Origin of the sequence: Pseudomonas sp. yb_2, from assembly GCF_043103905.1 — a bacterium.
GTDB classification, from domain to species: domain Bacteria; phylum Pseudomonadota; class Gammaproteobacteria; order Pseudomonadales; family Pseudomonadaceae; genus Aquipseudomonas; species Aquipseudomonas alloputida.
In genome coordinates, this window is the sequence record NZ_JBICKH010000020.1 from 1 (window position 1) to 40384 (window position 40384).

At 64.9% G+C, this 40384-nt stretch carries 22 protein-coding genes; 15 read left to right on the forward strand and 7 right to left on the reverse strand.

Features of this window, described 5'->3' with window-relative positions:
- From ACF8FB_RS04295 to ACF8FB_RS04340, 10 genes are all read left to right on the forward strand, one after another.
- The coding region (locus ACF8FB_RS04295; protein WP_392511059.1) for a BapA/Bap/LapF family large adhesin at positions 1-15915 on the forward strand (15915 nt) is incomplete at its 5' end.
- A 63-nt stretch (positions 15916-15978) separates the two neighbouring features.
- Positions 15979-17415: a TolC family outer membrane protein gene (locus tag ACF8FB_RS04300; protein ID WP_010952041.1), complete on the forward strand. Its 1437-nt coding sequence runs from the start codon at positions 15979-15981 to the stop codon at positions 17413-17415.
- Positions 17412-19580, forward strand: coding sequence for a type I secretion system permease/ATPase (locus tag ACF8FB_RS04305; RefSeq protein WP_392511060.1), 2169 nt, complete (start codon positions 17412-17414; stop codon positions 19578-19580). The genes ACF8FB_RS04300 and ACF8FB_RS04305 overlap by 4 nt, the downstream gene beginning before the upstream one ends.
- A complete protein-coding gene (locus ACF8FB_RS04310; RefSeq protein WP_010952039.1) occupies positions 19577-20761 on the forward strand; it encodes an HlyD family type I secretion periplasmic adaptor subunit in 1185 nt (394 codons plus the stop codon). Before ACF8FB_RS04305 ends, ACF8FB_RS04310 begins: the two co-directional genes overlap by 4 nt.
- Before the next feature lie 92 nt (positions 20762-20853).
- On the forward strand, positions 20854-21753 hold the full coding sequence (locus ACF8FB_RS04315) for a chemotaxis protein (protein WP_010952038.1): 900 nt from the start codon (positions 20854-20856) through the stop codon (positions 21751-21753).
- A gap of 88 nt (positions 21754-21841) precedes the next feature.
- Positions 21842-22153 carry a hypothetical protein gene (locus ACF8FB_RS04320; RefSeq protein ID WP_021781735.1) on the forward strand — a complete coding sequence of 104 codons (312 nt, stop codon included), beginning with the start codon at positions 21842-21844 and terminating at the stop codon, positions 22151-22153.
- Positions 22150-22884, forward strand: coding sequence for a YkgJ family cysteine cluster protein (locus ACF8FB_RS04325; protein ID WP_014589717.1), 735 nt, complete (start codon positions 22150-22152; stop codon positions 22882-22884). The genes ACF8FB_RS04320 and ACF8FB_RS04325 overlap by 4 nt, the downstream gene beginning before the upstream one ends.
- 190 nt (positions 22885-23074) lie before the next feature.
- A complete protein-coding gene (locus tag ACF8FB_RS04330; protein WP_049586405.1) occupies positions 23075-23299 on the forward strand; it encodes a hypothetical protein in 225 nt (74 codons plus the stop codon).
- Positions 23300-23505: 206 nt separating this feature from the next.
- The gene (locus ACF8FB_RS04335; RefSeq protein WP_010952035.1) at positions 23506-24840 is read left to right on the forward strand and encodes an OprD family porin; all 1335 of its coding nucleotides are present in this window, start codon (positions 23506-23508) and stop codon (positions 24838-24840) included.
- 197 nt (positions 24841-25037) lie between these two features.
- Positions 25038-26528 carry a sensor domain-containing diguanylate cyclase gene (locus tag ACF8FB_RS04340; RefSeq protein WP_350298287.1) on the forward strand — a complete coding sequence of 497 codons (1491 nt, stop codon included), beginning with the start codon at positions 25038-25040 and terminating at the stop codon, positions 26526-26528.
- Here the strand turns inward: ACF8FB_RS04340 and ACF8FB_RS04345 are convergent.
- Positions 26525-27001 (reverse strand): PA2169 family four-helix-bundle protein, encoded by a 477-nt coding sequence (locus tag ACF8FB_RS04345; RefSeq protein WP_014589713.1) that lies wholly within the window; start codon positions 26999-27001, stop codon positions 26525-26527. The two genes, ACF8FB_RS04340 and ACF8FB_RS04345, sit on opposite strands and share 4 nt — an antisense overlap.
- A gap of 201 nt (positions 27002-27202) precedes the next feature.
- Between ACF8FB_RS04345 and ACF8FB_RS04350 the strand changes: the two genes are divergently transcribed.
- Complete coding sequence (locus ACF8FB_RS04350; RefSeq protein ID WP_049586403.1) at positions 27203-27424, forward strand: DUF3820 family protein; 222 nt, start codon at positions 27203-27205, stop codon at positions 27422-27424.
- Positions 27425-27571: 147 nt separating this feature from the next.
- Here ACF8FB_RS04350 and ACF8FB_RS04355 read toward each other — a convergent pair whose 3' ends face one another.
- The 3 genes from ACF8FB_RS04355 to ptsP are packed head-to-tail and all read right to left on the reverse strand — an operon-like array spanning position 27572 to position 33111.
- On the reverse strand, positions 27572-29314 hold the full coding sequence (locus tag ACF8FB_RS04355) for a PTS fructose-like transporter subunit IIB (protein WP_350298288.1): 1743 nt from the start codon (positions 29312-29314) through the stop codon (positions 27572-27574).
- The gene (pfkB, locus tag ACF8FB_RS04360) at positions 29311-30258 is read right to left on the reverse strand and encodes a 1-phosphofructokinase (RefSeq protein WP_198748003.1); all 948 of its coding nucleotides are present in this window, start codon (positions 30256-30258) and stop codon (positions 29311-29313) included. The genes ACF8FB_RS04355 and pfkB overlap by 4 nt, the downstream gene beginning before the upstream one ends.
- Complete coding sequence (gene ptsP / locus ACF8FB_RS04365) at positions 30259-33111, reverse strand: phosphoenolpyruvate--protein phosphotransferase (protein WP_010952029.1); 2853 nt, start codon at positions 33109-33111, stop codon at positions 30259-30261. It lies immediately after the preceding gene.
- 284 nt (positions 33112-33395) lie between these two features.
- Between ptsP and cra the strand changes: the two genes are divergently transcribed.
- The gene (gene cra, locus ACF8FB_RS04370; protein WP_003247312.1) at positions 33396-34391 is read left to right on the forward strand and encodes a catabolite repressor/activator; all 996 of its coding nucleotides are present in this window, start codon (positions 33396-33398) and stop codon (positions 34389-34391) included.
- A 2-nt stretch (positions 34392-34393) separates the two neighbouring features.
- Positions 34394-35170 (forward strand): TatD family hydrolase, encoded by a 777-nt coding sequence (locus ACF8FB_RS04375; RefSeq protein WP_010952027.1) that lies wholly within the window; start codon positions 34394-34396, stop codon positions 35168-35170.
- A 44-nt stretch (positions 35171-35214) separates the two neighbouring features.
- On the opposite strand, the gene ampE is transcribed toward ACF8FB_RS04375, so the two are convergent.
- From ampE to ACF8FB_RS04390, 3 genes are all read right to left on the reverse strand, one after another.
- Entirely contained in the window at positions 35215-36045 is an 831-nt protein-coding gene (gene ampE / locus ACF8FB_RS04380) for a regulatory signaling modulator protein AmpE (RefSeq protein ID WP_010952026.1), read from the reverse strand.
- Positions 36042-36614 carry a 1,6-anhydro-N-acetylmuramyl-L-alanine amidase AmpD gene (gene ampD, locus ACF8FB_RS04385; RefSeq protein WP_010952025.1) on the reverse strand — a complete coding sequence of 191 codons (573 nt, stop codon included), beginning with the start codon at positions 36612-36614 and terminating at the stop codon, positions 36042-36044. The genes ampE and ampD overlap by 4 nt, the downstream gene beginning before the upstream one ends.
- 88 nt (positions 36615-36702) lie before the next feature.
- Positions 36703-38862 (reverse strand): DUF1631 domain-containing protein, encoded by a 2160-nt coding sequence (locus ACF8FB_RS04390; protein WP_392511061.1) that lies wholly within the window; start codon positions 38860-38862, stop codon positions 36703-36705.
- Positions 38863-39105: 243 nt separating this feature from the next.
- Here ACF8FB_RS04390 and nadC point away from each other — a divergent pair, with 243 nt between their 5' ends.
- Both nadC and ACF8FB_RS04400 read left to right on the forward strand, forming a co-directional pair.
- Positions 39106-39954 (forward strand): carboxylating nicotinate-nucleotide diphosphorylase, encoded by an 849-nt coding sequence (nadC, locus tag ACF8FB_RS04395; protein ID WP_012051209.1) that lies wholly within the window; start codon positions 39106-39108, stop codon positions 39952-39954.
- Between the two features lie 121 nt (positions 39955-40075).
- Positions 40076-40384, forward strand: a 309-nt coding sequence (locus ACF8FB_RS04400; protein WP_392511062.1) for a transposase domain-containing protein, incomplete at its 3' end; no start/stop codon positions are given.

Genomic DNA, 40384 nt, shown 5'->3' on the forward strand with positions numbered 1-40384 from the left:
CAGATCACCGCACCCGACATCACCGCCCCTGCCGCCCCAACCGAACTGGCGGTGAGCGCGGACGGCAGCGTTATCACCGGCCGTGCCGAACCGGGCAGCACCGTGCGCATCGTGGCTGCCGACGGCACCGAATTGGGCACTGCCGTGGTCGGCCCGACCGGCGTGTTCAGCCTCAACCTCAACCCGCCACAAGTTGACGGCGAAGTGCTGCAAGCCACCGCGACCGATGCCGCTGGCAACACTTCCGTTACCAGCTCGGTCACCGCGCCGGATATCGATGGCGGCGATACCACCCCGCCTGAAGCACCGACCAATCTGGTGATCGGCCTTGCCGGCAGCCAGCTCAGTGGTCGAGGCGAAGCCGGCACTACCGTGCAGGTGCGTGACGCGGCCGGCAACATCCTCGCGACCGGTACCGTCGCCGCGGATGGCACCTTCACCGTCACCCTGAATCCTGCCGTGAACGACGGCAGCACCTTGCAAGTCACCCTCACCGATGCCGCCGGCAACGTATCCCAACCGGGCTCGGTCACCTCGGCCGACTTGCTGCCGCCTGCACAACCGACTGACCTGGCCTTGGCCGATGGCGTCACTTTCACCGGTCGCGGCGAGCCCGGCGCTACCGTGCAAGTGCGCGATGCTGCCGGCAACCTAATTGGCACCGGCGTCGTCGGTGCCGACGGCCTGTTCAGCCTCACCCTGTCGCCGGCCCAGGCCAATGGTGAAGCACTCGACGTGCGTCTGGTGGATGCCGCCGGCAACAGTTCGATACCGCTGGAGTTCACAGCCCCGGATATCACACCGCCCGAGGCGGTCACCGACATCCTGGTCGGCCCAGGTGGCACGGCCCTGAGTGGTCGCGGCGAGCCGGGTGCCACTGTCGACGTGCGTGATGCCAATGGCACCGTGATCGGCACGGGTGTGGTCGGTGCCAACGGCACCTTCCTGATCGATCTCGCCCCGGCCGCTCAGCCGGGCGAACAATTGAGCCTGGTGCAGACCGACGCAAGCGGCAATGCTTCCTCGGCACTGCAATTCGAAGTCCCGCTCACCACTGCGCCCGCCAGCCCCAGCGACCTGGTATTCGCCGAAGACGGCAGCAGCATCAGCGGTACCGCACCTGCCGGCACCCGTGTGGAAGTACATGACGCCAACGGCACGCTGGTTGGCACTGTGGTGGCTGGCCCCGACGGCAGCTTCACCGTAACCCTCGACCCGCCTCAGGCCAACGGCGAACTGCTGGACGTGGTGGCCATTGATGACGGCGGTGTTTCCTCGCTGCCCACCCAAATCACCGCACCGGATATCACCGCCCCTGCCGCACCGACCGAACTGGTGATCAATGCCGACGGCAGCGTGGTCACCGGCCGTGCCGAACCGGGCAGCACCGTACGCGTGCTGGCCGCCGACGGCACCACTGTGCTGGGTAGCGTGGTAGTTGGCGCTACCGGCAGCTTCAGCATCACCCTCGACCCGCCACAGATAGACGGTGAAGTGCTGCAGGTGACGGCCACCGACGCGGCAGGCAACGCCTCCACCGCCAGTAACCTTACCGCGCCGGACATTGACGGCGGCGATACCACCCCGCCTGAAGCACCGACCAATCTGGTGATCGGCCTTGCCGGCAGCCAACTCAGTGGTCGAGGCGAAGTCGGCTCTACCGTGCAGGTACGTGACGCGGCCGGCAACATCCTCGCGACTGGCACCGTCGCTGCAGATGGCACCTTCGTCATCGCCCTGGACCCCGCCGTGAACGATGGCAGCACCTTACAAGTCACCCTCACCGACGCTGCCGGCAACGTATCCCAACCAGGCTCGGTCACCTCGGCCGACTTGCTGCCGCCCGCACAACCGACTGACCTGGCCCTAGCCGATGGTGTCACCTTCACCGGTCGTGGCGAACCCGGCGCTACCGTGCAGGTACGCGATGCCGGCGGTGCTGTCATCGGTACTGGTGTCGTCGGTGCCGACGGCCTGTTCAGCCTCACCCTGTCGCCTGCCCAGGCCAACGGCGAAGCCCTCGACGTACGCTTGGTGGATGCTGACGGCAACGCCTCTGCGCCGCTGCAATTCGATGCGCCGGACATTACCCCGCCCGGTGCGGTGAGCAACATTGCCGTCGGCGCTGACGGCCTGGCCCTGAGCGGTCGCGGCGAACCCGGCGCCACTGTTGAGGTGCGCGATGCCAGTGGCACCGTGATCGGCACGGGTGTTGTGGGAGCCAACGGCACCTTCCTGATCGACCTCGCCCCAGCCGCGCAGCCGGGCGAGCAGTTGACCCTGGTGCAGACCGACCCAAGCGGCAACGCTTCCTCGGCACTGCAATTCGAAGTCCCGGTCACCACTGCGCCTGCCAGCCCCAGCGACCTGGTATTCGCCGAAGACGGCAGCAGCATCAGCGGTACCGCACCTGCCGGCACCCGTGTGGAAGTGCATGACGCCAATGGCACGTTGATTGGCACTGTGGTGGCGGGCCCCGACGGTAGCTTCACCGTCACCCTCGACCCGGCCCAGACCAACGGCGAACTGCTGGACGTGGTGGCCATTGATGACGGCGGTGTTTCCTCGCTGCCCACCCAAATCACCGCACCGGATATCACCGCCCCTGCCGCACCGACCGAACTGGTGATCAATGCCGACGGCAGCGTGGTCACCGGCCGCGCCGAACCGGGCAGCACCGTACGCGTGCTGGCCGCCGACGGCACCACTGTGCTGGGTAGCGTGATAGTTGGCGCTACCGGCAGCTTCAGCATCACCCTCGACCCGCCACAGATAGACGGCGAGGTGCTTCAAGTCACGGCCACCGATGCGGCAGGCAACGCCTCCACCGCCAGCAACCTTACCGCGCCGGACATCGACGGCGGCGACACCACGCCACCGGAAGCCCCGACCAACCTGGTGATCAACCCCGCCGGCAGCCAGCTGACCGGTCGCGGTGAAGCCGGTACCAGCGTTCAAGTGCGCGATGGCGCAGGCACCGTAGTTGCCACAGGCACGGTCAACCCGGATGGCACCTTCGCCATCACCTTGAACCCGGCCATCACCGATGGCAGTACCCTGCAAGTGACCCTGACCGACGCTGCCGGCAATGTCTCGCAACCCGGCTCGGTCGCCACGCCAGACCTGCTGGCCCCCACGCAGCCAACCGAGCTGGCCTTGATCGATGGTGTGACCTTCACCGGCCGCGGCGAGCCCGGAGCCACCGTACAGGTCCGCGATGCCACCGGCAGCCTGATCGGCACAGGCCTGGTCAACGAAGACGGCACCTTCAGCGTCACGCTGTTCCCCGCCCAGGCCAATGGTGAAGCACTGGACATTCGCGTGGTAGACGCCGCCGGCAACAGTTCAACGCCGCTGGCGTTCACTGCACCGGACGTCACGCCGCCAGCTGCCGTCAGCAACGTCGTGGTGGGCGCCGATGGCCTGGTGCTCAGTGGCCGTGGCGAGGCCGGTGCTACCGTACAGGTACGTGATGCCAACGGCTCTGTCATAGGCACCGCCACAGTCGGCGCCAACGGAACCTTCTTGGTCGACCTCACCCCAGCCGCGCAACCGGGCGAGCAATTGAGCCTGGTGCAGACCGATGCGAGCGGCAACGCCTCTGAAGCCCTGCAATATGAAATCCCGGCAACCACGACCCCAGCCAGCCCAAGCGACCTGGTGGTGGCTGCGAACGGCGCCAGCATCACTGGTACAGCCCCGACGGGCAGCCGTGTGGAAGTACACGATGCCAACGGCACACTGGTCGGCAGTGTGGTGGTAGGTGCCGGTGGCACCTTCACCGTCATCCTCAACCCGGCCCAGGCCAACGGCGAACTGCTGGACGTGGTGGCCATCGATGGCACCGGCGCTTCGTCCCTGCCGGTGCAAATCGCTGCGCCAGACATCACCCCGCCGGTCACCCCGAGCGAGCTAGCGATCAGTGCCAACGGCAGCGAGGTCACCGGCCGCGCCGAAGTGGGCAGCACCGTGCGTGTGCTGGCCGCCGATGGCACCACCGTGCTGGGTAGTGTGGTGGTCGACGCCACTGGCAGTTTCAGCATCACCCTCGACCCGCCGCAGGTGAGTGGAGAGGTACTACAAGTCACCGCCACCGACGCCGCCGGCAACACCTCCACGGCCGGCGACATCACCGCGCCGGACATCGACGGTGGCGACACCACACCACCGGATGCCGCAACCAACTTGGTAGTTGGCCTGGCCGGCGCCCAGCTCAATGGCCGCGGCGAAGCCGGGGCCAGCGTGCAGGTGCGCGATGCCCAGGGCAATGTACTGGCCAACGGCTCGGTCAACCCGGACGGCACCTTCCAGATCACCCTTGACCCACCGGTGAAAGATGGCAGCAACCTGCAAGTGGTGCTGACCGATGCCAGCGGCAATGCTTCGGCCCCGGCGTCGGTGGTTACCCCGGACTTGCAGGCCCCGGCCCAACCGACCGGCGTGGCCTTGGCCGACGGCGTGACCCTGAGCGGCAACGGCGAACCGGGCGCTACCGTGCAGGTACGCGATGCCTTGGGCAACTTGCTCGGCACTGGCCTGGTCCCTGAAACCGGCAGTTTCAGCATCACCCTGTCGCCGGCCCAGGCCAATGGCGAAATCCTCGACATCCGTCTGATCGATGCTGCCGGCAATGTCTCTTCATCCCTGCAGTTCGAGGCTCCGGACATCACCGCGCCTGCCGTAGTCAGCAACATCGTCGTCGGCGCCGACGGCCTGACCTTGGGCGGTCGCGGCGAAGCCGGTGCTACCGTCGAGGTGCGCGATGCCAATGGCACGCTGGTCGGTACCGGCACAGTGACCGCGAACGGTACTTTCCTGATCGACCTCGACCCGGCTGCGCTGCCGGGTGAACGCCTGAGCCTGGTACAGACCGACCCGAGCGGCAACGCCTCTGAAGCGCTGACCTACGACGTGCCACTGGTGGTCACGCCGACCAGCCCGAGCGAACTGGTCGTCGCTGCCGATGGCAGCAGCATCAGCGGTTCTGCTCCTGCTGGTAGCCGCGTGGAAGTGCATGATGCCAACGGCACGCTGGTCGGTAGCATCGTGGTGGGTGCCGAGGGCACCTTCACCGTGGTGCTTATACCGGCCCAGGCCAATGGCGAGTTGCTGGACGTGGTGGCGATCGACAACAACGGCACCTCGTCGTTGCCGGTGCAGGTCGCCGCACCAGACATCACCGCGCCTGTGGCGCCAAGCGATCTGGCAATCAGTGGCGACGGTACCGTCGTCAGCGGCCGCGCCGAAGCAGGCAGCACCGTCCGTGTGCTGGCCGCCGATGGCACCACTGTACTGGGCAGTGTCGTGGTGGGGGCCAGCGGCGCCTTCAGCATCGGCCTCACCCCGCCACAAGTGGCAGGCGAGCAGTTGCAGGTGACGGCCACCGATGTCGCAGGCAACGCCTCCACGGCCGGCAGCGTCACCGCACCGATCGTGGACAACGGCGGCGACACCACACCGCCGGAACCCGCTACCGAGCTGGCCATCAGTAACGATGGCCGCACAGTCTCCGGGCGCGGCGAAGCGGGTGCCACCGTGGAGGTGCGCAACGATCAGGGGCAAGTGCTGGTGAGCGGCACCGTTCAGCCCGATGGCAGCTTCAATGTGCAACTGCCGACTCCGGTGGTGGATGGCTCGTCCCTGCAAGTGACCCTGACCGACGCCGCCGGCAACGTCTCTACACCTAGCCCGCTGACGGCGCCCGACCAGGTAGCACCGCTGCAACCAACCGACCTGGTGCTGAGCAATGGCGACAGCCTGGCCGGTACTGCAGAAGGGGGCGCACGAGTAGAGGTCAAAGATGCCTCGGGCAACCTGATCGGCAGCGCCATTGCCGAGCCGGATGGCAGTTTCAGCCTGACCCTCGACCCGCCACAGGCCAATGGCGAGACCCTGTCCATCACCGTGACCGATGCGGCAGGCAACACTTCGGTGCCGCTGAGCTACGTGGCCCCGGACATCACCGCGCCAGCGATCGTCGCCGACGTGGTGGCAAGCGATGGCAGCCTGGCCGTGTCTGGCCGTGGCGAGCCCGGTGCCACAGTGGAAGTGCGTGATGCCCAGGGCGCAGTCATCGGTACTGGCACCGTGGCGCCAAATGGCACCTTCGTGATTGACCTGGAGGCACCGCTGGCCGCAGGTGAGAACCTCGTGCTGGTGCAGACCGATGCCGCCGGCAATACCTCGGCAGGGGTCAGCGTGACCGTTGCCGATACACCGCTGCCCGAAAGCCCGAGCGGCGTGGTGGTGGCCGGTGACGGCTCCAGTGTTTCCGGTACCGCACCGGCAGATACCCAGGTGGAAGTGCGTGACGCGCAGGGCAATGTCCTGGGCAGCGCCCAGGCCGGTCCGGATGGCAGCTTCACCGTCGGCCTGACCCCGGCCCAGGCCAACGGCGAGACCCTGGATGTCGTGGCGGTTGACGGCGCTGGCAACAGTTCGCTGCCTACCCAGATCACCGCCCCCGATATCACCCCGCCCAATGAAGCCAGCGAACTGCAACTGAGTGCCGATGGCAGCCTGCTCACCGGTCGCGGCGAACCGGGCACCACCGTGCAGGTCATCAGCGCCGACGGGACTGTGCTGGGCAACGCCCAGGTCGGTGCCGACGGTGTGATCAGCGTGGTCCTGAACCCAGCGCAGACCGACGGCCAGGAATTGGACGTGGTCCTGCGCGACCCCGCTGGCAACACCTCGACCGCCAACATCGTCGCGCCCGATACCGACGGCCCGCTGCAACCCTCCGGGCTGGCCATCGATACCGCTGGCATCCACCTTACCGGCCAGGGTCAAAGCGGCTCCATCGTCACCGTGCGTGACGCCGACGGCAATGTGCTGGGCACTGCAACCGTGGGCGGCGACGGCCGTTTCGACGTCACCCTCAACGCGCCACAGCGCAATGGCGAAAGCCTGACCGTCGAAGCGACCGACAACCTGGGCAATAGCGCAGGGCCGGTGGACTTCACCGCCCCCGACTCTACCCCGCCGCAAGTGGTCACCAACCCGGCCATCGACGGCATCGGTACCACGATCACCGGCAACGGCGAACCGGGCGCCACTGTGACCGTGCGCGGGCCGGATGGCAGCGTGCTGGGCAGCACGGTGGTCGGCGCGGGTGGCGCTTTCGAAATTACCCTCGACGAGCCGCAAACCAACGGCCAGGCACTGACCGTGGAGCAACGCGACGCGGCCGGCAACCTGTCGGCGGCGGTCGATTTGTCGGCACCGGATACCCAGGCACCCGATAGCCCCACCGGGCTGGTCCTGGCTGGCGACGGCAGCAGCCTGAGTGGCAGCGGTGAGCCGGGTGCGCAGGTGACCGTGACCGGCACTGGCGGCACAGTACTGGGCACCGCAACGGTCCAGCCCGATGGCACCTTCCAGGTGGCAATCGACCCGCCACAGCTCAATGGCCAGACGCTGTCTGTCACTCAGGCGGACAATAGCGGCAACGGCTCGCCCGCTGGCACTGTGATCGCACCTGACTTCGAGGCACCGCTGCCGGCGCAAGGGCTGGGCCTTGATCCTACCGGCACACTGCTCAGCGGGCAGGGCGAGGCAGGCAGCACCGTAGAGGTACGTAATGCCGCAGGCAACCTGCTAGGCACCATCCCGGTGAATGCAGACGGTACGTTCGAAGTGGCACTCTCCCCGGCCCAGACCAACGGCGAAGTGCTGTCGGTGGTGCTGATCGATGGCGGCGGCAATGCCTCGCCGTCGGCCACGTTCACCGCTGACGACAGCACCGCGCCAGCTGCGCCTGCCGGCCTCACGATCACCCCGGGCGGCAGTGCCATCCAGGGTAGCGGTGAAGCTGGCTCCACGGTGGAAGTGAAGCTTGCCGACGGCACGTTGGTAGGCACCGTCGTCGTGCCCGCAGGCGGCAGCTTCACGGTCCCACTATCGCCCGCCCAGTTGGACGGCCAGGCTCTGAATGTGACGCTGACCGATGCGGCCGGCAACATTTCGCAGCCCAGCCAGATCTTTGCACCTGACATCACGCCACCGGCACTGCCCACCGACGTTGCAGTCAGCAGCGATGGCACGGCTGTGACCGGTAATGCACCTGGCGCCAGTTCGGTGACCGTGAGCGATGGGGCCGGCAATGTGATCACCGTTGCGGTCAACCCGGATGGCAGTTTCAGCGTGCCGCTGGATACACCGCAGAACAACGGCCAGACCGTAACCGTGGTAGTGACCGACGCAGCCGGCAACGACTCCGCGCCGGTCTCTGTCACCGCTCCGGACACGACCAACCCTGAATCGGCGACGGGGCTTACCGTAAGCCCGGACGGCAGCACGGTCGGCGGCACGGCCGAGCCGGGCAGCACAGTGGAAGTCCGCAACCCGGATGACACCGTGCGCGGCACTGTAACTGCTGGGCCGGACGGCACCTTCGTGATACCGGTCGCCCCACCGCTGGCATCAGGCGAAACCGTCGATGTGGTGGTGATCGACCCTGCCGGCAACGAGTCGCCTGAAATACCACTGACTGGCCCGACCGGTACCGAAGTGGCCACGCCTTCGGCCCTTGCCATCAGCGTCGACGGTTTCCTGCTGACTGGCCAAGGTACGGTCGGCTCGCTGATTACCGTGACCTCCGGTGGCACCACGCTGGGTAGCGCCACGGTCGGCAGCGACGGCACCTTCCGTGTGTTCTTCCAGAACGCCCAGCTCAACGCCCAGATCTTGCAGGTCAGTGCCAAGGCTACCGTCGATGGCCAGCCTTCGGTGCCGGCCATTATCGTGGCCAATGACACCACGGCACCGGACGCGCCGACACAGGTAAACCTCAACGCCACCGGTAGTACGCTGACCGGCCAAGGCGAGGTGGGTGCAACCGTGCGCGTGACAGACCTACAAGGCACCTTGCTGGGGACTGCAACCGTCGACAGCAATGGCCTGTTCAGTGTCAGCTTCTCGCCGGCCGTGGCCAATGGGCAAAACCTGATCGTCACCCAGGCTGATGCTGCAGGCAATGTTTCGCTCGCGGCCACCCTGCAAGCGCCCGACCTGCAGGCACCGCTGGCAGCCAGCAACCTCAGCCTCAACAGCGCAGCCACCGTGCTCAGCGGCCAGGGCGAAGCCGGTGCCAGCGTCACCGTGCGCGACGCCAGCGGCGCCATCCTGGCCACCGGCACCGTCAACCAGAGCGGCCAGTTCCAGATCACCCTGCCCAGCGCGCAGGTCACCGGTAGCCCGCTACAGGTCACCCTCAGTGATGCCGCGGGCAATGTGTCCGGCCCGGCCAGCCTGGCCACGCCAGACCACACGCCGCCAGCGGCCATCAGTAACCCGGTGCTGAGCCAGGACGGCCGGCAGCTTTCCGGCAGCGGTGAAGCGGGCGCCACGGTACAGGTACGCAACGCCGCCGGTGCCTTGCTCGGCACCGCCACGGTGGGCGCCGACGGTCGCTTCACGGTGACCTTCGACACGCCGCAAGCCAACGGCCAGGTCATCGGCGTGACGCAAATGGATGCCGCCAGCAATACCTCGCCGGCGATCAACGTGACAACCCCGGACCTGACCCCACCCGCACCGCTGACCAACGTGGTGCTGAACAACAACGGCCTGACCCTGACCGGCCTGGGCGAAGCCGGTGCCACGGTCACCGTTCACGGCCCGGACGGGACCATCATCGGCACCGGCCTGGTGGCAGCCAATGGCAGCTTTACCCTCACCCTGAACAGCGCCCAGCTCAACGCCCAGCTCCTGAGCGTTACGCAGACCGACGCGGGCAACAACACCTCCACCGCCGTGGCGGTCACCGCGCCGGACTTCACCCCGCCTACGGCACCGACAGCACTCGCGCTGTCCGGTACCGGGCTGCAACTGACCGGTAACGCCGAAGCCGGCAGCACCGTGACCGTGCGCGATGCCAGCGGCAACGTGCTGGGCACAGCGGTAGCCGGTGGCAACGGCACCTTCCAGGTCACCTTGAACAGTGCCCAGACCAATGGCCAGATACTGCAGGTGACCGCCACCGACGCAGCCGGCAACGTGTCGCCGGCCGCACCTTACACCGCAGCGGACACCACGCCGCCGGCCGCCGTGGCCAACCTGGCTGTCTCCGCCAATGGCGCCACCCTGACAGGCGATGGCGAAGCAGGCGCAACCGTGACCGTACGAGCACCGGACGGTACCGTGCTGGGCAACGCTACAGTGGCCGCCGACGGTCACTTCAGCGTGTCCCTGTCACCGGCAGCGATCACGGGTGAAAGCCTGAGCGTGGTCCAGGCCGATGCCGCACAGAATGTCTCCCCTGCGCAAAACGTGACGGCGCCGGGCGCGCTGGCACCGGCCACGCCGGACAACCTGATACTGGCCGCCGACGGCCTGTCGGTGAGCGGCACCGCCGAGGCGGGCAGCACAATCAAGGTGTACGGCCCCAACGGCGTATTGCTGGGCAGCAGCCCGGTCACCAACGACGGCACGTTCACTGTCAATCTCGGCAGTGCACAGGCCAATGGCGAAGTGTTGCAGGTCAGCGCAACGGGCCCCGATGGCACCGTATCGCTGCCCGCTACCCTACAGGCACCGGACACCACGGCACCGCAACCACTGACCAACCTGGTGTTGTCCAACGACGGCCTGGTACTCAGTGGCCGCGGTGAAGCAGGTGCCACCGTTACCGTGCTTGGCGAAGGCGGTATCGAACTGGGCACTGCCGTGGTCGATGCCAATGGCGACTTCAACGTCGACCTGAGCGTCGCTCAAATCAACGGCGAACAGCTCAGCGCCAGCCAGTCCGATGTGGCCGGCAACGAGTCCAACAGCGTCAGCCTCACAGCCCCTGACCGCGTCGCGCCGGATGCTGCCGGCAACCTGGCCTTCGCCGGGGGTGGCAGCTTGCTGAACGGTACCGGCGAAGCAGGTGCCGCCGTGCGTGTGCTCGCCGCCGATGGTTCGGTGCTGGGCAGTGCCACTGTGCGCGCCGACGGCACCTTCCAGGTCAACCTCGTATCGCCTCAGGCCAACGGCCAACAGGTGCAAGTGGTGCTGGCCGATGCGGCAGGCAACCAGTCTGCCGCCAGCGCTATCACCGCACCCGATACCACACCGCCATCGGCACCCGGCGAACTGGCCGTTTCCGGTGATGGTGTCACCCTCACCGGCCGCGGCGAAGTGGGCGCACGGGTTACCGTGACCAACCCGGCAGGCGAGGAAATCGGCAGCGCCACCGTCGATGCCAGTGGCCACTTCACCATCACGCTGAGCCCGGCACTGGGCAACGCCGAGCTGCTCAGCTTCACCCAGGCCGATGCGGCCGGCAACGTGTCGGCAGTGGCTACCCTGCAAACCCCGGACTTCACCCCGCCCGACCCACTCACCCAAGTGGTGATCAACGCCGACGGCAGCGTGGTCAGCGGCCTGGGCGAGGCCGGCGCCACGGTAATCGTCAGTAACGCGGCCGGTACCGTACTGGGCACGGGTATCGTACTGGCTGATGGCAGCTTCAGCGTCGAACTGTCACCCGCACAAATCAACAACCAGACACTGTCGGTACTGCAGGCCGATCCACCCGGCAACGTCAGCCTGCCGGTCAACGTGCAAGCGCCGGATCTCACGCCGCCAGCGGCAGCAACCGAGCTGCGGCTCAATGCGGCAGGTGACGAGCTGGGCGGTGTCGGCGAAGTGGGCGCCACCGTGCGCGTGTACGTCGGTACCACGCAGATCGGTACCGGCACAGTAGGCGCCAACGGGACCTTCATCGTCGAGCTGGATGCAGCACAGCTCGATGGCCAGGTGCTGCAGGTCACCCTGACCGATGCAACCGGCAACATCTCGCCAATCAGTTCGGTCACGGCCGTGGACACCACACCACCGGCCACCGTGGTCGCCACCATCAACGACAGCGGTACCCAGGTGATCGGTACTGCCGAAGCCGGCACCCGCGTCACGGTGGTCAACAACAATGGCGACCTGCTGGGCCAGGTAACGGTGGAGCCGGATGGCACCTTCGTCCTTGACCTGAACCTCCCGCAAATCAACGGCGAAACGCTGACCATCATCGCCCAGGACGCCACTGGCAACCCGTCGGTACCGCTGGCAGTGACTGCGCCAGACCTGACGCCACCGGTGCAGCCGACCGACCTGCTGCTCAACGCAGCCGGGACGTCGATGACGGGTACGGCCGAAGCCGGCAGCACCATCACGGTGCGCGGCCCGGACAACAACATCGTGGGCACGGTGGAAGTGGGTGAGAACGGCCAGTTCACTGTGCCGATCAGCCCGGCACAGAACAACGGCCAGTTGCTGACGGTGGTGTCCACCGATGATGCCGGCAACGCTTCGGTGGCTGTCCCTTACCAGACCAACGACACCTCGCCACCCGACCTGGTGACCAACCTGGCGATCAACAACACCTTCAACGTGCTGACTGGCAAGGGCGAAGCCAATGCCACGGTCACCGTCAGCTTCGACGGAGACGTGATCGGTACCGGCGTGGTGGATGGCGCTGGCAACTTCCAAATAACACTGGTGCCAGCGGTGGGCTCGCTCGCCACTCTGGAAGTGACACAGTCCGACGGCATCAATACGTCTGCGGTCGCGACCTACCTCACACCGTTGATCGCACCACCCGTGCCGCCAACCGACGTGACCTTGGGCAGCGACGGCCTGACCCTGACAGGCAGTGCACCCAGCGGTGTGGGCATTCGCGTATACGACGCTGCAGGCAACCTGATCGGTACAGGGGTCGCAAGCCTGAACGGCTCCTTCACCCTGACGCTGGACGCAGCCCAGCTCAATGGCGAACACATTTCGGTGACAGCGGTGGCGCTGATAGGCGGCGAATCGCAGCCGACCTTCCTGCAAGCGGCCGACATCACGCCACCGACCAACCCGGTGGTGACCAGCCTGTCTGTCAATGGCCTGGTGCTGACCGGCACGGGTGAAGCCGGTGCCACGGTGACAGTGCGTGATGCCGGCAACAACGTGCTCGGCACGGCGGTGGTGAATGGCGGTGGCGTGTTCACCGTCAACCTGAACGCCGCGCAGCTCAACGGCCAGGTACTGGGCGTGAGCCAGGCTGACACTGCAGGCAATGTGTCCGGCAGCACAAGCTACACCGCCGCAGACCTGCAGCCACCTGCAGCGCCCACCAACGTCGCCATCAACGGCACCGGTACCGTGCTTACCGGTAGCGGTGAGGCGGGCGCTACCATTACCGTCCAAGGCCCGAACGGCCAGGTGGGTACCGGTGTGGTACAAGCCAACGGCACCTTCAGCATTACCTTGACCTCGCCACAGAACGACGGGCAACTGCTGGTGGTACGCCAGGCCGATGCTGCCGGCAACCTGTCCGCCAGCACCAGCCTGACCGCGCCGGACACCACCCCGCCAGCCGCCCCGCTGGCCACCATCAACGCCAACGGCACCTCGGTCAGTGGTTCTGGCCAGGTCGGCAGCACGGTCACCGTGCGCAACAGCGCCGGTACCGTACTGGGTACCGCAACGGTGGGCAGCAACGGCCTGTTCGTGGTCAGCCTGACTGCGGCGCAGATCGACAACCAGGCGCTCAGCGTCACCCTCACCGACAGCGCCGGTAATGTGTCCACAGGCACTGCGCTGACCGCACCGGACCTGACCCCGCCTGCGGCTGCCGGCAACCTGCTGTTCAGTGCCGACGGCAGTACCCTCACCGGTACTGGGGAAGTGGGTGCCACCGTCACCGTACGCAGCGCCGGCGGTACCGTGCTGCAGACCGCGACGGTGCAGGCGGACGGCACCTTCACCGTGACCCTGAGCCCGCCTCAGGACAACGGCCAGATCCTTTCGGTGATCCTCAGCGACCCGCGCGGCAACGTGTCGGGCAACGTCAACGTCACTGCACCGGATGTGGATGCCAACGCGCCGGTCATCGCCAGCGACAACCTGGCCACGGCCACGGTCAACCTGGCAGCGGTCAGCGCCACGAAGACCTACACCGACAGCTTCACCACGCTGCTGTCTGGCTTCTCCAAGACCTACACCTGGACGGTCGCAGCAGGCACCACGGCCGACCCTACCCTCACACTGACCACCAACAGCGTGCTGGCACTGCTCAACAACACCAGCTTCACCCTGCAGGTGAAAGACGCCAGCGGCGCCTGGGTGACCATCGCCACCGGCAACACTCAGGGCCTGCTCGACCTGATCGTGCTGCCAATCGGCTTGCAGGTGGACATCGGCGTGCTGCAAGCCGGTGATTACCGACTGACCGTGGGCAGTGGCGGCATCGGCCTGATCACCGAAGTGAGCACCACGCTGGACATCGTCTCCACCAGCCTGACCCAATTCACCGGCACCGGCATTGCCACCTCTGGCAACGTCATTACCGACGTGGGTACCGATGGCGCAGTGGATGCCCGTGGCCCGGACAGCGCCGCCGTGCTGCAAGTGCTCAAAGACGGCAGCTACGTCTCGGCCGGGACCGCCACGACGGTTCAGGGCCAGTACGGCACCCTGGTGATCCGTGCGGACGGCAGCTACACCTACACGCCGAACGGCAGCCCGAACAGTGTCGGCAAGGTGGACGTGTTCAGCTACCAACTGGTGCACCCTAACGGCCTGTCCGATGCCGCCAACCTGTACGTGCGCATCGACAGCCCGCAAGCCACGGAGGTCTGGAGCGACACCAACTACGGTGCACCGGCCACGGTGGTCGACGCAGTCAACGACGTTGGTACCAGCCAGGTCACCCTGGACAACCGCGTGGACTCCAGCAGCAGTACGCTGGGCTCGCTGAACCTGCCAGTGATCGGTACCCGCCAGGCCACCTACACCACCACGGTTGCCGCCAATACCACGGCCGACCTGCAGGTGGTGGTCAACTCCACCAACCTGTTGAGCCTGCTCAACGGCACCACCATCGAGCTGCTCAAGCTCAACCCGGCCACCGGCCAGTACGTGCTGGTGCAGTCGGTGCCGGGTGGTTCGCTGGTCAGCATACTGGGCGGCGGCGCCGGGTATACCTTCGAGAACCAGGGCGCCGGTACCTACCACGTACGTGTCACCGCCGGCGGCATCGGCTTGCTCAGCTCCATCACCACCAGCCTGAACACCACTACAACGTACCTGACCGAGTTCGTGGTCAGTGGCGCGACAGCCGCCACCGGCAACCTGCTGGCTGACGACAATGTCGGTTCGGCCTTGACCGTGCTGAGCGTGCTGACAGCGGCCAACACCTACACCATCCCGGGCTACAACGGGGTAAGCGTGGCCGGCACATACGGCACGTTGCTGGTGCATGCCGACGGCAGCTACACCTACACCCTGAACGCAGGGCTCACCTCGGCGGTGGTGGGCCAGCACGACACCTTCACCTACGAGCTAAGCCACCCGAACGGCACGACCGACACCGCAACCCTCACCATCAACGTGGACAGCGCCGCCGGCCTCACCTCCACCACATCGCTGCTGGCCGATACTGGCGACGAGTCCGCGGCACTCGCCAGCCTGGCAGCGGCCACCGATGTGATCGCCGGCACTGACGGCAACGACCACCTCGATGGCAGCCAGGGTGGCCACATCACCCTGCAGGGTGGTGCGGGTGACGACACGCTGGTGGTGGTCGACCAGAACTTTGCCAGCGTCGACGGTGGCTCGGGAACCGACACCCTGCTGTGGGGCGGCGGTGATGCCAGCATTGACCTGGGCAACCTGGCCGGGCGCGTACACGACATCGAAATCCTCGACCTCAACGACACCAGTTCGGTGGCGCTCACCCTCAACCTGGCAGATGTGGTGGCCATCACCGAAACCGCTACCGACACACTGATCATCAAGGGGGACGACAAAGACTCGGTTCACATGACGGACAACTGGACGCTGGTCGGGAACCAAACTGCCGACGGCATCGACTATAACCAGTACACGGCCCAGGAGGATCCAAGCCATCACCTGTGGGTACAGAACGGTATCCATGTGGTTTGAGGCCGCTGTAAACCCGTCGGGTGAATACCCGGCGGCATGGACGACCAGCAGTAAGGGAACTATGTGAAGCGAAGCAGTCCGCTGTCACCGCTGTTGCTGGGAGCCTTCGGGCTCCTGGCCCTGAACTTCCACCCGGTTGCCCAGGCAGCCGATGATATAGACCCCCACCTGCGCCAGATCGGGCCGTCGCTGCTACGCGATGCGCCCGAAGCGGTGCCCGCCCGGCCCCCCATCGGCATGGCCCCGGTCGCCAGTGGCGAACGGCTGAGCCTTACCGACGCGGTGCTGCAGGCAGCGCAATGGCACCCGAGCATCGCAGAGGCCATCGGCAACCTTTACAAGCAGGGCGAAGGCATCAACGTCGCCCGTGCGGGGTATTACCCACAGATTTCCGGCGGTATCCGCACCGGTTATGACACCGGCTATGGCGGCGACCGCAATAGCCAGGCCCTGAACCTGTCGCTCAAGCAAATGCTCTATGACTTCGGCAAGGTCGACAGCGCCGTCAACGCGGCCCAGGCTGCCGCCGCCCGGGCCCAGGCCAATATCCTGCTGGTGGTCGACGACCTGGCCCGCGACACAGCCTATGCCTGGATCGAGACCCGCCGCTACGAGCAACTGATGACGATTGCCCGCGACCAGATTCGCGGCGTGGGCGACATTGCCGGCATGGCCCGCCAGCGCAGCGACATGGGCGCCAGCACCCGTTCCGACGTGGTACAGGCCGAGTCCCGCGTGGAAAGCGCCCGTGCCACCCTGGAGGAGTACCAGTCGCAGTACGAGCGCTGGCGCTCGACCCTGGCGGCGCTGATGGGTCGCGTTACCCCTCCGGCACTGGCCGAGGGCTCACCCGCCGAGCTGGACCAGGCCTGCAAGCGCCCTGCACAGGGTGATGACCGCCTGCCCGCCGTGCTGATGGCCCTGGCCCAGCGCGCACAGGGCCAGGCCGAGCTGGCCCAGGCCAAGGCGGAGGCCTACCCTACCCTGTCGTTGCAACCGCAGGTCAATCATTACCTGGACGACGACTACAACCGCGATAACGCACGGCTGGACCGCACCCAGGCGGGCATCTACCTGAACGTCGAAGTACCCATCTACCAAGGGGGCTCCATCAGCGCCCGCACCCGCGCTGCCGGCCACGCGCTGACCGCCGCCGATTCCGCCGAAGACGCCGCACGCCTGCAGGCGCGTCGGGGCCTGGCCGAGGCCAAGGCGCAAACCTCCGGGCTGGGCCGCAGGCTGACCTCGCTGGAGGCCCGCCAGGTCAGCATTCAGGAGGCACGCATGCTCTACGGGCGTCAGTACCTGGACCTGGGGACACGGCCACTGCTCGACCTGCTCAACGCCGAGCAGGAGATCTACCAGTCACGCTTCGAACTTGCCGGCACCCGCTCCGATCTGCTGCGCCTGGATGTCGACTGCCTGTACAACACCGGCGCCCTGCGCACGGCCTTTGGCCTTGAGGGGCGCAACCTGCAAGGTGTGGAGATCCAGCCATGAGTGATTCGATCGATGTGACCCTGCCCAACCAGGCGCCTGCGCCGGAGCAGGCCGCCGCCCACCGGCCAGACCTGGGCCCCTGGCTTGAGGTGATGTTGCAGGTGGCACACCACTACCGCCTGGACGTATCACCCCAGCGTATTCGCCTGGCCGCTGTGGAGGATGCCCGCCCGTTGAATGAAATCCTCCGCCACATGGCACGTCAGGCGGGGCTGGCATTGCGCTTCGTGCACTTCGATGCCAAGGGCCTGCGGCAATGGCGCACGCCGCTGGTGCTGGAGCTGGACGATGGGCAGCTGGCGGTGGTCGAGTCGGTGACCGAAGAGGACGACCTGGCAGTGGTGTTCGCCGGTGACCAGGGCCTGACTTCGCGTCTGCCCCGCGACACCCTGAAAGGCCGTATCAACCGCGTGGCCCTGCTGCGCCCGGCCCGGCCACTGCGCGATGTGCGCACCGACGACTACACCGCGCCTTACGACCGCCACTGGTTCGCCCGCATCGTACTGCGTGACCTGCGCCCTTATGGGCAGGTGATGATCGCTTCACTGGTGGCCAACGTGCTGGCGCTGGCCGGCGTGCTGTTCTCGATGCAGGTGTACGACCGAGTGATACCGGCCGAATCCCTGCCCACTCTCTACGTCCTGTTTGGCGGTGTGGTGTTGGCACTGGTGTTCGACTTCAGCATGCGCCTGCTGCGGCTAAAGGTGACCGATCTGCTCGGCAAGCGCGCCGACCTGCGGGTGAGCGACCTGGTCTACGGCCACGCCCTGCGCCTGCGCAACTCGGTGCGGCCGAAGTCCACCGGCTCATTCATCTCGCAGTTGCGCGAGCTGGAGTCGATCCGCGACCTGATCACGTCCAGCACCGCCACGGTACTGGCCGACCTGCCGTTCTTCCTGCTGTTCCTTTTCGTGTTCTGGCTGATCGGCGGCGTACTGGTGTTCATCCCGCTGGTCGCGCTGCTGGCCATGGTGTTACCCGGGTTGCTTGCACAACGGCGCCTGGCACGGTTGGCCAATGCCTCGATGCGTGAGTCCGCGCTGCGCAACGCCATGCTGGTGGAAAGTATCCAAGGCCTGGACGAGATCAAGGCACTGCAGGCGGAGGCACGCTTCGAACGGCAGTGGAACCAGTACAACGCGGCCTGCGCGCACACCAACCTGCGCCTGCGCACCCTCACCAACGGCCTGGTGACCTGGACGCAGAACGTGCAGGGTGCCGTGTTTGCCGTGGTCATCGTGATCGGCGCACCCATGGTCATTGCCGGCGACCTCACCACAGGTAGCCTGGTGGCGGCATCCATGCTTTCGTCGCGGATGATGGCGCCGCTGGCCCAGCTGACCCATGTGCTGACCCGCTGGCAGCAGGCCAAGGTCGCGCTGCAAGGCCTGGACAAGCTGATGCAGTCGCCAGTCGACCACCCCGAGGGCGAAGCCCGCGTGCACCTGCCAGCCATTCACGGCGAGTACCGCCTGCGCCAGGCCAACTTCCGCTACAGCGAAGACTACCCGCCAGTGCTGAACATTGGCCGGCTGGACATCCAGCCGGGCGAGCGCATTGCCGTGCTGGGCCGCAACGGCGCCGGCAAATCAACCTTGCTGCAGGCGCTGGGTGGGGCCATGGACCTGGTGCAGGGCGAGATCAGCCTGGACGGCATCGCCATGGCCCACCTCGACCCTGCTGACCTGCGTCGTGACGTCGGCCTGCTGCCGCAGTACGCGAGGCTGTTCCACGGCACCCTGCGGGAAAACCTCACCCTCGGCGCCGGCCAGGCCAGCGACCAGGAACTGGTGGCCGCGCTGGCCGCCACTGGCGCACTGGACTTCGTCCGCCGCCTGCCCAAGGGCATGGACCACTTGATCCTCGAAGGGGGACTGGGCTTGTCTGGCGGCCAGCGCCAAGCCCTGGTGCTGTCGCGCCTGCTGGTACGCCAGCCGCAGGTGCTGCTGCTGGACGAGCCGACAGCGTCGCTGGACGACCTGACCGAGCGCAAGCTGCTGGATAACCTGGAGCGCTTCTGTCAGGGCCGTACACTGGTGATCGCAACCCACCGACTGAGTGTTCTGCAGCGGGTCGACCGCATCCTGGTGCTGGACGCCGGGCGCATCGTCATCGATGACGCGCGCGATGCCGCCCTGGCCAAACTGCAAGGAGCCCAGGCATGAGCAACCATGAACTCCCGGCCTCCTATCTGGACGGGCAGGACGACCAGGCGGTATTCCGCGCCGGCCGCATCATCACCCTCTGCGCGCTGATGCTGGCGGCGTTCCTGGCCTGGGCCGCCTGGTTCGAGGTGACCGAGGTATCCACCGGCACAGGCAAGGTCATTCCAAGTTCGCGAGAGCAGGTCATCCAGTCGTTCGAGGGCGGTATCGTCGCGCAGATGAGCGTGGCCGAAGGTGACCTGGTCGAGCGCGGCCAGGTGCTGGCCCAGCTCGACCCGACCAAGACGGCTTCCAGCGTGGGTGAAAGCGAGGCCAAGTACCGCGCTGCCAGGGCCAGCCAGGCCCGCCTGCAGGCAGAGGTGACCGGCAAGCCACTGACCTTCCCGGAGAGCCTGCGCGACTCTCCTGACCTGATCGATGCCGAAACCGCGTTGTACCAGACCCGCCGCCGCGGCCTGGAACAGACCCTGGCGGGTATTCAGGACTCGTTGCAGCTGGTGCGCAGCGAGCTGAAGATCACCGAGAACCTGGCAAAGATGGGTGCCTCCAGCCGGGTTGAAGTGATCCGCCTGAACCGCCAGCGTTCCGAGTTGGAACTCAAGGCCAACGAGGCACGCTCGGACTATCTGGTGCGCGCCCGGGAAGAACTGGCCAAGGCCAGCGCCGAAGCGGACGCCCTGTCGGAAGTGATCCGCGGACGCAGCGACTCGCTCACCCGCCTGACCCTGCGCTCGCCGGTGCGCGGCATCGTGAAGGACATCGAGGTCAACACCCTGGGTGGCGTGGTGCAGCCCGGTGGCCAGGTGATGAAGATCGTGCCGATGGACGAACGCCTGCTGATCGAAACCCGCATCGCGCCACGGGACATCGCCTTCATTCACCCCGACCAGGCGGCCAAGGTCAAGATCAGTGCCTATGACTACTCGGTATACGGCGGGCTGGATGGCAAGGTGGTAGGCATCTCGCCGGATACCCTGCAGGACGAGGTCAAACCGGAAATCTACTACTACCGCGTGTTCATCCGCACCGAACAGGACAGCTTGCAAAACAAGGCCGGCAAGCGTTTTGCGATCGTGCCAGGGATGATTGCCACGGTGGATATCCGAACGGGCGAGAAAACCATCCTCGATTACCTGATCAAGCCGCTGAACCGGGCCAAGGAGGCCCTGCGTGAACGCTGATCCAGGCATTCCTGGGTTCTGTGCAAAATGCCTAAAGCCCAACCCAAACAGGCCGATAACCGGTTATCCCCTGCTCCTCACCGAAGGTCACCATGGCCACGCAAAATGCCCGCGCGGATTCGCTATCCCTGCTGCTGTTCACCCTGCGCAGCGGCAAGCTGATGGCAATCAACCTGCTCAAGGTCAGCGAGATCATCCCCTGCCCGCCGCTGACCAAGCTGCCTGAGTCGCACCCCCACGTAAAAGGTGTGGCAACCCTGCGCGGCCACTCGCTGTCGGTCATCGACCTGTCCCGCGCCATTGGCGAACAGCCACTGGTCGACCCGCAGGGTGGCTGCCTGATCGTTACCGAGATCAGCCGCTCGCGCCAAGGCCTGCATGTACAGGCGGTCAGCCGCATCGTGCATTGCCTGAGCACCGACATCAAACCGCCGCCCTACGCCTCGGGCACCCGCTCGTTCATCACCGGTGTGACGCGCGTCGACAACACCCTGGTGCAGGTGCTGGACATCGAAAAAGTCATACACGCCATCGCCCCGCCCGTCGCCGAGCCAGTGCACAGCAGCTTGAACGAAGAAGATGCCAGCCTGCTGGCCGCCGCCAATATCCTGGTGGTGGACGACAGCCAGGTGGCCTTGCAGCAGTCGGTGCACACCCTGCGCAACCTCGGTATCGAATGCCACACCGCGCGCAGCGCCAAAGACGCCATCAACGTGCTGCTGGAGCTGCAAGGCACCGCGCAGGAGATCAACATCATCGTCTCCGACATCGAAATGAGCGAAATGGACGGCTACGCCTTCACCCGCACGCTGCGTGAAACCCCTGACTTCCAGCACCTGTACGTGCTGCTGCACACCTCACTGGACAGTGCCATGAGCAGTGAAAAGGCGACCCAGGCCGGGGCCAATGCCATCCTTACCAAGTTCTCCTCGCCAGAGCTGACCGATTGTCTGGTGGTGGCTGCGCGCACCGTGGTGTTCGCCGAGCACTGATATATTCAGCGACAAACTCCCCGGCTTGCCGCCGGGGGTGACTCGGGCATAATTCGCGCCCCTCGCAAGAAAATTGCCGGAATCGCGTATGAAGCTTCTCAGCTCTATCTTGATCAGCTGTGCCCTCTTCAGCGGTATTGCCCAGGCCTCCAGTAGTCAGGCCTGGAACGAGCAGCGCCAGCAGATGCTCAAGGCCTGCCTGACCGCAAGCCAGTTCAAGAACGCCCACGCTCGCGGCAAGCCCGCCGAGTTCGATGACCAGGCAGGCATGAGTGCCCTGCTGATCGAAGGCGTCTACCCACAAAAGCACATGCAGCAGCGCACCGGCACCGAGCTGTGTCTGTACGATCGCCAGCACCAGCGTGCCTTTGTCAGCGAGTGGAGCCCGGAAGCCAAGTGACCGACCGCTTACGTTTCGGCTGTACCGGCTGCGGCAAATGCTGTACCGGCCACCATGTGCCACTGACGCTGGCCGAAGCGCGTCGCTGGGCGGACGATGCCGGCCAGGTGGTGGTACTGATCGAGGCCTTCGTCGTGGACGGCCCCGGCATGCCGCTGGATCAGCGTGACCATGTGCTGCGACGCTCCCACCCGGTGCATTGCGGCGAGGGCGAGGCACGCGTCTCGGTGACCTTTGCTGCATTCAACCCCGGACGTTGCCGTAACCTCGACGCCAACGACCTCTGCACCATCTATGAGCAGCGCCCACTGGTCTGTCGCATCTATCCGGTAGAAATCAACCCGCATATTCCCCTGCGGCCAGACAGCAAGGACTGCCCGCCGGAGGCCTGGCAACAGGGGCCGGAGCTGATTCACGGCACGCAACTGGTCGATGTGGAACTGCAGGCGCTGGTACAGGCTTCGCGCCAGGCCGACCGCGATGACATTGCCGCCAAGGTGGCGGTGTGCCAGGCATTGGGCATGACGACCAGTGCGCTCAAGGGTAACGGTTTTACCGCCTACTTGCCGGATATGGGGGCGTTTGCTGCGGCGCTGGCGCAGGTACAGGGGAATGAAGGGGCGCAGTGGACCTTGCATGTGCAGGATGAAGCGCTGACGGCAAGCTTGCAGGCACTGGGTTTGCGCACAACCCATGAAACCCCGGTTTATTACGCCTTTATCGGTTTCTAGCCTGCCAAGGCGGCGCCCTGTGCAGGCGCCCTAGCACGGGGCTTTCGCCGAAAGCCCCGTTGTTCCACCCAATGATCGTTACCTTTTGCGCAACAGTGCTTATCGCACTTCGCTCTGTTTCGAGTGCACTGAAAGGACTAACTTTACCCCTGTCCTCATTAGCACTTGCACCGCAAGAAGGTAGTTTCAAATGTCCAACAGTATGGGTATTGCCAGCGTCTTCGTCCTGTCTTCCCTGTTGTTGTCGCCCCTGGCCATGGCCGAAGAATCCCCGGCATTCGTTGCCCGAAATGCAGAGATCGCGGCTGTCCATCAAGAAGCCCGTGACGCTGTAGCCGCAAACAAGGCCGATACCGTAAAAGATGCGAAACAGACAGCTTCCAAAGTCAGCGTCGATACCAGTGCCGACAGCTGATCACGCGCTGTCGCTACTCCCGTTTTCCCTTGGCTACGCCATGGGCACCCCCGGTGCCGATATGTTAGCCTTTTAAAGCCGCTGCCGATCAGCGGCTTTTTTTATGTGCTTTAACGCTCAGCCCGGCTGTAACGTGTCCCTATAAAAAAAGACGCACATTCAAATATAAAAACTGCCCCACCGTCAGATCCAAGGAGCTAGTACCGGTGCCTTCCGCGTTTCGTTTTACCCCGCTTTTCATTGCGTTGACTGCAACGATCCCTTTCGCCGCCCAGGCAGATGAAGACAAGGCTGATGGCTTCATCGAAGGTTCGTCCTTCAACCTGCATTTTCGTAATGCCTACTTCAACCGCGACAACCACAACGCCGGCGTGCGCGACACCCGCGAGTGGGGCCAGGGCGCGGTAGCGCGTTTCGAGTCGGGCTACACCCCGGGTGTGGTCGGCTTCGGCCTGGATGCTCATGCCATGCTGGGCCTGAAGCTCGACGGCGGTGGCGGCCATGCCGGCACCAGCATCCTGCCCGAACACATCAAGGACGACGGCGAGCTGGGCGCTGCCCCGCATTCGTTCTCCACTGCCGGTGCTGCGGTCAAGCTGAAAGCCTTCGACACCGAGCTGAAAGCCGGTGACCTGTTCCTCACCAACCCAGTGATCGCCGGCGGCGAAACGCGCATGTTGCCGCAAACCTTCCGCGGTGTAAGCCTGACCAACACCAGCATCGACGGCCTGTTGCTCGAAGGCGGCCAGGTCAGCTTCACCCACCCGTACAACCAAAGCGGCCATCGCCGCATCGACACCTACTACGGGTCACTGGACGAGCACGACAAGAGCAAGCACCTGAACTGGGCCGGCGCGTCGTGGAGCGGTACCGAGCACATCACCGCCAACCTGTACGCCGCCGAGCTGAAGGACATCTGGAACCAGTACTACGCGGACTTCGACTACACCTATGTGGTCAATGACCTGGTCAGCCTGAACCCGGGCGTGCACTTCTATCACACCCAGGACACCGGCCAGGCCCTGCTAGGCAAGATCGACAACAACACCTACAGCGTGCACTTTACCGTCAATGCAGGCTTCCACAGCGTCACCGCTGCCTACCAGCGAGTGAACGGCAACACGCCATTCGACTACATCAACCTGGGCGACAGCGTGTACCTGGACAACTCGCGCATGTACTCGGACTTCAACGCGCCGAACGAGCGTTCGTGGAAACTGCAGTACGGCTATGACTTCGCCGGTGTCGGCGTGCCTGGTTTGTCCACCTCGCTGTCCTACTCGCGCGGCGAGGCTGACCTGACCAAGGCCACTCAGGACACCACTCACTACGACTACTACCGTGAAGATGGCAAGAACGCCATGCACTGGGAGCGCGACCTGGACGTGAAATACGTATTCCAGGAAGGTGACCTCAAGGACCTGTCGGTGCTGGTACGCTATGCCACCCACCGCGGCAGCCAGGGTTATGCGTCGATCGACAGCAACAGCGACAACGATGAACTGCGGGTAATCGTCGATTACCCACTGAACGTGTTCTGATCTTTTGCTGCCAGTGTAGGAGCGGTTACCCGCGAGAAGGCTTCGCCGGTGTTCGCGGGTAAACCCGCTCCTACAGGGGTCCACGGCAAATCGAAAAGTACGGTACACCGTGCTTCCGTCGGACAAATCTTGTCCGACAATGCCCGCTTCCCTAGAATATCGCCGCCGCGAATGGCCCTGCCCACGCAGTAGCGAGCATGCCCACCCAATCCCCGCGTTTCGCAGTCTACAGGTCGCACCCCGAGCTGATCCTCAACCTGGGCAGTTGCCTTGCCGTGCTCGCCATCGTGGCCATCGTCAGCTACCTGCTTGCCCGCGAGCGCGAAAGTGTCGAGCAGTCGGCGGTGCGCTCGTCGAACAACATTGTGCAGCTGATCGAAAGCGACATCCTGCGCAACGTCGAACTCTACGACCAATCCCTGCAAGGCTTGATCTGGGCCGTCGGCCGCAAGGAACTGCCGGAAGTCCCCGGCCCGATACGCCAGCGCCTGCTGTTCAATGAAGCCTTCGTCGACCGCAAGCGCGGTGACGTGCTGTGGCTGGACAAGCAAGGCAATATCGTTGGCGACTCCACCAGCAGCGTGCCGCGCAAGGCCAACTTCGGCGACACCGGGGTGTTCAAGGCCCACCAGCACAATGCCAACCTCGGCTTGCTGGTGGGCCCGCCTTTCAAGGCCAAGCTTGGCGACCTGGACTGGTGTATCAGTTTCAGCCGGCGTATCTCCGGCCCCAATGGCGAGTTCGCCGGGTTGGCAGCGGGTGCGCTGCGCCTGTCGTACTTCAATGAGTTGTTCCAGCGCCTGGACATTGGCCACGACAGCAGCATCAACCTGTTCAATACCGATGGGCAGTTGCTCGTCCGCCAGCCCTACCGCGGGCAGGACCCACTGATTGGCACCTACTACACCGAACGGCCCAATTTCAAACGCATCCTCAGTGAACAGAGCGGTAGCTTCACCGCCCGCTCCCACGGCAGCGGCAAGCTGCGCATGTTCACCTTCGCCCGGGTCGCGCAGTTGCCCCTGATCGTGCTGGTGGCGCACTCGGCCGACGAGGTGTTCGAGTCCTGGCGCCGCACCGCCATTCTGGTCAGCGTCGCCACCGGCGGTCTGTGCGTGGGCATTCTCTGGCTGACTTTGCTGCTGGGCCGCGAACTGCGCCGCCGCCACGACGCCGAAGAAAACCTGGCCATGCTCGCTTCCACCGATAGCCTGACTGGCCTGGCTAACCGCCGCAGGCTGGACCATGTGCTGCGCCAGGAATGGGCCCGCGCCCAACGTAGCCGTAAGCCGCTTGCGATACTGATGGTGGACGTGGACCACTTCAAGGCATTCAACCAGCGCCATGGCCATGCCGGTGGCGACCATGCCTTGCGCGAGGTGGCCAAGGCCATCGAGGCATGCATTCGTCGCCCTGCGGATTTGGCTGCGCGCTATGGTGGGGAGGAGTTTCAGGTAGTGTTGCCAGAAACCGATCTGGCCGGGGCCCAGCTACTGGCTGAACGCATCCGCGCCAACGTCGAGGCGCTGGCGCCGTTTGCGGATGATGCCCACGCCGTGACCGTGAGCATCGGTATCGGTCTGTCCGGCACCCAGCAGGACCTTGGCAGGCTGCTGGGTGCTGCGGACGAAGCGCTCTACCGCGCCAAGGCCAATGGCCGCAATCGGGTAGAGGGCCCGCTCGATTAGGAGCGGGCGCGAGCGGCGTTGCGCAGGGCCTTCACCTGGTCATGGTTGCGCTGCACGCCTTGCAGCTGCTTTTCCACCAGGCTGTAGGTCATGTCGCTGGCAGTGCGGCCCAATTTCACCAGTTTCTCGCGGGCTTCCTTGTAGGCCTTGAGGGCGTGGTCCTCGCCACGCTCTACCTCGTTCAGCACTGCCTCCTCGTCCTTGCCGGTGACCATCGACTTGAGGTTGACCCAGCCGCGGTGCAGGTCGCCACTGATGCTGGTAGAAGTTTCCGGATCGCCGCCCAGGCGGCGCACTTCGCTCTGCAGCTCACTGGCAGCGTTGGCGCACTCGCCCGCACGCTGGACGAAGAACGCTTTCAGTTCGGGGTTCTTCACATCATCGGCCGAGGCCTTGAAACCTTTCTCGCCATCCTTGCTGTACTCGATCAGGTCGTTGAGTACATCGATCACGTCTTTGTTGGGGTTGCTCATGGTCGAACTCCTTGGCAGGTGATAGTCCACTAGGGAATTGCAGTGTTCGTGCCACGCTTTCAAAAAATATAAATTTCTTACTATTCAATAACTTAAAAAAATAATTGCATCAGCTCTCAACGGCGTTCTGCATGATTGCCGCTTGGGGCTTCGTGCAGATTGCAGTATGGTCGGCACCTTTCCACAGCCAGGTGCGCGAAGATGAAGCCGGAAACCCTCGAACTACTGGTGACCCGCAGCATGCCGTTCGGCAAGTACCAGGGCAGGATCATTGCCGACCTGCCCGGGGACTACCTGGCGTGGTTTGCGCGCAAGGGCTTCCCGGCAGGGGAACTGGGCGGGTTGCTGGCGTTGATGCATGAGATCGATCACAACGGGCTGGGTGATCTACTGGTGCCGTTGCGGCAGAAGCATCGCAGTTGAAAGGCCAACGCGGGCTCTGTGGGAGCGGCCTTGTGTCGCGAAAGGGCTGCGAAGCAGCCCCAGATTTTCAGCTTCGCAACTTAGATTGCCGGGGCCGCTTTGCGGCCCTTTCGCGACACAAGGCCGCACCCACAGAACGAGGTCTGCTCATACACTTTTAGCAGGCGCCACGGCCAACTCCACACGCTCGCTCTTCTTGATAACCGCATACACCACCGCTGTCACCAGGCTACCCGCCACAATCGCCAGCAGATAAAGCAACGCATGGTTGATCGCGTTGGGGATCAACAACACGAACAAGCCGCCATGCGGCGCCATCAGCTTGCAGCCAAAATACATCGACAATGCCCCGGTCAACGCACCACCGGCGATACTGGCCGGGATCACCCGTAACGGGTCCTTGGCGGCAAACGGAATCGCCCCCTCGGAGATGAAGCACAGCCCCAGCGCCAGCGCCGCCTTGCCCGCCTCGCGCTCGCTCTGGGCGAACTTGCGCCGGGCCAGGAAGGTGGCAATACCCAAGCCAATCGGCGGCACCATGCCGGCGGCCATGGTCGCCGCCATTGGCGCGTAGCTCGACGAGGCCAGCAGCCCCACCGAGAACGCATAGGCGGCCTTGTTGATCGGCCCGCCAAGGTCGACGCACATCATGCCGCCCAGCAACAGCCCCAGCAGGATGGCATTGGTGGTGCCCATGCTGTCGAGAAAATGCGTCAGGCCTTCGAGCATCGCCGCTACCGGCTGGCCAACCACGTAGATCATCACCAGCCCGGTGAACAGACTGGCCAGCAATGGAATGATAAGGATCGGCTTGAGCGCCTCCAGGCTGCTGGGCAAGCGCGCCCATCGGGCAATGGCCTTGGCGCTGTAACCGGCGAGGAAACCGGCGACAATGCCACCGATGAAGCCGGCCCCCAAGGTGCTGGCCAACAGGCCGCCGATCATGCCCGGGGCCAGCCCGGGGCGGTCGGCGATAGACCAGGCGATATAGCCTGCCAGTAGCGGAACCATCAGTTTGAAGGCAGCCTCACCGCCAATCTGCATCAACGCCGCCGGCAAGGTGCCCGCCTCTTTGTAGGCCTCGATACCGAACACGAACGACAACGCAATCAGCAGGCCGCCGGCCACCACCATCGGAAGCATGAACGAGACGCCGGTCAGCAAGTGCTTGTACACGCCGGTTTTCTCGCCCTTGGTCGGCGTGGTCGCCGCTGCAGCGTCGGCACCGTTTTCCACCGTGGCCTGCGCCAGGGCTTTGTCCAGGGTAGCGCGGGCCTGCTTGAGGGCAATGCCAGTACCACAACGGTAAATACGTTTGCCGGCGAAACGTGCAGTGGGTACTTCAATGTCGGCGGCCAGCAGCACCACGTCCGCCGCTGCGATGGCTTCAGCAGACAAGGGATTGCGCGCACCGACCGAGCCCTGGGTCTCGACGGTCAACTGGTAGCCCAGTTGCTGTGCGGCTTGCTGCAAGGCTTCTGCGGCCATGAAGGTATGGGCTACGCCGGTCGGGCATGCAGTGACGGCAACGATGCGAGCGCCAGCACTGCTAGCTGCGGCAGGGGCGCCTGTCACTGCGGCCAGCAGCTCGGCGTTGGCCGCCGCTTCGTCGAGAAAGCCTTCGCGATCAGCCAGCGCCTGGGACGGTGTGCTTTGGTACAGGCGCTTGCCGACGAAGCGGGCCAGGTCCACCGGCCCGGTGCTGACCACAAGCACCCAGTCAGCCTCGGCGATCTGTGCGGCGCTCAGTTGCCGCTCGGGGTGTTCAGTATTCTGCACTTCGACGCTGGTGCTCCAGCCGCGACGCTGGGCGGCGGCGGACAGCAAGCGTGCACTCAGTACACTCGATACCTGGCCATTGGGGCAGGCGGTGACTATGGCAATGTTCATCGGCAACCCTCTTGTTGTTCTGTCAGTTGCACGGCCGCTTCCAACTGCGCAAGGTGCTCGCGGTCATGGATGCCGAAGCCAACCTGGGTAACGGCCTGGGCGGCGATGGCAGTGGCACGGGTCAACGTCTGCGCAGGCGCCTCGGCCAGCAGCAGGCCGTGGACCATGCCGGCCACCAGCGAATCCCCCGCCCCCACCGTGCTGGCAACCCGCACCTTGGGTGGGCGGGCCTGCAGGGCCAGATCGCGACTGAACCAACTGACGCCCTGCTCGCCCGCAGACACCACCACGTGTTCAACGCCACTGTCCAGCAGGCGCTTGGCGGCAGCGCGCTGTTGCGTCAGGTTATCCACAGCCAGGCCCAGCACTTCGCCCAGTTCTTCGGTATTGGGCTTGACCAACCAGGGCGCGCTTTGCAAGCCAACACGCAGGGCTTCACCACTGCTGTCCAGGACTACCTTGAGGCCTTGGGCCTTCAACCGTTCGAGCAACTGGCGGAACCAGTCGGCACTGATTCCACGCGGCAGGCTACCGGCCACCACCACGGCATCGTGACCGGGGGCAATCTGTTCCAGCCTGTGCAGCAAGGCACTGCGTGCCGCCTCGTCGACTTCCGGGCCCTGTCCGTTGATGTCGGTCACGCGGCCATCGGCCTCGACCAGCTTGATATTGCTGCGGGTTTCGCCCGGCACACGGACAAAGCAGTCGATAAAACCGCGACCGTCGATCAGCGCCTCGAAGGGCTGCAGATTGTCGCCCCCCAGGAAGCCGCCCACGGTTACGCTGTGCCCCAGGTCGGCCAGTACCTGGGCAACGTTCAGCCCCTTGCCTGCGGCGTGACTGTGCTGCGCCTGGCTACGGTTGACCTGCCCTGGGCGCAGAGTGTCCAGGCCGATGGTGATATCCAGCGCAGGGTTGAGGGTAAGAGTGAGGATCTTGGCCATTCAGTAACGCTCCACCAGCGCGCGAACTGCTGCGGCGCTGTCCTGTTGCAGGGCCTCGCGCGCCAGGGCGCGGGCTGTCTGATGATCGGCCTGGCGAACCAGTGCCTTGACTTCGGCAATGCTGCGCGCGGAGACGCTGAGTTCGTCCACGTCCAGCCCCAGCAGCACGGCCACCGCCTGAGGGTCGGCCGCCAACTCGCCACACACGCCCACCCACTTGCCGTGGGCATGGGCGGCGCGCACGGTCATGTCGATCAGGCTCAATACCGCCGGGTGCAGGCCGTCGGCCTGTGCCGAGAGGCTGGGGTGGCCACGGTCGATGGCCAAGGTGTACTGAGTCAGGTCGTTGGTGCCGATGCTGAAGAAGTCCACTTCGCGCGCCAATTGCGCTGCCAGCAGGGCCGCTGAAGGCACCTCGACCATAATGCCCAATTGCAGGTCGGCTACCGGGATTTCTGCACGCAGGCGCTCCACCATGGCCCGCGCCTCACGCCATTCGTGCACCTGGCCAACCATGGGGAACATGATACGCAACGGGCGCTGGTCGGCGGCCCGCAGCAACGCGCGCAACTGGTCTTCCATCACTTGCGGGCGCTGCAGGGTCAAACGCACACCGCGCACGCCGAGGAAGGGATTTTCCTCGGCAGCGATCGGCCAGTAAGGCAACGGTTTGTCGCCGCCAACATCCAGGGTGCGCACCACCAGCGGGCGCCCATCGAGGCCATCGAGCACGCGGCGGTACTCGGCTTCCTGGGTAGCCACATCCGGCGCTTGAGGGTGGGCCATGAAAATCAGTTCGGTGCGCAGCAGGCCGACACCTTCGGCGCCCTGCTCCACCACCTTGGCGATGCCGTTGCTATCGCCGATGTTGGCAAACACCTCGACGGCATGCCCATCACGGGTGATGGCCGGCTCGAAGCGGTTGGCCCAGGCGGCCTGCAGGCGTTGCTCGCGCAGGTCACGCTCGGCCAGCGCCCGCTGCAGCTCATCCGCTGGCGGTGCGACGCTGACCACACCACGCTGGCCATCGAGCAGCAGCGGCGTACCACTCTCCAACAGCAGTATCGATGCACCCGCGCCGACCACTGCTGGTATGCCCAACGCCCGGGCGACGATGGCACTGTGGGCCGTGGCGCCGCCCTGGGCGGTGACAATGCCGGCAACCCGGTTGGGGTCCAGGCGGGCGACATCGGATGGACCGACTTCGGTCATCACCAGCACATAGGGTTGCTCGGGTTCAACCTGCGCCTGCACACCACACAACTGCGCCAGCACGCGGCGGCCAATATCGCGCAGGTCGGCGGCGCGCTCGGCGAGCAGCGCATCGTGCAACGCCTCTTGCTGACGGGCCGCAGCTTCGATCACGGCCATCCACGCGGCCGCAGCGCTTTCGCCCTGGGCCAGGCGCTGTTCGACATCATCGGTCAGGGCCGGGTCGGCAAGCATTTCCTGGTGGGTGACGAAAATTTCGCCAATGGCCTTGTCGCTGCGCAGGACCAAAGCCTGCAGTTCGCCATTGACGGTAGCCAAGGCTTCGCGCAGTTTCTGCCGCTCCAGGGCGCACGATTCACCCCGCAAGGGATAGTCGAACTCACGCTCGACACAGACATGCGCCGGGCCGCTGGCAATGCCGGGGGCGGCGCCCACACCCTGGATACGGCTGCCGGCCGCTGGCGCTTGCAGTACTTCGGGGACGTCATCGGCAATGGGCGCGACGCTCTGCGGTAGCGGTTCCACCTCTTCACCCAAGCCTTGTTCGATAGCAGCCAGCAGCACCGGCAAGGCATCGGCAGCGATGCTCGGTTCGGCGACCAGTTCCAGTGCCTGACCACGGCGTGCGCCGAGGCTGAGCAGCTTGCTCAGGCTCTTCACCGATACGGCTGGCTGCGCGCTATCGACCAGGCGCACACGGATTTCCCCTTCAAAGCCTTTGGCCAGTTGTGCAAGCACCTTGGCCGGTCGCGCATGCAAGCCATGTGGATTGGCCAGCACGACCCGTGCGCTGGGCCAGTCCGCCGGCACTTCGCCGCCCAGCACTTCCAGCACCGCACGGCTGCTGGTGGCTTGGTAGAGCACCTGCCCACGGCCTTCGATCAGCACTTCGCACAGCCGCTCGAGCAGGGCCTCGTGAGCGGCGCCAAGGCTGGCCAGGCAGAACAGACCGTTGAGCGGCTGGTCGCGGTAACGCAGCGGCTGCTGCGGGGTGATGAAGGCCAGGCCTGGCTGACGAACCTGGCGCTCGCTGTGCAGCCACCACAGGCCCTCACCCAGCGGCAGCGGCTCGGCCTGCTGCAGCACGGCGGCAAAGCCACTGTCGACACAGTCGGCACGTTGCAGCAGGCGGGCACCGCGCCAGGCCAGTTCGTCGAAGTCTTCTGCCGGCACGTTCAGGCCGACCAGCTGCGCATCCAGCGCCAGCGCCTGGGGCGCGCCCTGCAGCAGCTTGAGCAGCGCTTCGGCAGAGCTGGCACGGCGCAAGGCTTCGGCCAGGTCGGTCTCGCCCAGCGCCCGGGTCAACAGCTGCAGCAGGCGCAGGTGTTCGTCGGAGCGGGCGGCAATACCAATGGCCAGGTAGACCATTTGCCCGTCACCCCAGTCTACCCCCTCGGGGAACTGCAGCAGGCGTACGCCGGTGGCATACACCAGGTCACGTGTTTGCGGCGTACCATGGGGAATGGCGATGCCCTGGCCAAGGAAAGTGGAGCCTTGTGCCTCCCGGGCCTGCAGCCCTTGCAGGTAACCCTCGGCGACCAGGCCGTCCGCAACCAGCCGATCCGCCAGAAGGCGTAACGCCTCGGCCTTGTCGGCGGCCTTCTGGCCCATGGCTATCTGCTCATTGGCGAGCTCGAGCATGACCTTCTCCTTTTGCAGTTCCCGTTCGGGTACTGGAGTATTGTTGTGAAATTCACATAAAGGGCCAGTTCAGCAACCTTGCGCGGGTGGCAGCCGAGGCAGAAAATTCGGCAGCTGAAACGTTTAATCTGACCAGACGGCCACGTTACTCGATAATCTGCCCAGTAAAAAGCCCCATCCTGTCGGACAATTGCGACAATGGTCGTCTGCGCGTGATGCCTGTACCGGGTCAAACTACCCGGTCCGGCCTTACAGGCAGCCCCGGTAATAACAAGGAAAATTCGGTGAAACTCAGCGATATCGCCCGTCTGGCCGGTGTGTCCGTGACCACTGCCAGCTACGTCATCAATGGCAAGGCTGAACAGCAGCGCATCAGTAACAGTACTGTCGAGCGGGTACGCGCGGTGGTCGAAGCCCACGGCTTCACCCCCAACCCGCAGGCTGCTGGGCTGCGCAGCCGGCATACCCGCACCCTGGGCTTCATTCTCCCGGATCTGGAGAACCCCAGCTACGCCCGCATTGCCAAGCAACTGGAGCAAGGCGCACGCGCCCGCGGCTACCAGCTGCTGATCGCCAGCAGCGATGACCAGCCAGACAGCGAGCGCCAACTGCAGCAACTGTTCCGTGCGCGCCGATGCGATGCGCTGTTCGTTGCCAGTTGCCTGCCGCCAGAAGATGACAGCTACCGCGAGCTGCAGGACAAAGGCCTGCCGGTGATTGCCATCGACCGCCGTCTGGACCCCGCACACTTCTGCTCGGTGATCAGCGACGACCGCGATGCCAGCCGCCAGCTGGCCGCCAGCCTGCTCAGCTCGGCCCCACGCAGCATCGCCCTGATAGGCGCACGCCCCGAGCTGTCGGTTAGCCAGGCGCGTGCCGGCGGATTCGACGAAGCCCTGCAAGGCTATACCGGCGAAGTGCGCCGCTATCAGGGCGAAGCCTTCAGCCGTGAGTGCGGCCAACGCCTGATGCAGCAACTGATCGACGACCTGGGGGGCCTGCCGGATGCTCTGGTGACCACTTCGTACGTACTGTTGCAGGGCGTGTTCGACACCCTCCAGGCGCGCCCGGTCGACTCGCGCCAACTGCAGCTGGGTACCTTTGGCGACAACCAGTTGCTCGACTTCCTGCCGCTGCCGGTCAATGCCATGGCCCAGCAGCATGGCCAGATTGCCGCCACTGCGCTTGAACTGGCACTGGCCGCCATCGAGGAAAAACGCTATGAACCCGGCGTGCACGCCGTTGGCCGCACCTTCAAGCAACGCATCTCAGCGGCCTGAACATGCGCCTGATCGACACCCACACCCACCTGGACTTCCCCGACTTCGACGCCGACCGCCCGCGCCTGCTGGCCAACGCGGCGGCGCGTGGGCTGGAGCGAATGGTGGTGCTGGGGGTGTACCAGGCGAATTTCCAGCGGGTGTGGGAACTGGCCTGCGCCGAGCCGCGCCTGTTCGCCGCGCTTGGCCTGCACCCGGTCTACCTCGACCAGCATCGCCCTGAGCACCTGGTGCAACTGCGCGAGTGGCTGGAGCGCCTGCGCGACAACCCGCGGCTATGTGCCGTAGGTGAGTTCGGCCTGGACTATTACCTCGCAGACCTTGACAAGACCCGCCAGCAGGCGCTGTTCGAAGCGCAACTGCAGATGGCTTGCGACTTCGAACTACCGGCCCTGCTGCACGTGCGCCGCAGCCATGCCCAGGTGATTGCCACACTCAAGCGCTACAAGCCAGCACGGGCGGGGGTGATTCATGCGTTTGCCGGCAGCTACGAAGAGGCCCGCGAGTACATCAAGCTGGGCTTCCTGCTGGGGTTGGGCGGTGCGGGTACCTGGCCGCAGGCGCTGCGGCTGCGCAAGACCTTGGCGCGGCTGCCACTGGAAAGTGTGGTGCTGGAGACTGACTCACCGGACATGGCACCGGCGATGTACCCGGGGGTACGCAACAGCCCGGAGCATCTGCCGGAAATTGCCACGGCGCTTGCGCACGTGATGGGGCTGGATGTCGAGGTGCTGGCACAGGCCAGCACCCGCAATGCTTGCACGTTGTTCGGCTGGTAAAGCTCGGGTGACCGGGATTCGCGTGGGATGCGATTGGCCCCGAATCAGACCAGCACGGTCCACAGCGCGAACCCGGCATACCACAGCACTGCACAGCGCAACAGCAGTTCCCACAGACTGTCCAGCCGCCCCAAACCGCGCTGGCTGTCCTCTTCTTCGGGAATGTCATCGGCAATCCGCCCCACCCGAGCCACCAGGTGCCCGGCGCTGATGTGCCAGTTGAGCACCTCGTGCAGCATCACCCGTGTCACCGCGAGGAAGTTGCCCACCAGGGCAAAGCTCAACGCCAACGCCCGCACCGGCAACCAGTCCATGATGTGCCGCAACTGCTCGGCACGCGCCTTCAAAGCCGGCTGCTTGCTGTGCTCACTACACAGCGCCAACAATCGATAAGCCAGCGCAGCGCCAGGGCCCAGTACGAAATACCAGAAGATCACCGCAAAAAAGCCCTGGTAAACCTGCCACAGCAAGTTACCCTGCACCCGCACCAGCAAGCTGTGCGGTTCATCGGCCACCAGGCCCAGGTCGCGCTCGGCCGCGTGCAGCGCCGCCTGATCGTCCCCCCGCCGCCAGGCATCACGAAACGCCCCAAGCGATGCCTTGGCATCGCCGCGGCCCAGGCTGTAGATCAGCACCAGCAGGTGCACCGGCAACGCCAGCAGACCATAGGCCACCGGCTCCAGCACATGCAGCAGCAACACCAGCAGCGCTACCGGCGCCAACACCAGGATGGCCAACGTCCACCATGGGTGCACCTTGCCGTTGCGTTCCAGACGCACCAGTTCGCCAATAAAGAACCCGTCGCGCTGCACCTGATGGCGCAGGGCCGAAAACTTCTCGACCCACAGCGCCAGCAACAACACCAGAAAACTCATGCCTTGTCCTCGTTGTGCTGCAGCGCCTGGCGGTAGCGCGACCAGTCGAAGGCCGGGCCGGGGTCGGTCTTGCGCTGCGGGGCAATGTCGCTGTGGCCCTGAATGCGGTTCAGGTCGATGGCTGGCCAGGCACTGCGGATGTGCCGGGTGAGTTGCTCCAGCACCGCATACTGGGCATCGGTATAGGGCAGGTCGTCGGTGCCTTCCAGCTCGATGCCGATGGAAAAGTCGTTACAGCCTTCGCGCCCGTCAAAGCTCGACACACCCGCATGCCAGGCACGGTCATGCAACGACACGAACTGAGTCACCGCGCCGTCACGCTCGACGAACAGGTGCGCCGACACGGTCAGGTGGTTGATGCTGGCAAAATACGGGTGTTCATCAGGGGCCAGGCGATTCTGGAAGAATTGCTGCACCTTGCCCGTGCCGAAACAGGCCGGGGGCAGACTGATGTTGTGGATCACCAGCAGGGAAATCGATTCGCCTTCGGGGCGCGCATTGAAGTTCGGCGATGGGCAGTGGGTGATTCCGATTCCGTGGAACCAGCCAGTGGCATAGTCCAATTGCATGGGCAGATCCTGAAAAACGCCGTGAACATGCCCACAGTATGCCCTGCGGCCAACGCCGTGTGCATGTGAATGATTGTAATGCGTCGGCCTATTGCGCCTGCCCTTGCCGCAAGCTTTCAAGTACCGCCTCCAGCGCCCGTTCGAACAACAGGCGATCATCCAGCACGCGCACTTCGTGCCGCTGCAGTGCCTGGGCCAGGCTGGCACTGCTCCACTCGCGCACTTTCATGCCGGTCCGGTTGGCGAACACCAGCCTGTCACTGCTGTCGATGCGCGCGACCAGCTTGCAGCGCAGTGGCTCATCCTCGTCGAGCACCTCGACCCAGGTGCCGATACGCAGGCGTTGCGCCTGGCGCAGCGCTGCAGCCTGCCCGTCGGCAGCGTGCAGGGGCACGCAGGCGGGTTCTTCGGCAATCGTCAGCACAATCTCTTGTTCTACCAGCACATCGCCCAAGGATTGGCCCTCCCCGCTCGGCAGCGCCTCTTTACCTGCGCAGGCGCGCAGGTGCAACTGTTCCAGTTGCAGGAAGAACTCGCGGGTCGCCACCGCGTCCAGAGCTACGCTTGCCAGGCCATCGCGCAGCGCCTTGAGCAGGCCTGGCACCTGCTGCAGCAAGGCTTGCGGCTCATGTGGCGGGGTGATGCTGGCCAGCAGCATGTCCATCGTCTGCACTGCGTCGCGCCAGGCCTGTGAGGCCTCGCCCTGTTTCAGCCAAGCCAACAGCAGTACCTGGCTCCAGGCCTGCACCAGCATTTGCACCACCACCTGCGGCAATACCCGGCCGCGCAGGCGCTGGTTGAGCACGTGCTGCACCTGCTGCCTGGCCTGCATTGCCCGGGCACGGCCTTCTTCGGCGTCGCGAGTGCGTTGCTCCAGCAACTCGTTACGTCGCCGTTCGTCCTGATTGAATGCCAGGAAGTCGTCGAGCAACTCGGCGAACAGGCTGGCATCGTCGGCAAAATCATTGAGCAAGCGCTGGACGATACGCTCTACCCGCATGTGCAAGCTGTCACGCTGGCACTCGCTGCCGCACTCCCAGCCAATCGCGGCGCCGGCGATTTCGTTGAGCAAACGGCGCGCCGGGTGGCTACTCCGGCTGAACAGCCCCTTGTCCAGTAGTGCCACCTTGAGCAGGGGAATATGAAGGCGCGTAATCAGCGCCCGCAGGCTGGCCGGCAGGTTGTCGTCGTTGTGGATGAACGCGAACAGCAGGCCAACCAGGTTGATCATGTCTTCGTCAGCCACGTGAAGGCGCCGACGCGTACCGCTGCGCACACTCACCCGCAACAGCAGTTGCTCAAGCTGCTGGCCGAGCTCGAAGTCATCGGCCTCGTAGGTGGCGGGCACATAGCGCTGCAAATGCGACAGTAGCCGGAGCAGGTCGGCGGTACTGATCGGCTGGGCGGCAGCCACCGCGTGCAAGCGCGGAGCGAACTGCCCGCGCACCGGCGCCAGCAGTGCCTGCAACGAGGCAAACAACGCCTGCCCTGCGGCGTCCGCCCCCTCCTCCTGGCCAAGGTTCGCCGGCCTGGGCCGCGCACGCATGCGCCGGTCTTCGGCACGCCGGCGCGGCGCCGGTTGCAGCTCGGGCAGTACGCCGGCAGCGGCCAGCAACTGGTTGGCTTCGCCATAGATCACATCGACATCGCGCAGCACATAACGCTCGAACAGCTTCAGCAGCACCAGCTTGACCCGCAGGCCAACGCCCAGATTACGCCCGGCGTCGAGGAAGTAACGACACAGCGCGGCTGGCCCCAATGGGTTGTACTGCTCGTACAGGGGGCGGTCGAGCAATGCCTGCAAGCGCAGACCCAGTTGCTGCAGGGCGACGCCATCGCGTGACAGCACCCGCGCCACCATGCCCTCGATGGCGGCGGCCCGTTCCATTTGAGCCTTGCTGCGCGGCTTGCCCGGCTGGGCCAGGTTTGCCAGCAAGTCGACCTGGCCGGCGCGGAGGAAAGCATCATGGAACGTATCCAGAAAACCACGCTCGATGCTCTTGCGCTTCAGGCGCAGGTCACGCATGGCTTCGAAGTACAGGTTCTGGTCACCGCGGTCGAAGGCCTTGTCGGCCATTTCGAAGAGCGTGTCATCGGCATTGTCGAACAAGTCCTGCAGGCCCTGACGCAACTGCAACGCGGCCTTGTCGCGCACCTGCAGCAACAAGACCGGAAGGCAAGGATGAGGCGTACGCCCCCCTCGGTCGATGGTTGCCGCCAAGGGCACCACCTTGCCTTCTTTTTGCATCCTGGACTCCTTGCAGGGTGTCTTGCCCGAAAGGGCTGAAAAATCGTCAAAGCTATGACGCCAAATACTAGTCGCCATTATCGGTAAAAAATCGCATAGCTACCAGCGCCGTTTCGCTGGCTGGCTAATGACCCTGATCTGCTCCGATTACTCACGACGCCCGACCAAAGGTCAGCGCCAAGGCGGCTGTACACACCGGCCCCCTGCCCTATAATCGCGGGCACCTAGCTTGTGGAGCCGACCATGCCGAACCTACGCCTTGCCGACCTGACCGCTGAAATTGAAGCCAACGTGCGCCGCGCGCTGTTGGAGGACATCGGCAGTGGCGATATCACCGCGCAACTGATCCCGGCCGAGCGCCTGGCCAAGGCGACCATCATCACCCGTGAAAACTGCGTGGTCGCCGGTACCGCCTGGGTCGATGCCGTATTCCGCCAGCTCGACCCGCGCGTTGCAGTGCACTGGCAGGTGGCCGACGGTGAGCAGGCCACTGCCAATCAGCCGTTGTTCCACCTGGAAGGCCCGGCCCGTTCGCTGCTCAGTGGGGAGCGCAGCGCACTGAACTTCCTGCAGCTGCTGTCGGGGGTCGCCACCCGTGCGCGCTTTCTCGCCGACCTGGTAGCCGGCACTCAGGTGCGCCTGCTGGACACCCGCAAAACCCTGCCGGGCCTGCGCCTGGCGCAAAAATACGCAGTGACCTGCGGTGGGTGCGACAACCACCGCATAGGCCTGTACGACGCCTTCCTGATCAAGGAAAACCACATCGCCGCCAGCGGCGGCGTAGCCGAGGCGGTGGCCGCAGCACACCGCATTGCGCCGGGCAAGCCGGTGGAAATCGAGGTCGAAAGCCTGGACGAACTGCGCCAGGCGCTGGCCGCTGGCGCGGACATCATCATGCTCGACGAGCTGAACCTGGAAGAAATGCGCGAAGCCGTGCGCATTACCGCGGGCAAAGCCAAACTTGAAGCCAGCGGCGGGGTCAACGAAACGACCCTGCGGGTGATTGCCGAGACGGGGGTGGACTACATCTCGATTGGTGCCATGACCAAGGATGTGAAAGCGGTGGACCTGTCGATGCGACTGAGCCTGTGAGCTGATAGCAGACAATAAAAAACCGGCGCTTGGCCTAATGCCAGTCAGTTAAGACTGACGCATTGACCTTTAGCCCATAGGCCGCAAAATCCGATGCTTGGAAACGAGCATCGGATTTTTTATGCGCCTGTCAAAAGCCCTGTCCCTCACTCATGAAATGGCATCGCGGCCACATGCCCTCGAAGGGCTTGGAGCCTTGCTTGATCCAGACATTGTGAAACAGGCCTTCGAAACGGCAGGCGTCTCGACTATACGCAAGCGCCGGTTGCCGTTGGAAAGCCTGGTCTGGTGCATCATCGGCATGGCGTTGTTCCGCCGGATGTCGGCTTGGGATGTCGTGAATCACATGGACATCATGCTGCCGGGCAAGCGACCGCTGGTGGCGCCCAGCGCTGTTGTTCAGGGACGGCAACGGCTGGGTAGCGAAGCG

Excerpts from the sequence above, each read along its gene's own strand:
- ACF8FB_RS04305 (WP_392511060.1), top strand. The coding sequence starts at position 17,412 with ATGAGTGATTCGATCGATGTGACCCTGCCCAACCAGGCGCCTGCGCCG.
- ACF8FB_RS04310 (WP_010952039.1), top strand. The coding sequence starts at position 19,577 with ATGAGCAACCATGAACTCCCGGCCTCCTATCTGGACGGGCAGGACGAC.
- ACF8FB_RS04315 (WP_010952038.1), top strand. The coding sequence starts at position 20,854 with ATGGCCACGCAAAATGCCCGCGCGGATTCGCTATCCCTGCTGCTGTTC.
- ACF8FB_RS04320 (WP_021781735.1), top strand. The coding sequence starts at position 21,842 with ATGAAGCTTCTCAGCTCTATCTTGATCAGCTGTGCCCTCTTCAGCGGT.
- ACF8FB_RS04330 (WP_049586405.1), top strand. The coding sequence starts at position 23,075 with ATGTCCAACAGTATGGGTATTGCCAGCGTCTTCGTCCTGTCTTCCCTG.
- ACF8FB_RS04340 (WP_350298287.1), top strand. The coding sequence starts at position 25,038 with ATGCCCACCCAATCCCCGCGTTTCGCAGTCTACAGGTCGCACCCCGAG.
- ACF8FB_RS04345 (WP_014589713.1), bottom strand. The coding sequence starts at position 27,001 with ATGAGCAACCCCAACAAAGACGTGATCGATGTACTCAACGACCTGATC.
- ACF8FB_RS04350 (WP_049586403.1), top strand. The coding sequence starts at position 27,203 with ATGAAGCCGGAAACCCTCGAACTACTGGTGACCCGCAGCATGCCGTTC.
- ACF8FB_RS04355 (WP_350298288.1), bottom strand. The coding sequence starts at position 29,314 with ATGAACATTGCCATAGTCACCGCCTGCCCCAATGGCCAGGTATCGAGT.
- pfkB (WP_198748003.1), bottom strand. The coding sequence starts at position 30,258 with ATGGCCAAGATCCTCACTCTTACCCTCAACCCTGCGCTGGATATCACC.
- ptsP (WP_010952029.1), bottom strand. The coding sequence starts at position 33,111 with ATGCTCGAGCTCGCCAATGAGCAGATAGCCATGGGCCAGAAGGCCGCC.
- ACF8FB_RS04375 (WP_010952027.1), top strand. The coding sequence starts at position 34,394 with ATGCGCCTGATCGACACCCACACCCACCTGGACTTCCCCGACTTCGAC.
- ampE (WP_010952026.1), bottom strand. The coding sequence starts at position 36,045 with ATGAGTTTTCTGGTGTTGTTGCTGGCGCTGTGGGTCGAGAAGTTTTCG.
- ampD (WP_010952025.1), bottom strand. The coding sequence starts at position 36,614 with ATGCAATTGGACTATGCCACTGGCTGGTTCCACGGAATCGGAATCACC.
- ACF8FB_RS04390 (WP_392511061.1), bottom strand. The coding sequence starts at position 38,862 with ATGCAAAAAGAAGGCAAGGTGGTGCCCTTGGCGGCAACCATCGACCGA.
- nadC (WP_012051209.1), top strand. The coding sequence starts at position 39,106 with ATGCCGAACCTACGCCTTGCCGACCTGACCGCTGAAATTGAAGCCAAC.